The sequence below is a fragment of the Streptomyces sp. NPDC006197 genome (assembly GCF_040613865.1).
In the GTDB taxonomy this organism is placed as follows: Bacteria; Actinomycetota; Actinomycetes; order Streptomycetales; family Streptomycetaceae; genus Streptomyces.
Map to the genome: position 1 here is coordinate 56,701 of NZ_JBEXSZ010000010.1, position 46,176 is coordinate 102,876.

43 protein-coding genes, 3 pseudogenes and 1 riboswitch (1 of these 47 only partly in view) are annotated in these 46,176 nt (G+C 73.8%); of the genes and pseudogenes, 27 read left to right on the forward strand and 19 right to left on the reverse strand.

Annotation, left to right across the window (positions count from 1 at the left end; all coding sequences use genetic code 11):
• The 8 genes from ABZ318_RS05120 to ABZ318_RS05155 form a co-directional block, all read right to left on the reverse strand.
• Positions 1–980, reverse strand: partial view of an alpha/beta hydrolase gene (locus ABZ318_RS05120; RefSeq protein ID WP_356901118.1) — the 5' portion only. Its footprint begins 598 nt before the window's first position; the window shows 980 of its 1,578 coding nt (coding positions 1–980); it begins with the start codon at positions 978–980; the stop codon falls past the left edge of the window.
• 143 nt (positions 981–1,123) lie between these two features.
• The gene (locus ABZ318_RS05125; RefSeq protein WP_356901156.1) at positions 1,124–1,867 is read right to left on the reverse strand and encodes an urease accessory protein UreD; all 744 of its coding nucleotides are present in this window, start codon (positions 1,865–1,867) and stop codon (positions 1,124–1,126) included.
• A complete protein-coding gene (ureG, locus tag ABZ318_RS05130; RefSeq protein ID WP_356901119.1) occupies positions 1,864–2,541 on the reverse strand; it encodes an urease accessory protein UreG in 678 nt (225 codons plus the stop codon). Before ureG ends, ABZ318_RS05125 begins: the two co-directional genes overlap by 4 nt.
• A 65-nt stretch (positions 2,542–2,606) precedes the next feature.
• Entirely contained in the window at positions 2,607–3,272 is a 666-nt protein-coding gene (locus ABZ318_RS05135) for an urease accessory UreF family protein (protein ID WP_356901120.1), read from the reverse strand.
• Positions 3,272–4,993, reverse strand: a complete 1,722-nt coding sequence (locus ABZ318_RS05140) for an urease subunit alpha (RefSeq protein ID WP_356901121.1) — start codon at positions 4,991–4,993, stop codon at positions 3,272–3,274. Before ABZ318_RS05140 ends, ABZ318_RS05135 begins: the two co-directional genes overlap by 1 nt.
• Positions 4,986–5,363 carry an urease subunit beta gene (locus tag ABZ318_RS05145; protein WP_356901122.1) on the reverse strand — a complete coding sequence of 126 codons (378 nt, stop codon included), beginning with the start codon at positions 5,361–5,363 and terminating at the stop codon, positions 4,986–4,988. The genes ABZ318_RS05140 and ABZ318_RS05145 overlap by 8 nt, the downstream gene beginning before the upstream one ends.
• Positions 5,364–5,377: 14 nt before the next feature.
• Positions 5,378–5,680 (reverse strand): urease subunit gamma, encoded by a 303-nt coding sequence (locus ABZ318_RS05150; RefSeq protein ID WP_030686168.1) that lies wholly within the window; start codon positions 5,678–5,680, stop codon positions 5,378–5,380.
• A gap of 162 nt (positions 5,681–5,842) precedes the next feature.
• Positions 5,843–6,475: a TetR/AcrR family transcriptional regulator gene (locus ABZ318_RS05155; RefSeq protein WP_356901123.1), complete on the reverse strand. Its 633-nt coding sequence runs from the start codon at positions 6,473–6,475 to the stop codon at positions 5,843–5,845.
• A 103-nt stretch (positions 6,476–6,578) separates the two neighbouring features.
• Between ABZ318_RS05155 and ABZ318_RS05160 the strand changes: the two genes are divergently transcribed.
• A complete protein-coding gene (locus ABZ318_RS05160) occupies positions 6,579–7,577 on the forward strand; it encodes an ABC transporter permease (RefSeq protein ID WP_356901124.1) in 999 nt (332 codons plus the stop codon).
• A gap of 87 nt (positions 7,578–7,664) precedes the next feature.
• Here ABZ318_RS05160 and ABZ318_RS05165 read toward each other — a convergent pair whose 3' ends face one another.
• On the reverse strand, positions 7,665–7,943 hold the full coding sequence (locus tag ABZ318_RS05165; protein WP_225800649.1) for a type II toxin-antitoxin system Phd/YefM family antitoxin: 279 nt from the start codon (positions 7,941–7,943) through the stop codon (positions 7,665–7,667).
• A gap of 63 nt (positions 7,944–8,006) precedes the next feature.
• Between ABZ318_RS05165 and ABZ318_RS05170 the strand changes: the two genes are divergently transcribed.
• The 3 genes from ABZ318_RS05170 (at position 8,007) to ABZ318_RS05180 (ending at position 9,939) form a co-directional block, all read left to right on the forward strand.
• Positions 8,007–8,624: an ATP-dependent Clp protease proteolytic subunit gene (locus ABZ318_RS05170; protein ID WP_356901125.1), complete on the forward strand. Its 618-nt coding sequence runs from the start codon at positions 8,007–8,009 to the stop codon at positions 8,622–8,624.
• A gap of 7 nt (positions 8,625–8,631) precedes the next feature.
• Positions 8,632–8,937: a hypothetical protein gene (locus ABZ318_RS05175; protein WP_093877274.1), complete on the forward strand. Its 306-nt coding sequence runs from the start codon at positions 8,632–8,634 to the stop codon at positions 8,935–8,937.
• A gap of 400 nt (positions 8,938–9,337) precedes the next feature.
• Positions 9,338–9,459: riboswitch (cyclic di-AMP (ydaO/yuaA leader) on the forward strand.
• 3 nt (positions 9,460–9,462) lie between these two features.
• Positions 9,463–9,939: a C40 family peptidase gene (locus tag ABZ318_RS05180; protein ID WP_356901126.1), complete on the forward strand. Its 477-nt coding sequence runs from the start codon at positions 9,463–9,465 to the stop codon at positions 9,937–9,939.
• Positions 9,940–10,081: 142 nt separating this feature from the next.
• Here the strand turns inward: ABZ318_RS05180 and ABZ318_RS05185 are convergent, their stop codons facing one another.
• Together ABZ318_RS05185 and ABZ318_RS05190 are read right to left on the reverse strand one after the other, a co-directional pair.
• Positions 10,082–10,519, reverse strand: a complete 438-nt coding sequence (locus ABZ318_RS05185; RefSeq protein WP_356901127.1) for an ATP-binding protein — start codon at positions 10,517–10,519, stop codon at positions 10,082–10,084.
• Positions 10,520–10,689: 170 nt separating this feature from the next.
• A complete protein-coding gene (locus tag ABZ318_RS05190; RefSeq protein ID WP_356901128.1) occupies positions 10,690–11,868 on the reverse strand; it encodes an 8-amino-7-oxononanoate synthase in 1,179 nt (392 codons plus the stop codon).
• Positions 11,869–12,011: 143 nt separating this feature from the next.
• On the opposite strand from ABZ318_RS05190, the gene bioB reads away from it, so the two are divergent.
• The 8 genes from bioB (at position 12,012) to ABZ318_RS05230 (ending at position 19,484) form a co-directional block, all read left to right on the forward strand.
• Positions 12,012–13,259, forward strand: coding sequence for a biotin synthase BioB (bioB, locus tag ABZ318_RS05195; RefSeq protein WP_356901129.1), 1,248 nt, complete (start codon positions 12,012–12,014; stop codon positions 13,257–13,259).
• Positions 13,252–14,532, forward strand: coding sequence for an adenosylmethionine--8-amino-7-oxononanoate transaminase (locus ABZ318_RS05200; protein ID WP_356901130.1), 1,281 nt, complete (start codon positions 13,252–13,254; stop codon positions 14,530–14,532). The genes bioB and ABZ318_RS05200 overlap by 8 nt, the downstream gene beginning before the upstream one ends.
• A gap of 180 nt (positions 14,533–14,712) precedes the next feature.
• A complete protein-coding gene (gene bioD, locus ABZ318_RS05205) occupies positions 14,713–15,444 on the forward strand; it encodes a dethiobiotin synthase (RefSeq protein WP_356901131.1) in 732 nt (243 codons plus the stop codon).
• Between the two features lie 4 nt (positions 15,445–15,448).
• Positions 15,449–15,793, forward strand: a complete 345-nt coding sequence (locus tag ABZ318_RS05210) for a VOC family protein (RefSeq protein WP_356901132.1) — start codon at positions 15,449–15,451, stop codon at positions 15,791–15,793.
• 20 nt (positions 15,794–15,813) lie between these two features.
• On the forward strand, positions 15,814–16,476 hold the full coding sequence (locus tag ABZ318_RS05215) for a class I SAM-dependent methyltransferase (RefSeq protein ID WP_356901133.1): 663 nt from the start codon (positions 15,814–15,816) through the stop codon (positions 16,474–16,476).
• A gap of 40 nt (positions 16,477–16,516) precedes the next feature.
• On the forward strand, positions 16,517–16,954 hold the full coding sequence (locus ABZ318_RS05220) for a GNAT family N-acetyltransferase (protein ID WP_356901134.1): 438 nt from the start codon (positions 16,517–16,519) through the stop codon (positions 16,952–16,954).
• Positions 16,955–17,118: 164 nt separating this feature from the next.
• Entirely contained in the window at positions 17,119–18,468 is a 1,350-nt protein-coding gene (locus tag ABZ318_RS05225) for a hemolysin family protein (RefSeq protein ID WP_356901135.1), read from the forward strand.
• The gene (locus ABZ318_RS05230) at positions 18,465–19,484 is read left to right on the forward strand and encodes a hemolysin family protein (RefSeq protein WP_356901136.1); all 1,020 of its coding nucleotides are present in this window, start codon (positions 18,465–18,467) and stop codon (positions 19,482–19,484) included. Before ABZ318_RS05225 ends, ABZ318_RS05230 begins: the two co-directional genes overlap by 4 nt.
• A 48-nt stretch (positions 19,485–19,532) precedes the next feature.
• On the opposite strand, the gene ABZ318_RS05235 is transcribed toward ABZ318_RS05230, so the two are convergent.
• Positions 19,533–20,735, reverse strand: coding sequence for a maleylpyruvate isomerase N-terminal domain-containing protein (locus tag ABZ318_RS05235; protein ID WP_356901137.1), 1,203 nt, complete (start codon positions 20,733–20,735; stop codon positions 19,533–19,535).
• Positions 20,736–20,799: 64 nt separating this feature from the next.
• Here ABZ318_RS05235 and ABZ318_RS05240 point away from each other — a divergent pair, with 64 nt between their 5' ends.
• The 3 genes from ABZ318_RS05240 (at position 20,800) to mug (ending at position 23,673) form a co-directional block, all read left to right on the forward strand.
• Positions 20,800–21,582 (forward strand): SGNH/GDSL hydrolase family protein, encoded by a 783-nt coding sequence (locus tag ABZ318_RS05240; protein ID WP_356901138.1) that lies wholly within the window; start codon positions 20,800–20,802, stop codon positions 21,580–21,582.
• 97 nt (positions 21,583–21,679) lie between these two features.
• Positions 21,680–23,122, forward strand: a complete 1,443-nt coding sequence (gene purB, locus ABZ318_RS05245) for an adenylosuccinate lyase (protein WP_356901139.1) — start codon at positions 21,680–21,682, stop codon at positions 23,120–23,122.
• 62 nt (positions 23,123–23,184) lie between these two features.
• The gene (gene mug, locus ABZ318_RS05250; RefSeq protein WP_356901140.1) at positions 23,185–23,673 is read left to right on the forward strand and encodes a G/U mismatch-specific DNA glycosylase; all 489 of its coding nucleotides are present in this window, start codon (positions 23,185–23,187) and stop codon (positions 23,671–23,673) included.
• On the opposite strand, the gene ABZ318_RS05255 is transcribed toward mug, so the two are convergent.
• Positions 23,670–24,092, reverse strand: coding sequence for a hypothetical protein (locus ABZ318_RS05255; RefSeq protein ID WP_356901141.1), 423 nt, complete (start codon positions 24,090–24,092; stop codon positions 23,670–23,672). The genes mug and ABZ318_RS05255 overlap by 4 nt on opposite strands.
• A gap of 148 nt (positions 24,093–24,240) precedes the next feature.
• On the opposite strand from ABZ318_RS05255, the gene ABZ318_RS05260 reads away from it, so the two are divergent.
• Positions 24,241–25,398, forward strand: a complete 1,158-nt coding sequence (locus tag ABZ318_RS05260) for an ROK family transcriptional regulator (protein ID WP_356901142.1) — start codon at positions 24,241–24,243, stop codon at positions 25,396–25,398.
• A gap of 42 nt (positions 25,399–25,440) precedes the next feature.
• Here the strand turns inward: ABZ318_RS05260 and ABZ318_RS05265 are convergent, their stop codons facing one another.
• Together ABZ318_RS05265 and ABZ318_RS05270 are read right to left on the reverse strand one after the other, a co-directional pair.
• Positions 25,441–26,181: a GntR family transcriptional regulator gene (locus ABZ318_RS05265; RefSeq protein WP_356901143.1), complete on the reverse strand. Its 741-nt coding sequence runs from the start codon at positions 26,179–26,181 to the stop codon at positions 25,441–25,443.
• A 259-nt stretch (positions 26,182–26,440) separates the two neighbouring features.
• Positions 26,441–27,340 (reverse strand): RNA polymerase sigma-70 factor, encoded by a 900-nt coding sequence (locus tag ABZ318_RS05270; protein WP_356901144.1) that lies wholly within the window; start codon positions 27,338–27,340, stop codon positions 26,441–26,443.
• A gap of 168 nt (positions 27,341–27,508) precedes the next feature.
• On the opposite strand from ABZ318_RS05270, the gene ABZ318_RS05275 reads away from it, so the two are divergent.
• Positions 27,509–28,339, forward strand: a complete 831-nt coding sequence (locus tag ABZ318_RS05275) for an alpha/beta fold hydrolase (protein WP_356901145.1) — start codon at positions 27,509–27,511, stop codon at positions 28,337–28,339.
• A 96-nt stretch (positions 28,340–28,435) separates the two neighbouring features.
• On the opposite strand, the pseudogene ABZ318_RS05280 reads toward ABZ318_RS05275, so the two are convergent.
• Both ABZ318_RS05280 and ABZ318_RS05285 read right to left on the reverse strand, forming a co-directional pair.
• Positions 28,436–29,224: pseudogene (locus tag ABZ318_RS05280) on the reverse strand (DMT family transporter); the annotation flags it as partial.
• A gap of 53 nt (positions 29,225–29,277) precedes the next feature.
• Entirely contained in the window at positions 29,278–30,252 is a 975-nt protein-coding gene (locus ABZ318_RS05285) for a helix-turn-helix domain-containing protein (protein WP_356901146.1), read from the reverse strand.
• Between the two features lie 108 nt (positions 30,253–30,360).
• On the opposite strand from ABZ318_RS05285, the gene ABZ318_RS05290 reads away from it, so the two are divergent.
• The 6 genes from ABZ318_RS05290 to ABZ318_RS05315 all read left to right on the forward strand — a co-directional run bounded on the left by ABZ318_RS05290 (position 30,361) and on the right by ABZ318_RS05315 (position 39,556).
• Entirely contained in the window at positions 30,361–31,392 is a 1,032-nt protein-coding gene (locus ABZ318_RS05290) for a saccharopine dehydrogenase NADP-binding domain-containing protein (RefSeq protein WP_356901147.1), read from the forward strand.
• A 236-nt stretch (positions 31,393–31,628) separates the two neighbouring features.
• Positions 31,629–33,038, forward strand: coding sequence for a PLP-dependent aminotransferase family protein (locus ABZ318_RS05295; protein ID WP_356901148.1), 1,410 nt, complete (start codon positions 31,629–31,631; stop codon positions 33,036–33,038).
• Between the two features lie 312 nt (positions 33,039–33,350).
• Entirely contained in the window at positions 33,351–34,943 is a 1,593-nt protein-coding gene (locus ABZ318_RS05300; protein ID WP_356901149.1) for an alkaline phosphatase D family protein, read from the forward strand.
• Positions 34,944–35,011: 68 nt separating this feature from the next.
• On the forward strand, positions 35,012–35,173 hold the full coding sequence (locus tag ABZ318_RS05305; RefSeq protein ID WP_356901150.1) for a hypothetical protein: 162 nt from the start codon (positions 35,012–35,014) through the stop codon (positions 35,171–35,173).
• An 89-nt stretch (positions 35,174–35,262) separates the two neighbouring features.
• Positions 35,263–38,016, forward strand: a complete 2,754-nt coding sequence (locus ABZ318_RS05310; RefSeq protein WP_356901151.1) for a DUF6493 family protein — start codon at positions 35,263–35,265, stop codon at positions 38,014–38,016.
• Positions 38,017–38,104: 88 nt separating this feature from the next.
• Positions 38,105–39,556 carry a GNAT family N-acetyltransferase gene (locus ABZ318_RS05315; RefSeq protein WP_356901152.1) on the forward strand — a complete coding sequence of 484 codons (1,452 nt, stop codon included), beginning with the start codon at positions 38,105–38,107 and terminating at the stop codon, positions 39,554–39,556.
• Here the strand turns inward: ABZ318_RS05315 and ABZ318_RS05320 are convergent.
• The gene (locus ABZ318_RS05320) at positions 39,468–40,685 is read right to left on the reverse strand and encodes an aminotransferase class I/II-fold pyridoxal phosphate-dependent enzyme (RefSeq protein WP_356901157.1); all 1,218 of its coding nucleotides are present in this window, start codon (positions 40,683–40,685) and stop codon (positions 39,468–39,470) included. The genes ABZ318_RS05315 and ABZ318_RS05320 overlap by 89 nt on opposite strands.
• 68 nt (positions 40,686–40,753) lie before the next feature.
• Here ABZ318_RS05320 and ABZ318_RS05325 point away from each other — a divergent pair, with 68 nt between their 5' ends.
• From ABZ318_RS05325 to ABZ318_RS05335, 3 genes are all read left to right on the forward strand, one after another.
• A complete protein-coding gene (locus ABZ318_RS05325; RefSeq protein ID WP_356901153.1) occupies positions 40,754–41,251 on the forward strand; it encodes an Lrp/AsnC family transcriptional regulator in 498 nt (165 codons plus the stop codon).
• 49 nt (positions 41,252–41,300) lie between these two features.
• Positions 41,301–43,004, forward strand: a complete 1,704-nt coding sequence (locus ABZ318_RS05330) for a DUF885 domain-containing protein (RefSeq protein WP_356901154.1) — start codon at positions 41,301–41,303, stop codon at positions 43,002–43,004.
• Positions 43,005–43,074: 70 nt separating this feature from the next.
• Positions 43,075–43,524 carry an Lrp/AsnC family transcriptional regulator gene (locus ABZ318_RS05335; protein ID WP_356901155.1) on the forward strand — a complete coding sequence of 150 codons (450 nt, stop codon included), beginning with the start codon at positions 43,075–43,077 and terminating at the stop codon, positions 43,522–43,524.
• Here the strand turns inward: ABZ318_RS05335 and ABZ318_RS05340 are convergent.
• Positions 43,514–45,094 (reverse strand): annotated as a pseudogene (locus tag ABZ318_RS05340) (SbcC/MukB-like Walker B domain-containing protein); the annotation flags it as partial. The gene ABZ318_RS05335 and the pseudogene ABZ318_RS05340 overlap by 11 nt on opposite strands.
• A 5-nt stretch (positions 45,095–45,099) precedes the next feature.
• Here ABZ318_RS05340 and ABZ318_RS05345 point away from each other — a divergent pair.
• Positions 45,100–46,116 (forward strand): annotated as a pseudogene (locus ABZ318_RS05345) (helix-hairpin-helix domain-containing protein); the annotation flags it as partial.
• Positions 46,117–46,176: the final 60 nt, after the last annotated feature.

Genomic DNA, 46,176 nt, shown 5'->3' on the forward strand with positions numbered 1-46,176 from the left:
GGTCCGACCTTGCCGCCCAGGGGCTCCTTCTTGGCGGCGGCGCGCAGGGTCACCCACTGCTGCTGGACCTCCGCCAGGGTGTCGCCGAGGTGGTAGGTGGCGTCGTTCTGGGCCACCCAGTTCATCCAGTCCTTGAGGCGACCCTCGAAGGCGATGTCCTGCTCCAGGTTGGCCTGGTACCAGATGTTGCTCTTCTCCGGGTTGACCACGCTGTCGACGATCATGCGACGGACGTGGTCCGGGTACAGCGTGCCGTAGACGGCGCCCAGGTAGGTGCCGTAGGAGACGCCGATGAAGTTGAGCTTCTTCTCGCCGAGCGCGGCCCGGATGACGTCGAGGTCACGGGCGGTGTTGCGCGTCGTCATGTAGGGCAGCATGTCGCCGCTCTTCTCGGCGCAGCCCTTGGCGTACTCGGCGGCCAGCTTGCGCTGGGCGAGCTTGTCCGCCTCGCTGTCCGGGACCGGGTCGAGCTTGGGGCCCTTGACGAACTCGGTCGGGTCGACGCAGGAGATGGGCGCCGAGTGGCCGACGCCGCGCGGGTCGAAGCCCACGAAGTCGTACGCCTTCGCGGTGTTCACCCAGAGCGGGCTCTTGGTGGTGACCCGGCGCGGGAAGCGCAGGCCGGAACCGCCGGGGCCGCCCGGGTTGTAGAGCAGCGCGCCCTGGCGCTCGGCGGCGGTGCCGGTGGACACGGCGCGGTCCACGGCGAGCTTGATCTTCTTGCCGTTGGGCTTGGCGTAGTCGACCGGGACGGTGACCCAGCCGCACTGGATGGGCTTGGCGAAGCCCCAGTCGGCCGGGCAGTCCTGCCAGTCGATGCCGGTCTTGGCGGCCTCGGCGGCGGCGATGGCCGCGCCGCGCGCCTCGTCGTCCCGCTCGTGGCCGGTGACGGCACCGGCCGTCGGCGCGGCGAGCGCGGTCGCCATGAGCGTCCCCGCTATCAGAGTGCCGGCAGAGCCGAGCACTGCTGTGCGTCTCAATGGTCCTCCCCCTGAAGGAGTCTGTGTGTCCGGGGGATCCTTTCGTCACCGGGGCTCAGGATGTAAGGGCGTACACGTGTTTCTTTGCCGAACCAATAACCGGTGAGTGGTGTACCGCTGAGCGGTACGGCTTCGAGGAAGGTTCAGAACGGGGCGAGTTCGGACAAAGCAGCATCGAGGAGCCGACGCAGCGCGAGCGCGTCGGGGGCGACGGCGGTGGCGAGGGCGGCGGGGCCGGCGAGCGGGCTGACCACGGCGTTCTCCCCGTACAGCCGCGCTTCCACCGGCTTGTCGGCGAACGCCGGGTCGACGACGAGGAGTTGGCCGGTGGCCCGGTGGCCGCCGAGGACCGCACCGCCGTCCCAGCCGCCGGACGCCCCGGGGCCGAAGGCGAGCTCCTGGTCGAACAGGGGGCGGCCGGCGCGGCGGACGGTGAGGCGGGTGACGAGGGTGCCGGGCGGTTCGCCGTGCCGGCCGAGGACCTGTTCCTCCCGGAGGACGAGCCGCGCCGTGGGCGCGAGGTCGACGGTGGTGCGCATCCGCAGGTGCGAGCCGGCCGCCGAGACGAGCTGCTCGGGCAGCCAGCGGAGCACCGCCCCGTCGCCGACGGCGATCCGCACGTCGTACGCGGCGGGGTCGGCGCTCCGGCCGGGCAGGGCGAGGGTGGCGGCGGCCGAGTCGACCAGGAGCCGGGCCCCGTCCCGCACCTCGGTCTCGATCGCCAGCCGGTCACCGCCGAGCGGGGCGCTCATCGCGCCGACGACGGTGACCCGGGTGTACGGTCCGGCGGCCCGGGTGCGGCGCAGGGCGAGGGGGCCGTCGCTCACCAGGAGCGGCAGTCCGCCGTCGGCGTCGGCGGTGATCCGGGCGGTGGCGCGCAGGCTCACGCGGTCCACGCCGCGAGCTGTGCCCGGACCCAGTCGGCGACGGGCGCGACGCCGTTCTCGCCGCGCAGGGAGGTGAAGGCGACGGGCAGCTCGCCGCGCTGCTCCTTCGCGTCGCGGGCCATCCGCTCCAGGTCGGAGCCGACGTACGGGGCGAGGTCGGTCTTGTTGATCACGAGGAGGTCGGCGGTGGTGACGCCGGGGCCGCCCTTGCGGGGGATGTCGTCGCCGCCGGCCACGTCGATGACGAAGATCTGGGCGTCGACGAGCCCCTTGGAGAAGGTGGCGGTGAGGTTGTCGCCGCCGGACTCGACGAGGACGAGGTCGAGGGGGCCGACCGTGTCCTCCAGGTCCTCGACGGCTTCGAGGTTGGCGGAGATGTCGTCGCGGATCGCGGTGTGCGGGCAGGCGCCGGTCTCGACGGCGGCGATCCGCTCGGGCGGCAGCACGGCCTCGCGGAGCAGGAACTCGGCGTCCTCACGGGTGTAGATGTCGTTGGTGACGACCGCGAGGGACAGGGTGTCGCGCAGCTCCCGGCAGAGGGCGGCGACGGTGGCGGTCTTGCCGGAGCCGACGGGTCCGCCGAGTCCGATGCGCAGGGCGCGGCGGGTGCCGTCGGGGCGGCGGGCGTCGGCGGAGACGGCGCCGTGGTGGGTGTGGCCGTGGTCGAGGTGCATGGCGGGCTCCCGGGTGTTCAGGGTGTGCTCGGGGTGGTGCTCAGGGGAGGGTGCTCAGGGGGTGTTCAGGACGCGAAGAGGCGGACGGGCCAGGCCGCGTGCTGTTCGGCGGTGAGGTCGAGCAGCGGCGCGGAGGCGGCGGGCAGGGCGTCGACGACGCCCTGCCGGGCGGCCGCGGCGGCGCGCTCGGCCACCTGGTCCATCTCGGGTGCGAGGCGGGCGAGGACGGCGGTGGCCTGGTAGGGGTCGAGGCTGAGGAGGCGGACGGCCGCGGTCGCCGGGCCGCCGACCGTCTCGTACGCGACGCAGTGCGCCGCGTCCTCGGGGCCGAGTCCGGCGGCCCGTGCGGCGGTGCCGAGGACGACGGGCTGGTGGGCGCCGCGGGGGAACGCGGCGGCCAGCGCGTCGAGTTCGGGGCTCGGCCAGGTGGCGCGGGCGGCCCGCATCAGCTGGCGGCCGAGTCTGCGGGCGGCGGCGCGCAGGGCCGCCGAGGGCGTGCGGGCGTCGGCCGCCGCGTCGAGTTCGTACGGGTCGAGTCCGTGCGCGGCCCCGGCGGCGAGCGCGGCCGAGGTGAGGCCCGTGGTGTGCAGGCGGCCCCGGCAGAAGGACTCCAGGCTGGCGGCGTCCTTGATGCGGCCCGCCTTGACGGCGGCCTCGGCGCCGCCGGAGTGGGCGTGCCCTCCGGCGGGGAAGCGCCCGTCGGCGAGGACGAGGAGTGCGGAGAGTGTCATCAGAAGAGGAAGTAACGCTGGGCCATGGGCAGTTCGGCGGCGGGCGCCGGTTCGACGGTCTCGCCGTCGATGGTCACCGAGAAGGTGTCGGCGTCGACCTCGACCCGGGGCAGGGCGTCGTTCTCGCGCATGTCGGCCTTGGTCACCCGCCGGGTGGAGCCGATGGCGGTGAACTCCTTGTGCAGAGCGAGCTTCCGGGGCAGGTCGTCCTCGATCGCCGCCTGGGCGACGAAGTTGACCGAACCGGCCGCGGCGGCCCGGCCGAGCGCGCCGAACATCGGGCGGGGCAGCACGGGCTGTGGCGTGGGGATGGAGGCGTTGGCGTCGCCCATCTGCGCGTACGCGATCTGGCCGCCCTTGACGACGACGAGCGGCTTCACGCCGAAGAAGGCGGGCTCCCAGAGGACCAGGTCGGCGAGCTTGCCGGGCTCGACCGAGCCGACGAGGTGGCCCATGCCCTGGGCGACGGCCGGGTTGATCGTGTACTTGGCGACGTAGCGGCGGGCGCGGTGGTTGTCGGCGGCGCCGTCGCCGGGCAGGGCGCCGCGGCGCTTCTTCATCACATGGGCGGTCTGCCAGGTCCGCATGATCACCTCGCCGATCCGGCCCATGGCCTGGGAGTCGGAGGAGATGATCGAGATGGCTCCCAGGTCGTGGAGGACGTCCTCGGCGGCGATGGTGGAGGGCCGGATGCGGGACTCGGCGAAGGCGAGGTCCTCGGGGACGGCCGGGTTGAGGTGGTGGCAGACCATCAGCATGTCGAGGTGTTCCTCGATGGTGTTGACGGTGTGCGGCCGGGTCGGGTTGGTGGAGCTGGGCAGGACGTACGGCTCGGAGACGACGGTGATGATGTCGGGGGCGTGCCCGCCGCCGGCGCCCTCGGTGTGGTACGCGTGGATCGTGCGGCCGGCGATGGCGGCGAGGGTGTCGCCGACGAAGCCCGCCTCGTTCAGGGTGTCGGTGTGGATGGCGAGCTGGGCGCCGGTCTCCTCGCACACGCTCAGGCAGGCGTCGATGACGGCGGGGGTGGCGCCCCAGTCCTCGTGGATCTTGAAGCCGAGTGCGCCGCCGCGCAGCTGGGAGTGCATCGCCTCCCGGGACATGGTGTTGCCCTTGCCGAGCAGGCCGATGTTGACGGGGAAGGTGTCCAGCGCCTCGAACATCCGGGCCATGTGCCAGGGGCCGGGCGTGATCGTGGTCGCCTTGGTGCCCTCGGCCGGGCCGGTGCCGCCGCCGACGAGGGTGGTGACGCCGGTGGCGAGGGCCTGCTCGACGACGGTCGGCGAGATGAAGTGGACGTGGGTGTCGACGGCGCCCGCGGTGACGATGCGGCCGTTGCCGACGATGATCTCGGTCTCGGGGCCGATGACGAGGTCGGGGTGGACGCCGTCCATGGTGTCGGGGTTGCCGGCCTTGCCGAGGGCGGTGATCCGGCCGTCCCGGATGCCGATGTCCGCCTTGACGACGCCCCAGTGGTCGATGACGACCGCGCCGGTGATGACGGTGTCGGGGGCGCCCTCGGCACGGGTGGTGCGGGCCTGGCCCATGGACTCGCGGACGACCTTGCCGCCGCCGAAGACGGCTTCCTCGCCGGCGCGGCCGGGGCCGCCGCAGCGGTCCTCCTCGATCTCGACGAGGAGGTCGGTGTCGGCGAGGCGCACGCGGTCGCCGGTGGTGGGGCCGAACAGGTCGGCGTAGACGGCGCGGTGGAGGTCAGGCACGGTCGCCGTCCTTGTCCTGTTCGGTGGTGCCGGAGGGGCCGGTGATGTCAAGGGGACCGGTGACGTCGAGGGGGCCGGCGGTCTCGCCGCGCAGGCCGGGCACGATCCGGCGGCCGGCGATCGGGACCAGCTCGACCTCGACGGGGATGCCGGGCTCGAAGCGGACGGCGGTCCCGGCGGCGATGTGCAGCCGCTGCCCCCGGGCGGCGGCGCGGTCGAAGTCGAGGCCGGGGTTGACCTCGGCGAAGTGGTAGTGGGAGCCGACCTGGACGGGCCGGTCGGCGGCGTTGAGCACGGTGAGGCGGGTGACGGGGCGTCCCTCGTTGAGGGCGACGGGTCCGTCCGCGTACAGGATCTCTCCGGGGATCATCGGCGGCCGCCCGTTCAGACGATGGGGTCGTGGACGGTGACGAGCTTGGTGCCGTCCGGGAAGGTGGCCTCGACCTGGACGTCGTGGATCATCTCCGGAATGCCGTCCATGACCTCGTCGCGGGTGAGCACCTTGCGCCCGGAGGCCATCAGCTCGGCGACCGTCCGGCCGTCCCGGGCGCCTTCCAGGATGTGGGAGGTGATCAGCGCGACGGCCTCGGGGTGGTTGAGCCGCACACCGCGGGCCCGACGCTTCTCGGCCACATCGGCCGCCACATGAATGAGCAGGCGCTCCTGCTCATGCGGGCTCAGTTGCACTCTTCCACCTCACAGTCGTCGACCGGATCTGACCCGGACAGCTGCGGACCCTACCGACCGTCAACACTCTGTTGAACTGCGGAGATGCGGTACGCGGCCAGACATTGCACGTTAGGGCGGAAGTTTTTCCGGCTCGTTAACCCCGGCTTTGCGTTCCTATGATCATCGGGCCGGTTCGGCGCCTCCGGGCACGGACATCGACATCAAGCCACGCAGCCCGTTCTCCAGGGCCTCGGCGGTCACGTCGCCGAAGAGCGCCTGCTGGGCGATGAAGCCCTGGGCGGTGGCGATGAGGGTGCGGGCCACGTGGTCGGCGGGGACGTCGGCGCGCAGGAGGCCGCTGTCGCGGTAGGCGGTCACCAGCGTCGTCCAGGCGGCCCGCATTCCGCGATAGCCCTCGGAGAGGGTCGCGGCCAGCTCCTCGTTGCGCAGGGTCTCGGTCCACACCTGGATGATCAGCCGCGCGAAGGCCTGCCGGTCCGCGCCCTCGATCCGCTCCTCCAGGAAGAGCCGGAGCACCGCGCCGAGGAGGACGTCGGGGGTGGGCGGCGGGGTCGCGCGGGAGGCCTCCTCGAAGGCGCCCCGGATGCCGGCGAAGGCCTCGGTCGCGATGGCCCCGATCAGCTCCTCCTTGCCGCGGAAGTAGCGGTAGACCGCGCCCGCGGACAGACCCACCTCGGCGAGCACGTCCTGCATGGACGTGGCGTGGAAGCCGTTGCGGGCGAAGCAGCGCGCGGCGCCGTCGAGAATCTGGCGGCGCCGGGCGTCGAGGTGTTCCTGGGAGACACGTGCCATGGGATGAATCTAAAACGAATATTCGTTCTTGACAACTCCCGGGTGGCGGCGCACGCTGAGCCCACGTAAAACGAACGATCCTTCGCTTTGAATCGAGGCCGCCATGCCCGCCGCCACCACCCCGCCGGCCGCCGGACGCAGAACCCTCGCCGTACTCGTCCTGATACCGGTCGTCGCCGCCCTCGCCCTCTCGGTCTTCGCCTGGCCCGCCGCGCGCCTCGCACCCCGCGACCTGCCCGTCGGAGTGGCCGGACCCGCGGCCGCGGCCGACGCGGTCGAGCGGGGACTCGAACGGCACGAGGGGGCCTTCGAGGTCCACCGCTACGCGGACGCCGGCGCGGCCCGGGCCGCGATCGAGGACCGTGACGTGTACGGCGCGGTGGTCGTCACCCCGGGCGGTACGGAACTCCTCACCGCCTCGGCGGCGAGCCCCGTCGTGGCCGGGCTGCTGCGCGAGGCCGTGACCGCGCAGGCCCCGGCAGGGGCGCCGGTCCGGGTGACGGACGTGGTCGCCGCACCGGCGGGCGACCCGCGCGGCGCCGTGCTCGGCGCGAGCCTGCTGCCCCTCGCCCTGGTCGGGGCGGCCACGGGCGCCGCCACCGTCCTGCTCGGGCTGCGCGGGGCCGGGGCGGTCGCGACCCTGGTGGGCGCGGCGGCGCTTGCCGGGCTCGTGGGCGCGGCGCTCACCGACAGCTGGCTCGGCGCGCTGACCGGCGACTGGTGGGCCGAGGCCGGAGTCTTCGGGCTGACCGTCCTGGCCATCGGCTCGGCCTTCGCGGGGCTCGCCACCCTGCTCGGCAAGCCCGGCTTCGGAGTCGGAGCCGCCCTGACCATCCTTTTCGGCAACGCCTTCTCGGGGATGTCGAGCGCTCCGGAGCTGCTGCCCACCGGGGTGGGCGCGCTCGGCCAGTGGCTGCCGCCGGGCGCCGGGGTCTCGGCCCTCCGGTCGGTGTCCGCCTTCGACGGCGCGGCGGCGGGCCGCCCGCTGCTCGTCCTCTCCCTCTGGGCCGTGGCCGGGCTGGCCGCGACCGCGTTCGGCGCGCGGCGCCGCCCGTCGGAAGCGGTTCCCGCGCCGGCGCAGGCTCCGGTGCCGGTGGGCTGAGGCCCCCGGCCGAAGACGGCCGCGTACCCCCGCCGTAGCGGACGGGGGTACGCGGCTTTTCCGTATGCGCCTCCGTATGCGCCCGGATCAGGAAGCGCCGGGCTCGCGGTGGTGGGCGGCGATGCCGAAGCGGCGCTGTTCGCCGGGAGCGGAGTCGACCGGGTGCAGCCCGGAGAGCGAGCTGACCACCTGCTCGTCGGCGGGCTTCTCCGCCGCCTCGAGTTCTTCCAGGTCAGCGGCGGAGACCAGGGCGACGAGCGGCTTCCCGTGGCGGGTGACGACGACGCGCTCCCCTCCGTAGACGACGCGGTTGATGAGGTCGGCCAGTTCAGCCCGCGCTTGCGTCACCGGGATCTCGTAGGTCATGCTCCCCATCTTACGGCCTGTACGTCCTGTACATTTTTTACAGACAGCTGGAGGTGCTCAGCCATGGACGCCCGCCATGTCCTGCCCGAGTTCACGGAGCGGACGAGCTTCGGAACCCGGACCCTCGACCCGTACTCGAAGCTCCTCGAATCCCGGATCGTCTTCCTCGGCACGCCGATCGACGAGACCTCGGCCAACGACGTCATCGCCCAGTTCCTGCACCTCGAATACGCGGCCCCGGATCAGGACATCGCGCTCTACATCAACTCCCCCGGCGGCTCGATCAGCGCCATGACCGCCATCCACGACACGATGCGGACGCTCGCCTGCGACGTGGAGACCACCTGCCTGGGGCAGGCCGTGGCCACCGCCGCCGTCCTGCTCGCCGCCGGCACCCCCGGCAAGCGGCACGTCCTCCCCGGCGCCCGGATCACCCTCCGGCAGCCGGCCATGGACGAGCCCCTCCAGGGACAGCCGAGCGACCTCGACATCCACGCCCGCGAGCTGCTCCGGCTGCGCGCCCTGACGGCCGGGATGCTCACCGAGTACACCGGGCAGAGCCGGGACCGGATCGACGCCGACCTGGACCGCCTCACCGTCCTGGACGCACCCGCGGCCGTCGCGTACGGGCTGGTGGACCACGTGATCACGAGCCGGCGCGACGCCGGCGCGGCGCGGTGAGCCGGCCGTGGTGCCCGAGCTGCCTCCGCTGCCCGCACTGACGCGGGCCGAGGGCGAGTTGATCGACGCGTACCTCGAAGTCGTCGACCTCCTGGGGAAGATCAACCCATCCAGGGGTACGCATACCTATGGGGCACTACGGGCGGCACAAGCGCTGGTGGGGCGCGCGGAGGCGCTGCGCGAGGCTCTGACGGTCATGCATATGCGGGGCGAGAGCGAGGTGCACGCGGACACCCTGGCGCGCGCCCTGCGGGTGTTGGACGGCGAGCGTCGCGCCGACCGCGTCACCGTCCCCCGCGCACGGGCGAGTTGACATTCCGGCATGTCGTGTCGAGGTCCGTACGGCCGACAAGCAGCGCAGGATCGCTCCCTCGTTCGGCGTAGTCGACGAGTCGACATATGTGCGGGGTGAGTTGCGCAACAGGTGTACGCATCTGGCGGAATGGGGCGTTCCACCGCTGGTGCGGGGCTCGTGGGCCAAACCTCCGAGGATCACGAAAGCAACCTGTCCACCCGAATGGATCAGTCGTGAGGAGCCTCACATATGGCCGTTTCAACTCGGATTTCGACCTGGGTGTAGGTCAAGATCCCTGTCGACGACAAGCCCCCGCCATCCGAGGCGGGGCGGTCCGGGCGGACGCCGAGTCCTGCCGCCGTCCCGGACGTCTGGTCGACAGGAGTGGATCGGCAGGAGTGGAGGACCCGAGCAGTACGGGACGTACGCGCTGTTTCCGCAGCGGGGCCGTCCCTTGGGGTGAAGCCGCAGCCGCGGCCGGGCATCTTCGCCAGCCCGAACCCGACAGGTCATCCTTCGCAGGCGGCTGACGAAGGGTTGCGCATGACTGCGCAGATGCACGTCCCGTCCCTGCTGTCCCGGGCCGGAGCCGTCTCGGCTCTCACCCTCGCCGCCGTCGGCGGCACGATGCTCGCACCCGGTGCGGCACCCGAGGCCCAGGCAGTGACCACCTACGCGAACAAGGCACTGAGCGTCGCCGCGTCCAAGAAGGGAGCCCCCTATCGGTACGGGAGCGCCGGACCCTCCCGGTTCGACTGCTCCGGTCTGACGCTCTACGCGTACAAGAAGGCGGGCAAGTCGCTGCCTCGCACCGCGCAGCAGCAGTACAACAAGACCCGGCACATCTCCGCGTCCAGCAGACAGAAGGGGGACCTGGTCTTCTTCCACTCCGGCGGGAGGGTCTACCACGTGGGCATCTACGCCGGCAGCGGGAAGATCTGGCACTCACCCAAGACGGGATCCTGGGTGAAGCTCGACAAGATCTGGTCGTCGAAGGTCTACTACGGCCGCGTCCGATGACGACGCCCGCCGGGCACTGACCCGGTCTCGGGCCTCGGGGGCCTGTGACCCCGCCCCGGGGGTGCGGTGGCGCCGCCGCACCCCTGCGCCGGGGAACAACCCCTAGGGGGCGTCTTGCCGACCCTGATCCGCCGGACAGGCCCTAGACGTACGAAGCGGCCGCCTGGGTCCACGGGAGCGTGATCCAGACGGTCTTGCCGCCCTCCTCGGTCGGAGTGACCGAGAGACGGCCGCCCGCCTCCGCCGCCAGGGAGCGGATGATGACCATGCCCCGGCCGTTGTCCTGCTGGACCGCCGCCGGAAGACGGCGCGGCCAGCGCGGATGGCTGTCGGTGACGCCGATGTGGAGGCGCTCCTCGCGCTCCAGGCGGACGTCGACCGTGAAGGTGGGCGACTGCCCGAAGGTGTGCAGGACGGCGTTGGTGGCCAGTTCCGAGACCATCAGGCGGATCGCGTCCGCCAGGTCGTCGGCACCGTCGAGGCCCCATCCGTCGAGGACCTCCGCGACGTACCGCCGGGCGGTGGGGACCGACGCGGGGTTGCTCGGCAGCGTGACGGATGCTTCCTGGTGGTCTGCCATGGCGACGCTGTCCCTTTCCCGCCGGGGCTTCGGCCCCGGATCGCGCTACGCGTCAGGGTCCCACCGATCGTGCCGCCCCGGCAGGCGTTCCACCAAGATATGTCCCCATCTGTCGCCCGAAGCGGTGAACTCTGCTGCCGGGGAACGTCCTTGGACCTCCCGACGGGTCGTCAGAACGCCGGGGCGGTCCGCAGGATCGTCTCCACCGCGCGCCCGATCTCCGCGTCCGTCAGATCGGCCCGGGCCGTGAGGCGCAGCCGCGAGATGCCGTCGGGGACGGACGGGGGCCGGAAACAACCGACGGCGAGGCCCTGTTCGCGGCAGTCCGCCGCCCAGCGCAGCGCCGCCTCCGGGGAGGGCGCGTGGACCGAGACGACGGCCGCGTCGGGCCGGGCGGAGGTGAGCCCGGCCTCCGTGAGCAGCCGGTGCAGCGCCCCGGCGACGGCGCGGGCCCGCTCGGCGAGGCCCGGTTCGGCCGCGATCAGGCGCAGGCTCGCGAGCGCTCCGCCCGCGGCGGCCGGGGCGAGCCCGGTGTCGAAGATGAAGGTGCGGGCCGCGTTCACCAGGTGCTCGATCACCCGGGCCGGGCCGAGGACGGCACCGCCCTGACTGCCCAGGGACTTGGAGAGGGTGAGGGTGGCGACGACGTCCTCGTCGCCCGCGAGCCCGGCCTCGTGCAGGGCGCCCCGGCCGCCGTCGCCGAGGACGCCGAAGCCGTGGGCGTCGTCGACGACCAGTCCGGCGCCGTGCGCGCGACAGGCCTCGGCGAGCCCCGGGAGCGGGGCCTTGTCGCCGTCGACGGAGAAGACGGAGTCGCTGACGACCAGGGCCCGGCGTCCCGGGTGCGCGTCCAGGGTCTTGGCGACGGCCTCGGCGTCGGTGTGGGGGACGACGGCGGTCTCGGCGCGCGCGAGGCGGCAGCCGTCCACGATCGAGGCGTGGTTGGAGGCGTCGGAGACGATCAGGGAGTCCCGGCCGCCGAGCGCGGTGAGCGCGGCGAGGTTCGCGGTGTAGCCGGAGGAGAAGACGAGGGCCGCTTCGAAGCCGCAGAACTCGGCGAGTTCGCGCTCCAGCCGGGTGTGCAGCCGGGTGGTGCCGGTGACGAGCCGCGAGCCGGTGGAGCCGGCGCCCCAGCGCCTGGCCGCCTCGGCCGCCGCCTCGGTGACCTCGGCGCGGCGGGTGAGGCCGAGGTAGTCGTTGCCCGCCAGGTCCAGGAGGTCCGACTCGGCAGCCCGGGGCCGCAGCGTCCGGACGAGACCGGCCTCGGCCCGGCGGCGCGCCTCGGCGTCGGTCCAGTCGAAGGCGGTGCGGCGCGGGTCCGCGGCCCGTGCGTCGTCGTCCCGTGGCATGCGGCGATCCTTTTGTAGGCAGCGCACAGACCCTAACCGCAGCGTGCCGAGGTCGGGATGTGGTCATCCACACACCTCGATCGGGGGCGTTTGTTCGGTTCCTCCTTGGCCCGGGGGCGGGCGGTAGGCAAGGATCTGCGGTTATGGACCTGCTGAACACGCTGGTGGAGAAGGGGCTGCGGCGCGAGCTGCCGACCCGTGAAGAAGCGCTCGCCGTGCTGGCGACCTCCGACGACGAACTGCTCGAGGTGGTGGCGGCGGCCGGCAAGGTGCGCCGTCAGTGGTTCGGGCGCCGGGTGAAGCTGAACTACCTGGTCAACCTGAAGTCCGGTCTCTGTCCCGAGGACTGCTCGTACTGCTCGCAGCGGCTCGGCTCGAAGGCGGAGATCCTCAAGTACACCTGGCTGAAGCCGGACGAGGCCTCGCAGGCCGCGGCGGCGGGTGTCGCGGGCGGTGCCAAGCGGGTCTGCCTGGTGGCGAGCGGCCGCGGCCCGACGGACCGGGACGTGGAGCGCGTCGGGAAGACGATCGAGGCGATCAAGGAGCAGAACGAGGGCGTCGAGGTGTGCGCCTGCCTCGGTCTGCTCTCGGACGGCCAGGCGGAGCGGCTGCGGGAGGCCGGCGCCGACGCGTACAACCACAACCTGAACACGTCCGAGGCGACGTACGGGGACATCACCAAGACCCACACCTACGCGGACCGCGTGGACACCGTGCAGAAGGCGCACGCCGCCGGTCTGTCGGCCTGCTCGGGTCTGATCGCGGGCATGGGCGAGAGCGACGAGGACCTGGTCGACGTCGTCTACGCGCTGCGCGAGCTGGACTCGGACTCGGTGCCGGTCAACTTCCTGATCCCGTTCGAGGGCACCCCGCTCGCCAAGGAGTGGAACCTCACCCCGCAGCGCTGCCTGCGGATCCTCGCGATGGTCCGGTTCGTCTGCCCCGACGTCGAGGTGCGGATCGCCGGCGGCCGTGAGGTGCACCTGCGGTCGATGCAGCCGCTGGCGCTGAACATCGCGAACTCGATCTTCCTCGGCGACTACCTGACCAGCGAGGGCCAGGCCGGCCAGGCCGACCTGGACATGATCGCGGACGCGGGCTTCGAGGTGGAGGGCGCAGGCACGACCACCCTGCCGAAGCACCGCGCGGACGCGCTCGCGGCGGCGGGCGCGACGGGCGGCTGCGGCTCGAAGGCCTCGGCGGGCTGCGGCTCGGAGGCCTCCGCGGACGGCGCGGGCTGCGGTGCGCACGCGGAGGAGGGCGGCGGCTGCGGTCCCTGCGGCGGTCACGCGGCGCCGGCGGCCGAGGAGGCTCGCGTGAACGAGGCCCGCACCGACCTGGTGGCCGTGCGCCGCCGGGGCGCCGGCACGGACCTCGCGCCGAATGCGTAACGACGAGCTCCTCGCCCTGGACCGGGCGCACGTCTGGCATCCGTACGGCCCCATGCCGGGCCGGGCGGAGCCGCTGGTCGTCGCGTCCGCGTCCGGTGTGCGGCTCCGGCTCGCCGAACCCGTCGAGGGACAGGCCGAGTTGGTCGACGGCATGTCCTCGTGGTGGTCGGCGGTCCACGGCTACAACCACCCCGTGCTCAACGAGGCGGTGCGCGGTCAGCTGGAGAAGATGAGCCACGTCATGTTCGGCGGGCTCACCCACGAGCCGGCCGTCCGGCTCGCCGCCCGGCTCGTGGAGATCACCCCGGAGCCGCTGCGGCACGTCTTCCTCAGCGACTCGGGCTCGGTCTCCGTCGAGGTCGCGGCCAAGATGTGCCTGCAGTACTGGCGTTCCCTGGGCCGCCCCGAGAAGCAGCGGCTCTTCACCTGGCGCGGCGGCTACCACGGGGACACCTGGCAGCCGATGTCCGTCTGCGACCCGCAGGGCGGGATGCACGAGCTGTGGTCGGGGGTGCTCCAGCGGCAGGTGTTCACGGACGCGCCGCCGGCCGCGTACGAGGAGTCGTACGCGGAGCTGCTGCGGACCCGGATCGCCGAGCACGCGCACGAACTGGCCGCGGTGGTCGTGGAGCCGGTCGTGCAGGGCGCGGGCGGCATGCGCTTCCACGACCCGGCGTACCTGCGGGTGCTGCGCGAGGCCTGCGACGCGCACGACGTGCTGCTCGTCTTCGACGAGATCGCGACCGGCTTCGGGCGGACGGGCACGCTGTTCGCCGCCGACCAGGCCGGGGTCTCCCCCGATGTGATGTGCGTGGGCAAGGCGCTGACCGGCGGTTACCTGTCGATGGCGGCGACGCTCTGCACGAGCCGCGTCGCCGACGGGATCTCGCGCGGCGAGGTCCCGGTCCTGGCGCACGGGCCGACCTTCATGGGGAACCCGCTCGCCTCGGCGGTCGCCCTCGCCTCCATCGACCTGCTGCTCTCCCAGGACTGGCAGGTCGAGGTCAAGCGGATCGAGGCGGGCCTGCGGGACGGGCTCGCCCCGGCGGCCGACCTCCCGGGCGTCCGCGAGGTGCGGGTGCTCGGCGCGATCGGCGTCGTCCAGCTCGACCACGAGGTCGACATGGCGGCGGCGACGCGCGCGGCGGTCCGTGAGGGCGTCTGGCTGCGCCCGTTCCGCGACCTGATCTACACGATGCCGCCGTACGTGACGGGCGACGAGGACGTGGCGAGGATCTGCACGGCGGTGAAGGCGGCGGCACAGGCGGGCTGACCTCTCCCGTTGTGGCGGGGCCGCCCCCCGTTGTGGGCAATCGTTCCGCAGGGCGAAGGGGGTCCCCCCTGCTCGGGCGAAGCCGAGAGCTTGGGGGAGGGTGGGCACAACGGAACGGCGCCCTTGCCGGTGCCAGAGGCTCCCGCGCCCTGACCCGCACCGAACAAGAAAGGACGCCCTATGGGCATCATCGTCATCAGCGGCACCGGCACGGAGATCGGCAAGACGATCGTCACGGCCGCCGTCGCCGCCGTCGCCACCACCGCAGGAAGGTCCGTCGCCGTCCTGAAGCCCGCCCAGACCGGCCTCGGCCCCGACGAACGGGGCGACGCCGACGAGGTCGTGCGCCTCTCGGGCGCCGCCGCCTCCGCCGAGCTGGCCCGCTTCCCGGAGCCGCTGGCCCCCGGGACGGCCGCCCGGCGGTCCGGGCTCGCCCCGGTCGGGCCCCGGGAGGTCGCCGAGGCCGCCCGGAAGCTGGCCGAGGACCACGACCTGGTGCTCGTGGAGGGCGCCGGCGGGCTCCTCGTCCGCTTCGACGAGGAGGGCGGCACGCTCGCCGACGCTGCCGCGCTGCTCGGTGCGCCCGTCCTGGTGGTGGCGCCGGCCGGTCTGGGGACGCTCAACTCGACGACCCTGACGGCCGAGGCGCTGCGGGCGCGCGGGATCGAGCAGCTCGGCGTGGTCGTCGGCAGCTGGCCGGCCGCGCCGGACCTCGCGGCGCGCTGCAACCTCGCGGACCTGCCGGAGGCCGCGGGCGCTCCGCTGCTCGGGGCCGTGCCGGAGGGTTCGGGCGCGCTCGGCCCGGCGGAGTTCCGGGCGGCCGCGGGCGGCTGGCTGGGGCCGGAGCTCGGCGGCGCGTGGGACGCGGAGGCGTTCACGGAAGCGCACGCGGCGCCGCTCTCCGTAGGCTGACCACATGCGCGCACACGTTCAGGAGATCGTCTTCGACTGCGCCGCTCCGGCGGCGCTGGTCCGCTTCTGGGCCGGGCTCCTCGGCGGTGAACCCGTCGACCGGAGCCCCGACTGGTCGTACGTGGATCCGCCGGAGTTCGTACGGATCGCCTTCCAGCGGGTGCCGGAGGGCAAGGCCGCGAAGAACCGGGTCCACCTCGACCTGGAGGTGGACGATCCGGCGCGGGCGGCCGGGGAGGCGGTGCCGCTCGGGGCGGTCGCGGTCGGCGGGCTCGTCACCGACGAGCAGGGCTCCTTCCAGGTCATGCGGGACCCGGAGGGCAACGAGTTCTGCTTCGTGACGGGCTGAGGGCGGCTCCGGTGACCCCGATGACTCCCGACCGGCCGACACCCCGGCCCCCTCGCGTCCACCATCCCCTCTTCGCCCGCTTCTACGCCCGGTTCAGCGAGTCGGCCGACACGCGGGGCGGGCTCGGCGCCCTGCGGACGGAGCTGCTCGCCGGGCTTTCCGGCCGGGTCGTCGAGATCGGGGCGGGGAACGGCCTGAACTTCGCGCACTACCCGCCCGGCGTCACCGAGGTCGTCGCCGTGGAGCCGGAGCCGCATCTGCGCCGGCTCGCCGGGGAGGCCGCGCGCCGGGCGGCCGTCCCGGTGACCGTGCTGCCGGGCACGGCCGAGGCGCTGCCGGGGCCGGACGGCTCCTTCGACGCGGCGGTGGCCTCGCTGGTGCTGTGCACCGTACGGGACGTGCCGGGGGTCCTCGCCGAGCTGCGGCGGGTCCTGCGTCCCGGCGGCGAGCTGCGGTTCTTCGAGCACGGGGCTGCGGACACGCCCGGGCTCGCACGGGTGCAGCGGGGCCTCGACCGGACGGTCTGGCCGCTGCTCTTCGGCGGCTGCCACACCTCCCGCACCCCGCTCCCGGAGATCGAGGCGGCCGGTTTCGACCTCGTCTCGTACCGCTCCTTCGACGTTCCGGAGGGCGGCCCGCGACTGCCGTCCTCCCCCTGTGTCCTGGGCACGGCCCGGCGGTAATGCCTGGCGGTGTCGCCGCCCCGCGTGATGGGATCCGGCCATGATCGGTCTGCAGATACGTCCGGCCGCTCCCGACGACGTCGAGGCCGTCCTGGCCTTCTGGAAGGAGTCGGCCGAGGGCACGTCCGTGTCGGACGACGTGAACGGGGTGACCCGGCTGGTGGAGCGCGACCCCGACGCCCTGATCCTCGCCTTCGCCGACGGCGTGATCGTCGGCTCCGTGATCGCCGGCTGGGACGGCTGGCGCGCCTCCCTCTACCGGCTCGCCGTCCTGCCCCCGTACCGCCGCCGCGGCGTCTCCACCGCGCTCCTGCGCGCGGCCGAGGAGAGGTTCCGCGCGCTCGGCGGACGGCGTGCGGACGCCATGGTCCTGGAGGCGAACGAGACGGGCCGGGCGCTGTGGACGGCCGCCGGGTACCGGCGCGAGGAGCGCTGGCGCCGCTGGGTGAAGCCGCTCGCGGCCCCGGCCACGGGGTGATCACCACCCTGCTTTGCCGATCCTTTACCATGGTGTCCTCCCGATCCGCCGACCGAAAGGTGTGAGCGTCCGCCCATGGGCGAGCCTCCCAGTAGCACTGGTCCCGACCGCCGACATCGAGCGGTCCCTCTCCCCCTGACTGATCATGGGACGGAGGTGAACCGATGACCGAAGTGCTTCTGCTCGTGGTGGCGCTCCTGCTCGCAGTCGCGTGCGGCGCGTTCGTCGCGGCCGAGTTCTCGCTGACCACGGTCGAGCGCGGCGAGCTCGCAGCCGCCGCGGAGCGCGGCGAGCGGGGCGCGGCGGGCGCGCTCAAGGCCGTCCGCTCGCTCACCTTCCAGCTCTCCGGCGCGCAGTTGGGCATCACCGTGACCAACCTCGTCGTCGGCATGCTCTCCGAGCCCTCGATCGCCAAGCTGATCCGCGGCCCCGTCGAGGCGCTCGGCCTCTCGCGCTCGGTGGCCTCCTCGGTCGCCCTCGTCCTGGGCACCGCCCTGTCGACCGTCGTCCTGATGGTCGTCGGCGAGCTGGTCCCCAAGAACTGGGCGATCTCCTCGCCGCTCGCCGTGGCGAAGGTGGTGGCCACCCCGCAGCGCGTGTTCACGGCCGCCTTCAAGCCGCTGATCAGCCACCTCAACAACAGCGCGAACCGGATCCTGCGCCGCCTCGGCATGGAGCCGACCGAGGAGCTGGCCTCCGCGCGCTCCCCGCAGGAGCTGGTGGCGCTCGCCCGGCACTCCGCGAAGGAGGGCGCCCTGGAGGCGGACACGGCCGAGCTGTTCGTCCGTACCCTCAACCTGGCGGAACTGACCGCCGAGAACGTGATGACGCCCCGCGTGCAGGTCACCGCCCTGGAGGTGCAGGCCACCGCCGAGGACGTCGCCAACGCGACCCGCGCGACCGGCCTGTCCCGCTTCCCCGTCTACCGGGGCAGCCTCGACGCGGTCGTCGGCATCGCCCACATCAAGGACGTGCTCGCGATACCGGCCGGGGAGCGGCCCCGCCGCCGGATCGGCGAGATGCTGCGCGAGCCGCTGCTCGTCCCCGAGACGCTCACCGTGGACCGGCTGCTCGACCGCCTGTCGGGCAAGCAGACGATGGCCGTCGTCATCGACGAGTACGGCGGCACGGCCGGGGTCGTCACCCTGGAGGACATCGTCGAGGAGGTCGTCGGCGAGGTGCGCGACGAGCACGACCCGCACGAGACGCCGGACCTGGCCCGGGCGGGCGAGGACGCGGACGGGCGCGAGCTGTGGTCCGCCGACGGCGCCGCCCGTACGGACCAGCTGGCCGCGATCGGCCTGCGCGTGCCGGACGGCCCGTACGAGACGCTCGCGGGCGTCCTCGCGACGGAGCTGGGCCGCATCCCCGCCTCCGGCGACCGGGTGGAGCTGGCCGGCTGGCGCCTCGACGTCGTCGACGCCTCGGGCCGGCGCGCCGCGCGCGTGCTGCTGCACGCCCCCGCGGACACCGCCTCGCACGACACGGACGAGTCCGGGGAGGCCGGCCGATGATCGCGATCCAGCTGCTGATCGGTCTGCTCACGCTGGTCGTCAACGCCTTCTTCGTCGGCGCCGAGTTCGCCCTGATCTCGGTCCGCCGCAGCCAGATCGAGCCCCTGGCCGACTCCGGGAACCGGCGGGCGCGCAGCGTCGTCTGGGGCCTGGAGCACGTCTCCGCGATGCTCGCGGCGGCGCAGCTCGGCATCACCCTGTGCACCCTGGTCCTCGGCATCGTCGCCGAGCCGGCCATCGAGCACCTGCTGGAACCGGTCTTCGACGCGGTCGGCGTGCCGCACGGCGTGGCCGCCACGATCTCGTTCGCGATCGCGCTGGGTCTGGCGACGTATCTGCACATGCTGCTGGGCGAGATGGTGCCGAAGAACATCGCGCTCGCCGAGCCGACGCGCACCGCGCTGCTCCTCGGGCCGCCCCTGGTGACGCTCGCGCGGGCGCTGAAGCCGGTGATCTTCGCGATCAACGCCTTCGCCAACGCGCTGCTGAAGCTGCTGCGGGTGGACGCCAAGGACGAGGTCTCCGCGACCTTCTCGGACGACGAGCTGGCCCGGATGGTCACCGACGCGGGCGACGCGGGCCTCCTGGACGACCGGGCCGCCGAGCGGCTGCACGACGCCCTGGAGCTGGGCCGGCGTCCCGTGCGGGACGTCGTCATGCCGGCGGAGAAGGTGGTGTACGCGCAGGTCGGCACCACTCCGGAGGAGCTGGAGACGCTGGCGGCGCGGACCGGGTACTCCCGCTTCCCGGTCGTCGACTCCGAGCGCCGCATCCTGGGCTATCTGCACGTCAAGGACGCCCTGGACGCCACCCCGCGCGATCTGCCGTTCCCGGTGACGGCGCTGCGGCCGATCGCCCGCGTCCGGGCGGCGACGCCGCTGGACGACGTCCTCACCGCGATGCGCCGCAGCCGGACGCACCTGGCGGCCGTGCTCGACGAGGACGGCAAGCCGGCCGGTCTCGTGACGATGGAGGACGTGCTGCGCGAGCTGGTGGGACGCCCGGCGGCGTCGTGACTCACGCCCGAGGGCCCCGGGATTCGCTTCCCGGGGCCCTCGGGCGTGTCAGAACGCGGTGGCGGCGAGCCAGTCGTCGAGCAGGCCCCGGTCGCCGGTACGGGTGAAGCGCGGGTCGTCGGCGGGGTACCGGCGGTGGAGGAGGAGCAGCAGCTCCCCGGTGTCCGCAGCGACGGAGGCGGTCGGCTCCGCGGCGCCGCTCTCCCGGCCCGCTCGGTCCTCCCGGCTCCAGGCGAAGCCGCCCCCGCCGAGGACGAGGGTCCGGACGGCGCCGGTGTCGCGGGCGTCGAGGCGGAGGACGGCGCCGTCGCGGTCGAGGTGGGCGAGCGGTTCGGCGATCCAGGGGATGTACGGGGCGTCGGCGAGGAAGTGGTCGAGCGCGACGGCGGCGACGCGGGGGGCGATCGGCTCCGCGGCGCCGTGGAGGGCGAACTCGGCGTCGGCGAGGTGGACGACCGCCTCGGAGAGCAGTCGGTGCGGGTAGTACCGGGCGTGCGGGTCCGCTCCCGGCGACCAGACCGGGAGGTCCGGGGCGGCGGTGCGCAGCGTCGTGAGCACGGTGTCGGCGCCCTCGGTCAGCCAGTCGGCGTACGCGGCCGGGTCCGACGGCGGGTCGAGCGGGAGGTCCTGCACCCGGACGCGGACGGTGGCCCGGGTGCGTACCAGGTGATCGGTCCAGCGGTGGACCGCACCGAGGTGCCGGGTCAGGTCCGCGAGGGTCCAGCCGGGACACGCGGGCACCGGGGTGGCGGGATCGGCCTCCCGCACGAGGGCGGCGAAGCGCAGCACCCGCTCGGCGACGGCGTCGCAGACACCGGCCGTCTCGTCGGCCGACGAGACGGCACCGGGGGGCGTGGGCGAGGTCGGCGAGGGGATGTCGACGGTCGTCGTGGACGGGAGCCGCGAGGCGGTCAGGGACGGTGAGGCGGTCGCGGGCGGCCAGGCGGCTGCGGTCGGCGCGGCCATCGCGGTCGGCGCGGTCGGCCGGGGGCTCTCGGAGACGCCGAGGTGCTCCGGGAGACGGAGCAGCGCATCGCGCCGGGGCCCCTCCGGGCGGCGCAGCGCGGTCTCGCGGAACAGCCCGTCGAGGGCGCGGCGGTCGGCGGGGCCGAGTCCGTTCAGGGGGGCCGCGGTGCCCTCCAGCCACTTCACGGCCGTGTCGGGGTCGAGGACCTCGTCGTCGGAGGTCCCGACCGCCGTCACCAGCTCGGCCAGGGACTCGGCCAGGGCGCTCAGCAGCGCGTCGCTCATCGGATTTCCCCTCCCGGGTTCTCCACGGCATCCCGCGCATACCGCGCGGTATGATCACTCCGCCATGGAGATCAATGCCACGTACAACAGTCTCGTCGCCGTCGGGGACAGCTTCACCGAGGGTATGTCGGACCTGAACCCCGACGGCTCCTACCGGGGCTGGGCCGACGTCCTCGCGGGCCGTCTCGCCACCCGCTCCCCCGGCTTCCGCTACGCGAACCTCGCCGTGCGCGGCAAGCTCATCGGCCAGATCGTCGACGAGCAAGTCGACCTGGCCGCAAGCATGAAGGCCGATGTGGTGACCCTGGTCGGCGGGCTCAACGACACCCTGCGCCCCAAGGTCGACATGGTCCGGGTGCGGGACCTGCTCACCGAGGCAGTGGAACGCCTCACACCCTCCTGCGGGCAGCTGGTCCTCATGCGCAGCCCCGGCCGCAACGGCCCGGTCATGGAGCGCTTCCGGCCCCGGATGGAGGAGCTGTTCGCCCACATCGACGCGCTCGCCGCCGCGCACGGCGCCCTGGTCGTCGACCTGTACGGCGCCCCGTCGCTCGGCGACCCCCGGCTGTGGGACGTGGACCGGCTCCACCTGACGGCCGACGGGCACCGGCGGGTCGCCGAGGCCGTGTGGCAGGCGCTCGGCCTGGCGCCCGAGGAGGACTGGCGCACGCCGCTGCCCCCGGCCGTACGGCCCGGCTGGGCGAGCCGCCGGGTCGCGGACGCCCGCTTCGCCAGGGAGCACCTCGGCCCCTGGATCGGACGGCGCCTGACCGGCCGCTCCTCGGGGGACGGCCGCCCGCCCAAGCGTCCCGAGCTGCTGCCGTACGAGCCCCCGGCCGGCGCGTAGCGGGGCGCCCACGCGCGCGCGTGACCTGGGTCTCGTAGCAAGCTCCACACCGGACCGTGGCGCTGGCCTGCAGAAACCACCAGTAAACTCTGTCCACGTGACTGCTGTGACTGCGAAGCCCCGCATCCCCAACGTTCTGGCCGGCCGCTACGCCTCCGCGGAGCTCGCCGTCCTCTGGTCCCCCGAGCAGAAGGTGAAGCTGGAGCGTCAGCTGTGGCTCGCCGTGCTGCGTGCGCAGAAGGACCTCGGGATCGAGGTTCCGGACGCCGCCCTCGCCGACTACGAGCGCGTCCTCGACCAGGTCGACCTCGGCTCCATCGCCGAGCGCGAGAAGGTCACCCGGCACGACGTGAAGGCCCGGATCGAGGAGTTCAACGCCCTCGCCGGCCACGAGCACGTCCACAAGGGCATGACCTCGCGCGACCTCACCGAGAACGTCGAGCAGCTGCAGGTCCGGCTCTCCCTGGAGCTGATGCGGGACCGCACGGTCGCCGTCCTCGCCCGGCTCGGCAAGCTCTCCGCCGAGTACGCGGAGCTGGTCATGGCCGGCCGCTCGCACAACGTCGCCGCGCAGGCGACCACCCTCGGCAAGCGTTTCGCGACGGCGGCGGACGAGCTGCTCGTGGCGTACGCCCGCCTGGAGGAGCTGCTCGGCCGCTACCCGCTGCGCGGCATCAAGGGCCCGGTCGGCACCGCGCAGGACATGCTGGACCTGCTCGGCGGCGACGCCGGCAAGCTGGCGGAGCTGGAGCAGCGGATCGCCGGTCACCTCGGCTTCGCGCACGCCTTCACCTCGGTCGGCCAGGTCTACCCGCGCTCGCTCGACTACGACGTGGTCACCTCGCTGGTGCAGCTGGCCGCCGCCCCGTCCTCGATCGCCAAGACGATCCGCCTGATGGCGGGCCACGAGCTGGTCACCGAGGGCTTCAAGCCCGGCCAGGTCGGCTCCTCGGCGATGCCGCACAAGATGAACACCCGCTCCTGCGAGCGCGTCAACGGCCTCATGGTCATCCTGCGCGGCTACGCCTCGATGACCGGTGAGCTGGCGGGCGACCAGTGGAACGAGGGCGACGTGTCCTGCTCCGTGGTCCGCCGGGTCGCGCTGCCGGACGCCTTCTTCGCGCTCGACGGCCTCCTGGAGACCTTCCTCACCGTGCTCGACGAGTTCGGCGCCTTCCCGGCCGTCGTCGCCCGCGAGCTCGACCGCTACCTGCCCTTCCTGGCGACCACCAAGGTCCTCATGGGCGCCGTCCGCGCCGGCGTGGGCCGCGAGGTCGCCCACGAGGCCATCAAGGAGAACGCCGTCGCCTCCGCCCTCGCCATGCGCGAGCAGGGCGCCGAGCGCAACGAGCTCCTCGACAAGCTGGCCGCCGACGAGCGGATCCCGCTGGACCGGGCGCAGCTCGACGAGCTGATGGCGGACAAGCTGTCCTTCACGGGCGCCGCCGCCGACCAGGTCGCTTCCGTGGTCTCCCGCATCGAGGAGATCCTCAAGCAGCACCCGGAGGCCGCCGCCTACACCCCCGGGGCGATCCTCTGACCCGGACCCCCCGGTTCACCCAGCAGGAGCTGGAGGCCGCTCGCGACCGCGTCGTTCCCGACGTGGTCGCGAGCGGCCTTTCCGTCCTCTTCTGCGGGATCAATCCGGGGCTGATGACGGCGGCGACGGGCCACCACTTCGCCCGCCCGGGCAACCGCTTCTGGCCGGTGCTGCATCTGTCCGGGTTCACGCCGAGGCGGCTGCGGCCGGACGAGCAGGAGGAACTCCTGACGTACGGGCTCGGCATCACGAACGTGGTGGCGCGGGCGACCGCGCGGGCCGACGAGCTGAGCCGTGAGGAGTACCGCGAGGGCGGACGGCTGCTCGTGGAGAAGGTGGAGCGCCTCGAACCGCGCTGGCTCGCGGTCGTCGGCGTCACCGCGTACCGCACGGCCTTCGAGGAGCCGAAGGCAGTGATCGGACCGCAGGACCGCGTGATCGGCTCCACCCGTGTCTGGGCGCTGCCCAACCCGAGCGGTCTCAACGCCCACTGGACGACGGCGACGATGGCCGAGGAGTTCGCCCGGCTCCGGGCGGCGGCAGAGGCCTAGGTGACGACGGCGAGGAGCTGGAACGGCAGCTCCTTGTCCCACTGGGAGACGCCGAGGCCCGTCCATCGTCCGTCGGTCCGCCACAGCCACAGGTTCGGGGTGTGGCAGCTGAGGGTGGACCACGGCTCCGGCATCTCCTCGCCGTCCATGCTCCGCTCCAGTACGGACCACAGGCTCAGCTCCTCCGGCGGGCCCCAGCGGGGGGTGAGCAGGGCGGCCAGAGCGTCCCGCTCCGCCTCGTACTGCTCCTCGACCAGCACTCTGCGGGTGCCGTCGTCCTCCCAGAACTCCTCGCTGGTCGCGAGCTCCCCGACGTGGAAGCCCGGACCGCTGTCGACGGGTCCGGATCGCTCCGGTCGCGCCGGGAAGGGGCGGGCGCGGAGTGAGTCGATGGTCGCCAGATGCCGTGCCGTGGTCATGGGGACAGTAAAGCCGCCGCCACCGACAGTTGGCGTCCCGTCAGGTGGGGAGCGAGCCGTCCCGGTCCGCCGCGGGGGCGGCACTCGCCGCGACCGGGCCCATTGAGTACCATCCGCCGAAGAGGTGCACGAGCTGGGAGGACACACTGTGGGGCGGCTGACCGGCGGGGATCCGTCTCTGCTGCGGCGGATCAACTCCGCGGTGGTACTCCATGCGCTGCGCGGCGCCGACGCGCCCACGCTCACGGACCTGACCCGGATCACGGGCCTGTCGCGGCCCACGGTCGAGGGGGTCGTCGAGGGCCTCATGGAGGGCGGTCTCGTCGTCGAGTCGGCGCCCGAGGAGGGCGAGGCCCGGCGGCAGGGACGCCCGGCGCGGAGGTTCCGCTTCCGCGCGGAGGCCGGTCATCTGCTCGGCATCGAGATCGGCCCGCACCGTGTGGCCGCCCTGCTCTCCGGTCTGGACGGACGCATCATCGGCGCCGGGTCCCGCGAGGTGTCGGAGACGGCGTCCGAGGACGAGCGCCTGGACCGGGTGCGTACGGTCGTGGCCGACGTGCTGCGCAGGGCCGGGGTCGCCCGGTCCAACCTGCGGGCCGTCGGCGTCGGCACGCCCGGCATCGTGGAGGCCGACGGCACCGTACGCCTCGGCACGGCACTGCCCGGCTGGACGGGCCTCGCGCTCGGCGAGCGGCTGCGGCGCTCCTTCCGCTGCCCGGTGATCGTGGAGAACGACGCCAACGCGGCGGCCGTCGCCGAGCACTGGAAGGGTGCCGCGACCGACTCCGACGACATCGTCTTCGTCCTCGCCGGTCTCAGCCCCGGCGCCGGCTCGCTGATCGGCGGCCGGCTGCACCGGGGATTCGGCGGGGCGGCCGGGGAGATCGGCGCCCTGCACCTGCTCGGCCGGGACGTGACCCCGGAGCGTCTCCTCTCGACCACGGACGAGCCGCTGCACCCGCTGGACGAGCAGGCGGTCGCCGAGGTCTTCGCCCTGGCCCGCAAGGGCGACCCGCGCGCGGAGGCGGCGGTGGACCGCTTCATCCAGCGGCTCGTGCACGACGTGGCGGCCCTGGTCCTCGCCATCGATCCCGAGCTGGTGGTCGTCGGCGGCTGGGCGGCCGGCCTCGACGGGGTGCTCCAGCCGCTCCGCGAGGAACTGGCGCGGTTCTGCCTGCGGCCGCCCCGGGTGGTGCTGTCCCTGCTCGGCGAGGCCGCGGTCGGCACGGGCGCCCTGCGGCTCGCCCTCGACCACGTCGAGGAGCAGCTCTTCGCCGTCGAGGGCACGGTGACGGCCCGCCGCTAGGGCCCCCTGGCGACGGGCCGGTGTTCGAGGGTGTGGGGAGTCCTACGAGGCCATGACCAGGTCGGCCGAGTCGCCGAAGGTGAGGCGGCAGGTGTCGGCGCGGTAGGTGGCCACCGAGACGGCGGCCGGGCGCCCGGCGGAGAGGTAGCGGGTCGTCACGACGAGGACGGGTGCGCCCGGCAGCCGGTCGAGCTCCTTGGCGTCGTCGGCGCGGGCGGAGCCGAGCTCCACGGCGCGGTCCTGGCCGTCGAGGGCGAGGTGCTGGAGTTCGCGGAGCACGGCGCGGGCGCGGGCGGGACCCGCGGGCGCGTCGATGGCGCTGAGGCCCGGGACGGAGCCGGCCGGCACGTAGAGCAGCTCGGCCGCGACCGGCTGGCCCTGGCTGATGCGGAGGCGGCGGACGATGTGCACCTGCTCGTCGGCGGCGGTCTCCAGGACGCGCGCGACGGCGGCGGGGGCCACGTCGGCGGCGGAGTCCTGGGGCTGCCAGACGTCGTCGCCGACGCCGGGCCAGGTGTGCTGGGTGGTGGAGACGTCGACGCCGACGCGCGGCGGGGCGACGGTGGTGCCGACGCCGCGGCGGCGCTGCAGGCGTCCTTCCAGCTCCAGCTGCTCCAGGGCCTGACGGAGCGTGGCGCGGGCGACGCCGAAGCGTGCCGCGAGTTCGCGCTCGTTGGGGAGGATCTCCCCGACCGCGAAGTCCGAGTCGAGCGCTTCGCCGATCACTGTCTTGAGGTGCTGGTACTTCGGCTCCGGTACCGATGTCAGCTGCGTGGTCCCCACCCTGATCCTCCGCAATTCGCCGTGTCCCGCGGCGTTTTTCCGCGCCCTTGTTTATTAAAGGTTCCTGCACTAACCCTGCGACCATAAGGTGAGCCTCCCCCTTGGTCAAGACCAATCCTCTGTCGAACGTCCCTGAATGTGACCCTCTGACCCGGATCGTTCACAGGACGTTCGCGCCCTTGTGAGCCCCGCGCAGCAAAAGGCCCCGCCTCCCGGGAGGGGAGGCGGGGCGGGTTCCGGCCGACTGGCGTGATCTCCGTCAGTCGTCGGCGAGGTCGGCGAGGCCCCGGAGCTTGTCGGGGTTGCGGATGATGTGGACGCACTGGACCAGCCCGTCGCGCGCCTCGATCTGGAAGACGGTCTCGGGCTCTCCGTCGGCGAGGACGAGCACGGCCGGGGCGCCGTTGAGCTCCAGGAAGCGCACCTCGTACCCCTCCCACGAGTCCCGGGCGACGGCGACGAGGAAGCGGCCGACCTTGTCGGCGCTCTCGATGATCCGCAGCGGCGCCTTGGACTTGCCGCCGCTGTCGCCGACGAGCCGGACGTCGGGGGCGAGGAGCGCGAGGAGCTCGCCGAGGTCGCCGCCGGCCGCGGCGGAGAGGAAGCGCTCGGTGAGGTCGCGGCGCTCGGCCGGGTCGACGTCGTAGCGCGGCCTGCCCTCGTCGACGTGGCGCCGGGCGCGCCCGGCGAGCTGGCGCACGGCCGCCTCGGAGCGGTCGAGGGCGGTGGCGATCTCCCCGTACGGGAAGCCGAAGGCCTCGCGGAGCACGAAGACGGCCCGCTCCAGCGGGGAGAGGGATTCGAGCACCACGAGGACCGCGAGCGAGACGGAGTCGGCGAGCAGGGCGCGCTCGGCGCTGTCGGGGGTGGCGGGGCCGAAGTCGGTGACGAGGGGTTCGGGGAGCCAGGGGCCGACGTAGGACTCTCGGCGCGCCTGTGCCTGGCGGAGCCGGTCGATGGCGAGCCGTGTGGTGATCCGTACGAGGAAGGCGCGCGGCTCGCGGACGGCGGCCCGGTCCGCGGCGGTCCAGCGCAGCCAGGCCTCCTGGACGACGTCCTCGGCGTCGGCGGTGCGGCCGAGCATCCGGTAGGCGACGCCGAGGAGCATCGGGCGGTGCTCCTCGAAGAGTTCGGTCAGGGTGTCGGTGTCGGTGGGCACGCTTCCATCCCAGCCCACTCCACCGGTCCTGTCCAGTTTCCGGCTCCCGTCTTGAACTCCTGGCTACTGAGCGGTAATTCTTGCTGACGGGGCGTCTAAAAGGTGGCGCCCGACGGTGTTCACGAGGAAGCTTCGCGAGGAAGCTCCACGAGGAAGCGAGGGGCCCGCATGCCCGCACGGATCGCGTTCACGATCGAGACCCCGGCGGGTCCCCGCGACCTCTCCATGACGTACGAGCGGCGGGGTGCGGGCGAGGCCCTGCTGCTGCTCCACGGCATCGGGCACCACTGGCAGGCCTGGGGACCCGTCCTCGACGTCCTCGCCGTCGAACGCGAGGTGATCGCCGTCGACCTGCCCGGTTTCGGGGCCTCCGACGGGCTGCCGGAGGACGTCCCGTACGACCTGTCCACCGTCGTCCCCGTACTCGGCGCCTTCTGCGAGGCCGTCGGCTTCGAGCGGCCCCACGTGGCGGGGAACTCGCTGGGCGGGCTGCTCGCCCTGGAGCTCGGCCGGGAGAAGCTGGTGCGCTCGGTCACCGCCCTCTCCCCCGCCGGCTTCTGGTCGGAGGCCGAGCGGCGGTACGCCTTCGGGACGTTGCGGGCCATGCGCGGCGCCGCCCTGTCGCTGCCCGTGCCGGTGATCGAGCGCCTCTCGCGCACGGCCGCCGGGCGCACCGCGCTCACCAGCACGATCTACGCCCGGCCCGGCCGCCGGTCACCCGAGGCCGTGGTCGCCGAGACGCTCGCGCTGCGGCAGGCCACCGGCTTCCACCAGACCCTGGCGGCGGGCCGGGCCGCCCTCTTCCGCGACGACGTCCCGGCGGTCCCCGTCACCGTCGCCTGGGGCACCCGCGACCGGCTGCTGCTGCGCCGCCAGGGCATCCGCGCCAAGCACGCCCTGCCCGCCGCGCGCCTGGTCCGGCTGCCCGGCTGCGGCCATGTGCCGATGAACGACGACCCCGCTCTGGTCGCGCGCGTGATCCTGGACGGCAGCCGCTGAGACCGGGCGGGACGACCGGGTGAACAGCCCCGTGCCCAGGGCGGCTCCGGCACCGACGAGGAGGCTGCCGACCGCCTGGGGGAGGCCGAAGGCGGCGCCTCCCACCAGGGCGGCGCTCAGCGCCGCGGCGATCGGGATGGCCCCGGTGTAGAGAGTGGCCCTCTCCATACCGACGCGCTGGACACCCATGTAGAAGAGGACGAACCCGACGACCGTGGCCAGGGCCGCTTGCCAGACCAGGGCCCCCGTCTCCACGGCCGTCGGCATCCGCACGAACCCGGCGCCGTCCACGACCAGGCCGACGAGCGCCGCCTCGGCCGCACCGATCCCGCACACGGCGGCGGTCAGCAGCTTCGGTCCGAGCACCCGCAGCACCGGGACGGCCAGCAGGGTGAACCCCACCTCACCCGCGAGCGCCGCCACCGACCAGCCGATCCCGGCCAGGTCCGTCCGGCCCCAGCCCTGCACGGTGAAGGCGCCGGCGGCGACGAGCAGCGCCCCGTACAGCACGGCGGGGGCGGGCCTGCGGCCCTCGGTGAGGGGGACCAGGACGGCGACGACGACCGGGGCGCAGCCGACGAGGACGCCGGGGACGGCGGGCTCCGCGGTCCGTTCGGCGGCCAGGATCGCGAGGTTGAAGCCGACCATGCCGACGGCCGCGAGGGCGGCGAGCCGCACCCAGTGACGGGCGGTCAGGAGTCGCAGCGGAGCGAGCCCGCCACGACCGAGCAGCGGGAGGAGGAGCAGGCAGGCGGCACCGTAGCGGAGGGCCTGCCCGCCCGCGTACGGATAGGCGCCGAGCAGGCTGTTGGCGGTGAAGGAGGCACCGACGAGGGCGTAGGCGAGGGTCACCAGGAGGACCCCGCGCAGGGCGTTCGCGTTCATGCCTCCGACGCTAGGGAGCCGCGCGGCCCGGGTTGAGGTCCACTTCCGTCACGTCATCGGGGACCACTTTCGACGCGTCCGGCGGGGCCGGTCCGGGAGCGGAAGGTGCGGCGGTAGGTGTCCGGGGGCACGCCGACGGTGCGGTTGAAGTGGCGGCGGAGCGTGGCGGCGGTGCCCATGCCGGTAGCCTCCGCGATGGCGTCGACGCTGTCATCGGTGGCTTCGAGGAGCTCCTGGGCGCGGCGGATCCGCTGGGTGAGCAGCCATTGCAGCGGGGTGGTGCCGGTCGCGGCCCGGAAGTGGCGGCCCAGGTGGCGCGAGCTCATGCGCGCCCGGCGCGCCAGGTCCTCCACGGTCAGCGGTTCGCCGAGCCGTTCGACCGCCCAGGGCAGCAGCTCGGTGAGCGGGTGGTCCTGGCGGGTGGGCACGGGTGCGGTGACGAACTGGGCCTGTCCGCCGTCCCGGTGCGGGGGCACGACCAGGCGGCGGGCGACCGTGTTGGCGATCGCCGAGCCGTGGTCGAGGCGGACGAGGTGCAGGCAGAGGTCCATCGCGGCGGCCTTGCCGGCGGAGGTGAGCACCGTGCCCTCGTCGACGTAGAGCACGTCCGGGTCGACCTCCACGCGCGGGTACCGTCCGGCCAGGGTCTCGGTGTGCGCCCAGTGCGTGGTGGCGCGCCGTCCGTCGAGGAGGCCGGCGGCGGCGAGGACGAAGGCGCCCGTGCACAGGGAGGCCACGCGCGCGCCCGCTTCGTGGGCCGCGCGTACCGCGTCGACCAGGTCGGCGGGCGGTTCCCGGTCGACGTCGGCCCAGCCGGGGACGATCACCGTGTCCGCGTACGGGAGCCGGTCGAGCCCGCCGTCGGGTTCCAGGCGGAACCGCTCGACCGAGGCGGGGCCCGGCCCGCAGACGGTCACGTCGTACCAGGGGACGGAGACGGCGTCCGGGGCGGAGCCGAACACCTCGTGGGCGAGGGAGAGTTCGAAGTGCAGCATGCCGTCGGTGACGGCGAGCGCGAGCGTACCCATGTCCGTAATTGTACGAGGCATGGCGTTCCGGACACTCGCGGTCGACCGTACCGGCCACCAGGATGGCGGTAGTTGAACATTCGATAACTGGGAACGGCGGGAGAAGTCATGGAATCGGGTCGGACGGTCGCGGTCTTCGGCGCCTACGGTCACACCGGGCGCTTCGTGGTGGCGGAACTGCTGGAGCGGGGCTTCGTCCCGGTGCTCTCCGGTCGTGACGCCGACAGGCTGCGGACGCTCGCCGCGTCCCACGACGGGCTCGACGCCCGCCCGGCGTCGGTCGACGACCCCGCCTCGCTCGACCGCGCGCTGGCCGGCGCGGCGGCCGTCGTCAACTGCGCCGGGCCGTTCGCCGTGACCGGCGCCCCGGTGATCGAGGCCGCGCTGCGCGCCGGGATCCCGTACGTGGACGTGGCGGCCGAGATCGAGGCCAACGCCGACACCTTCGCGCGCTTCGCCGACCGGGCCCGCGCCGCGGGAACGGCGGTCGTCCCCGCGATGGCCTTCTACGGCGGCCTCGGCGACCTGCTGGCCACCACGGCCATGGGCGACTGGACGACGGCCGACGAGGTGCACGTCGCGTACGGACTGAGCAGCTGGCACCCCACGGCGGGAACCCTCGCGGCGGGCAGGGTCTCCCGCGAACGGCGCGGCGGCCGGCACGTCCGCCACACCGGAGGCCGGCTGGAGTACCACGACGAAGCGCTCCCCGTCCTGGAGTGGCCCTTCCCCGCCCCCATGGGCACCCGGCCCGTCATCGGCGGGTTCACCATGGCCGACGTCGTGACCGTCCCCAGCCACCTGGCGGTGCCCGAGGTGCGCACGTACATGGCGGTCGACGCGGCCCGGGACCTGTCGGCGCCGGACGCGTCCGCACCGGCCGCCGTCGACGAGCGCGGCCGGTCCGCGCAGACCTTCCTTGTGGACGTCCTCGTCCGCTCCGGGGGCGCGGAGCGCCGAGCCGTCGCCACCGGCCGGGACATCTACGCCGTCAGCGCGCCGCTCGCGGTGGAGGCCGTCCACCGGATCCTCACCGGCCGGACCCGGACGACCGGCGTCGCCTCGGCCGGCGAGATGTTCGACGCGCCCGAGTTCCTGCGCGCGCTGTCCGCACACCTCTCCCTGGACGTGCGGCGGTGACGGTCGGCCCGGGGAGGCGGAGCTGCCCCTGTTCGGCGACGCGCACCTCCCACCGGGTGAAGAGCGGCGCCGCCAAGGCGGCCGGACCGGGCAGGACGGCCACCAGGAGCACGGGCCCCGGAACGGACGGACACCACACCGCCGATGCACCCGATCGACGTGGAGACAGCATCATGGGACCCGACCGCGAAAGGTCGTGAACTCCCGGGCAGGGACGGCGAGAAGGGCCAAGTGACATGAGAAGCCAGGGCCAGGCGGCCTGGGAGCTGCTTCTGCCGGCCGTCGGCGCTCCGGCGCGGCGGCGGGGACGGGCACTGCAGGAGGCGCTGCGGGAAGCGGTGCGTTCGGGCCGGCTCTCGGCGGGGACACGACTGCCGTCGACCCGCGCGCTCGCGGCCGACCTCGGCGTCTCCCGGGGCCTCGTCACCGAGGCGTACGAACAACTGACGGCCGAGGGATACCTGCGGAGCGACCGGGGTGCGGGGACCTGGGTGGGCGGCGCGGCCCGAGCGGCCGTGCCCGGTGCCCGTGACCTGGCCGCCGGAGTGCCCGGGGTCCGGGTGGACTTCCGCCCGGGGACCCCCGACCTGTCGCTGTTCCCCAGGAGCGCGTGGGCGGCGGCGCAGCGGTCCGTGCTCACGCGGCTCCCCCACCCGGCACTCGGCTACCCGGATCCCCGCGGCCTCCCCGAGCTGCGCGAGGCACTGGCCGCGCTGCTCGCGCGGCGGCGGGGCGTGGTGGCCGACCCGGAGCGGCTCGTGGTCTGTTCGGGCGTGGCGCAGGCGACGACGCTCCTCGGCTTCGTCCTGCACGCGCGTGGACTGCGCCGGGTCGGGATCGAGGATCCCGGCAGCCCGGAGCACGGGCGCCTGTTCGCCTCGACCGGCCTGGAGACGGTGTGGCTGCCGCTGGACGAGGAGGGGCTGCGTCCGGGGCCGCTCGCCGACTCCGGGGTGCGGGCGGTCGTCGTGACGCCCTCGCACCAGTTCCCGTCCGGCATCAGCTGGTCGGCGCAGCGCAGGGCCGCGCTCCTCGACTGGGCGCGCGCCGTGGACGGATACGTCCTGGAGGACGACTACGACGGCGACTTCCGCTACGACCGCGCCCCCGTCGGCGCGCTCCAGGGACTCGACCCCGAGCGGGTCGCCTACACGGGCTCGGTCAGCAAGTCGCTGGCCCCGGGGCTGCGGCTCGGCTGGATGCTCGTCCCGGAGGCACTGCTCGACGAGATCGTCGAACGCAAGCGGACGATGGACCTCGGCAATCCCGTACTCGACCAGGCCGTCCTCGCGGAGTTCGTGACGCGCGGTGGGTACGACCGTCAGCTGCGCCGCTGCCAACGCGCCTACCGGGAGCGGCGGGACGCGCTGCTCGCCGCCCTCTCCGAACACCTTCCGGGCACCCGGGTGAGCGGCATCGCGGCCGGACTCCACGTCATCGCACGCGTACCGGCCCGCTTCGGGCCCCCGGAGCGGTTCCTCGCCCGGGCGGCGGAGGCGGGGGTGGCGCTGAGGACTCTGGAGGAGCATGGCACCGCCCGGCCGGCCGACGAGGACGTACGGCTCGTCCTCGGGTACGCGCACCTGGCCCCTTCGGCCATCGGCACCGGGATCAGGTTGGTGGCGGAGGGGTGCGGGAGGGGGTGAGGCGGGGGCTTGGGATCCGGGATCCAATGTCTCGGATCCGGGATCCAATGTCTCGGATCCAATGCTCTGGATCCAATGTTCTGGATCCAATGTTCTGGATCCAATGTTCTGGATCCAATGTTCTGGATCCAGGATCCAATGTCCTGGATCCGGGATCCAAGCTCCACAGCCGCCAAGAGGGCGACTGTTCACACGGGGTTCGTGTGGCCGCCGCACCCGGCCGTTAGGCATGGGGCGGCGCGCCCGGTCCGGCAGGTACGGACACGGCGCGCGCCGTCCGCGCCCGGAACGACCGACCCCGGAGGCTCTTTCATGTCCCTTTCTCTGCCCGGCTCTTTCCCCTCCCCCGCTCGCCGCAGCCTCCTGCGCGGCTCGCTGGCCGCCTCGGCGGTGCTGGCCCTCGGCGGCACCGGTCTCGCCGCCCCCGCGTTCGCGCTCTCGGGCCGGCCCCGGGCCGAGTGGGGTGTGCAGGCGGGTGACGTCACGGCCTCCTCCGGTCTGGTGTGGGTGCGTTCGGACCGGCCGGCGCGGATGCTCGTGGAGACGTCGGCGACCGAGTCCTTCCGGCACGTGCGCCGCCACTTCGGGCCGCTGATCGGCGCGGGCACGGACTTCACCGGCACGACCGCGCTGCGCGGCCTGCCGGCGGGTGAGCAGATCCACTACCGGGTCACCCTCGTCGACCCGGACGATCCGCGCCGGGCGGGCGAGCCCGTCCTCGGCACCTTCCGCACGGCCCCGGGCCGGCGCCGCGACGGGGTCCGCTTCCTGTGGTCCGGGGACATCGCGGGGCAGGGCTGGGGCATCAACCCGGACATCGGGGGCTTCCGGGCGTACGAGGAGATGCGCCGGCTCGACCCGGACTTCTTCCTGTGCAGCGGCGACACGATCTACGCCGACGGGGTCATCCAGCCGAGCGTGACCCTGCCGGACGGACGGATCTGGCGGAACGTCACGACGCCGGAGAAGTCGAAGGTCGCCGAGACCCTCGACGAGTACCGGGGCAACTTCCGCTACAACCTCCTCGACCACAACGTCCGGGCCTTCAACGCGCAGGTGCCGTCGGTGGTGCAGTGGGACGACCACGAGGTGCGGAACAACTGGTACCCGGGACAGATCCTGGACGACCCCCGCTACACGGAGAAGGACGTGGACGTCCTCGCGGCCCGTGCCTCGCGGGCGTTCGGCGAGTACTTCCCGGTCTCCACGCTCCACGCGCGCGGGGAGGGGCGCGAGCGGCGGATGCACCGGGTGGTGCGGTACGGGCCGCTGCTCGACGTGTTCGTGCTCGACATGCGCTCGTACCGGAACGCCAACTCGCCCGGTCGGCAGGCCGACGACACCACCGGCATCCTCGGCGCCGAGCAGCTGGCGTGGCTCAAGCGGGAGCTGGCCGCGTCCCGGGCGGTGTGGAAGGTGCTCGCGGCGGACATGCCGATCGGTCTGGTCGTCCCGGACGGCGCGGCGAACTTCGAGGCGGTCGCCCAGGGCGACCCGGGTGCTCCGCTGGGCCGGGAGCTCCAGATCGCGGAGCTGCTGCGGTTCGTGAAGCACCGACGGATCACCGGCACGGTGTGGCTGACCGCGGACGTCCACCACACCTCGGCGCAGCACTACGCGCCGGAGCGGGCGGCCTTCCAGGACTTCGCCCCCTTCTGGGAGTTCGTGTCAGGGCCGCTGGCGGCGGGCGGGTTCCCGGCGAACGCCCTGGACGCCACGTTCGGCCCGGAGCGGGTGTTCGTGCGGGCGCCGGAGCGGGGGAACCTGTCGCCGATGGAGAGCCCGCAGTACTTCGGCGAGGTCGACATCGACGGCCACAGCGGGGAGCTGACCGTACGGCTGCGGGCCGAGGGCGGCGCGGTGCTGTTCAGCAAGGTGCTCCAGCCGGGTCAGGTCGGGCAGTAACCGCAGGTCAGGGGCGTGCCGAGGTCCGTCCCGGGTGATTGTCAGTGCGGGGTCCTACCGTCGTATCCATGACGCGATCCGCACAGACGCTCGCCTGTCTCCACCCGTCCGCGCCGGAGCCCACGGGCTCCGGCCGGCTGCTCGGCCGGGAGACGGCGGGGCCCTGCGAGCACGCGCTCGCGGTCCGGACGGCGCGGCGGACGGCGACGGCCGTCGGCGGGGCGGCGTGATGACGGGGACGCGGCGCGAGCCGCGGGGCACGGGGAGCAGCAGGGGGAACGGCATGGAGAACGGGACGGGGACGAGCATGGCGACCGGGATGGCTGTCGAAGTGGCGACCGGCGAGAGCGACGGCGCAGGGGGCCATACGGCTGACGACGGCGCGGGCGGTGGCAAGGGCGTCGGTGCCAGTGCCGGTGGCAGCGTGAAGGGCGGGGCCGGGGTCGAGGAGCTGCTCGTCGCCGTGTGCGAGGGGCGGGCCGACGCGGTGCCGGGGCTCCTGGAGCCGCTGGACGCCGCCGCACGCAAGACCGCCCTCACCCGGCTCAAGGCGCTGCGCGCGGAGGTGCGCGCCGGAAAGTGGGCGACGCCCCCGCACCTGCCGAACCTCATCCGCAGCGCGCTGTACGTGGCGGGCGCCGGCTGTCTCCCGACGGCCGGGGCGGCCGCGAGCTGGCTCGGCGCGCGCGACCTGCTGATCCGGGAGAAGGACGGCGCCCTCGCTCTCGAGGCGCTCGGCGACCGGGACCCGGAGTGGGCGGCGGACCTGGCGGGGCGTCTGGCCGGGCGCCGGACGGTGGCGGAGAGCAGCTACACGCTGCTCCACGGGCTCGTGGTCCGCTCCGGGTACGCGGTTGCGCCCACCGACGGCTACGTCACCGCCTGGACCCGGCACGTCACCGACGATCGGCTCGTGGAGCGGCTCCGGGAGGATCCGCAGGCCCCGGTCCTGGTGGCCCATGCCCTCGCGATGGCCGAGCCTCCCGAGCGGCTGGCCCGCGCCCTCGGCCGTCGGCCGCGGAGGTACTGGCCCACGGCCCTGCGGACGCTCGTCGAGGAGGGGGTCCTGGACCGGGCCCAGGTCCTGGACGTGTGCGTGTCCCGGCTGCTGCGCGGCGGCCCCGTCCGGAACCTGCGCCTCCCGCTGGAGATGGTGCGGCTGCTCGAACCGGACGCGGAGGAGCTGCGGGAGCGGATCCCGGACTGGATCGGAATCGCGTCCGACGCGCCCTCGCTCGTCGCCGGGTACGCGCAGGACGTGCTGACGGAGCTCGCCTCGGCGGGGACGCTGCCGGTCGGGGCGCTGGCCGAGATGACGGCCGGTGTCCTCTTCCGTACCGAGAAGAAGCTGGTGCGGGCCCAGTTGGCGCTGGTCGGCAAGGTGCTGGCCAAGGAGCCGGGCGCGGCCGGGGAGCTGCTGCCCGCCGTGACGGAGGCCTTCGGGAGCGAGGACACCGGTGTGCAGGAGCGGGCCCTCAAGCTGGTCGGCCGTCATCTTCCGGCCGTGGACGCCGAGGTGCGGCGCGAGCTCGCGGAGGTCGCCGGGCTGCTGGGCCCGATGCACCGGCGGGCCGCCGGGGAGCTGTTCGGCGCGGACCTGGGGCAGGGGGCGGTGCTTCCGTACGAGGAGATCCTGCCGCCGGTGCCGGAGGTGCAGCGGCTCGCGCCCCCGGCGACGACGGTCGAGGAGTTGGTGGCGCAGCTGGTGGTGAAGCGGCTCCCGGAGGAGCCCGCGGCGTTCGAGCGGGCGCTCGACGGCCTGGTGCGGCATGCGCACCGGGACCGGGCGGCCGTGGCGGAGGCGGTGCGGGAGGCCTTTCCCCGGCCCCCGTGGGAGCAGGAGGCCCACTACTTCACGCACGAGACCCATGGGATCCATGTGGTGCTCGCGGGGCTGCTGGGGCTGCTGGATCCGGCGCTCGCCGGCTTCCGCAGGGCCCAGGGCCCCGGCCCGGACTCCTGCCTCCATCAGGCCCTGTCGGGGGTCCTCGACGCCCGGCTGTGGGAGGCCGCCGACCTCGTCGGTACGGACGCGCTGCCGTTCCTCCTCGCCACGCCGAGCTGGAGCACGGGGGCGATCGACCCGAGGGTCCTGGTGGGGCGGCTGCGGGAGTACCGGGACGCCGGTGTCGAGCCCGCTCCGGCCGATCTCGCCCAGGCCCTGGTGCGGGTGCTGCGGACCGATCCGTCGGCCGGGCGGGCGGCCGAGGAGGCGGCGGCGCTCGGCACTCCGGCCGGCCGGCGGCTCGCCGCCTGGCTGCGCGAGGAGACGGCCGTGGGGGCGACCGTGCGGTTCCTCCCCCGGGACGAGGACGGGACGTCGAAGAGGCGGTGGCTGATCGACCGGATCGTGGTCGATCTCGGCGAGCACCGGACGGTCCGGGCGGAGTTCCCGCCCGCCTTCCGGTGGCTCGGCGGCGCTCTGGAGGCGGCCCCCCGCCGCTGCCCTCACTGGGTGGGGGGCCGGGCCCAGTGGGCCCCGGTGCTGCCGGCCGACCGTGAGCTGCTCGCGGCCTGTCTTCTGCCGACCCTCGCGCACGGCGTCGAGGGGGACTCGCGCGGCGCGACCGAACCGCTGACCACGCTGGTCGAGGCCGACGGGCCGGTCGGCCGTGCGGTGCTGCTGACCCTGGCGTTCGGTCTCGGCTGCGTGGACGCGGACGACCGGCTGCGCGCGGTGGACGGCGTGCTCGTCCTGGCGGCGCGGGGCGAGTTGAACGCCCGGCGGCTCGGCACGGAGCTGGCGTGGCTGGTGGCGGAGGGCTCGGTGAAGCCGAACCGGCTGGCGGACGCGGCCCGGACGGCGGCCGCCACGGGCGCGTACCACACGGTCTGGACGGTGCTCGAGGCGATGCTTCCGGAGGTGCTCGCCCCGGCGCAGCCGGTGCGGGGGCTCGGCGAGGTCCTCGCGGTGGCCGCCGAATGCGTGGAGCGGTGCGGGGCCCGCGGGGAGGTCGCCGGGCTCGGAACGCTCGCCTCGGGGCGGGGTTCCTCGCAGCTGGTGGTGCAGGCCGGACGGCTGCTGGCCGCACTCCGTCAGGGAGCCGATCAGCCTCTGACAGAAACGGTCTGAATTGGCCTTTAAGTCAGCAGATCGGCACTTAACCCGTCAGTCACAAAGCGTTCGCGATCACGCAACACCACTGGGCCAGAGTGAAGTCATGACCGATGTGACGTCTTCGAAGAGCGCCCGCCGTCCGCACCACTGGCGGCACGACCTGATCGAGCTCGCCGCCCTGTTCACCGCCGTGGTGGTGGCCGACACGATCGCCAAGACCATCGTCAAGGGCCCCGACGGCCCCTACCTCCTGGTCTTCTCCGCGATCACGCTGGTCGCCACCGCCGCGTTCCACACCTGGTGGGCGCGCAGGCGCAGTCATGCCGACCATGCCCCGCCCGCCGGTCACACCGGCGGGCGCCCCACCACGGACGTGCCGGCCCCGAGCGGATCCCCGGCGAACGAGCAGGAGACGGAAGGGGGGTCCGGGGCACCGGCCGAGACGACGCTGTGGCGGATGCGGACCACCGTCGCGGACACGCCGGGCAGCCTCGCCGCGCTGTGCACGGTCCTCGCCCGCCTGGGCGTGGACATCCTCACCCTCCAGACCCACCCGCTCGCCGACGGCACGGTCGACGAGTTCCTGCTGCGCGCCCCCGCCGGCCTCTCCGCGCAGGCCCTCGCCCGCGAGACGGCAGCGGGCGGCGGCCGCGACACCTGGACCGAGCGGGCCGACACCCACGACCTGGTGGACACCCCCACCCGGGTCCTGGGCCTGGCCACCCGCACCGCGCTCGACACGGCCGAACTGCCCCTCGCACTGCGGCAGCTCCTCGGCCGCTGCACCCTCCACTCCGTGCCGGCGGTCTCGCTGACCGGCCGCCCCACCGGCGAACAGGCCCCGGTCGAAGGCGTCCTGGAAGAGACCGTGATGCGGCTGCGCGACCCGCACGGCGGCACCCTCATCGTCGAGCGGCCCCATCTGCCCTTCACCCCGACCGAGTTCGCCCGGGCCCGCGCCCTCGTCGAGCTCGACGCCCGGCTCGGGCCCCGCGTCCCGCGCAGCCAGGACGTGCTGACCCTGCCGGAGGGCAACGAGATCACGGTCCGCCGCGCCGACCAGCGCGACCTGCCCGCCGCGCGCGCCATGCACGACCGCTGCTCGGCCCGCACCCTGGGCCTGCGCTACCACGGCCCCGTCGGCGACGCCGACCGCTACCTCGACCACCTGCTCAGCCCCCGCTTCGGCCGCACCCTCGCCGTGCAGACGGCCTCCGGCCGTCTCGTCGCCCTCGGCCACCTGCTGTGGGACGGCGACGAGACGGAGGTCGCCCTCATCGTCGAGGACGACTGGCAGCGGCGCGGCATCGGCTCCGAGGTCCTCGGCCGACTGGTGGCGATGGCCGAGGAGGCCGGCTGCGACAGCGTGTACGCCGTGACGCAGTCCTCCAACACGGGGATGGTGGCCGCGATGCGGGCGCTGAACCTCCCCCTCGACTACCAGATCGAGGAGGGCACCCTGGTGATCACCGCCCGACTGTCCTCGGCGCCGCGACCGGCTGCTCGGGCAATGCAGGAGCAGCCGCGCGAAGGGACTCGGCCGGCGGAGCGCTGAGCGCCTGGGTCAGGTCGCGCCACAGGTCCTCGACGTCCTCGAGGCCGACCGACATCCGCAGCAGCCGGTCGTTGACGCCCGCGGAGCGCCGGTCTCCCTCGGCCACGATCCGGTGGCTGATGGAGGCCGGGTGCTGGATGAGGGTGTCGACGCTGCCGAGACTGACCGCCGGGGTGATGAGCCGTACGCCGGCGATCACGGCGTGCGGCTCCCCGTACACCTCGAAGGCGATCATCGCGCCGCCGATCCGGGGGTAGTGGACGCGGGCGACGCGGGGGTCGACGGCGAGCCGCCGGACCAGCTCCGCGGCCGTCGAGGACGCCGCCCTGACCCGTACCGGGAGGGTGGAGAGGCCCCGCAGCAGCAGGTATCCGGCGAGGGGGTGGAGCACCCCGCCGGTGGCGAACCGGACCTGACGGAGGGTACGGGCGAACTCCTCGTCGCAGGCGACGACTCCGCCCATGACGTCGCCGTGGCCGCCCAGGTACTTGGTGGCGCTGTGCAGCACGATGCGCGCGCCCTGCTCGACGGGGCGCTGGAGCACCGGCGTGGCGAAGGTGTTGTCGACGAGCAGCGGGACGGAGCCGCAGGAGTGGGCGATGGCCCGGATGTCGGCCTCGGCGAGCGTCGGGTTGGCGGGCGACTCGACCATGACGAGGCCGGTGTCGGGCCGGATCGCGTCGGCGATGCCCGCCGGGTCGGTCCAGGTCACCTCGGTGCCGAGCAGCCCGGCGTCGAGGAGGTGGTCGCTGCAGCCGTACAGCGGGCGGACCGCGACGACGTGCCGCAGACCCTGGCTCGCCCGGGCGAGGAGCACGGCGGTGACGGCGGCCATGCCGCTGGCGAAGGCGACGGCGGCCTCGGCGCCCTCCAGGCGGGCGAGGGCCTCCTCGAAGCGGGCGACGGTCGGGTTGTCGAGCCGGGCGTAGACGGGCGGGCCGTCGAGCCGGGCGCCGGTGGTGGCGAACTCGTCGATGCGGGCGGCCTCGGCCCGGGCGTCGTACGAGGGGTAGGTGGTGGACAGGTCGATCGGCGGGGCGTGCAGTCCGAGCCCGGCGAGGTCTTCGCGGCCGGCGTGCACGGCTTCGGTGGCAAGGGCCCTCGGGATGGCCGAGAGGCCGTGATCCATGGCGTCCATGGCGGCACTGTGAACGGATACCGGGAAGTAGCGTCACATCACCGTGTTACGTTCGCCAGATGGCCGATTCTGTCGTACTGGACGCGGTCGATCTGCACATTCTTCGCCTCCTGCAGAACGACGCCCGGAGCACCTACCGCGAACTCGCCGCCGAGGTCGGCGTCGCACCCTCCACCTGCCTCGACCGGGTGGCACGGCTGCGCCGCACCGGGGTGATCCTCGGACACCAGCTACGACTGGATCCGGCCAAACTCGGACGTGGACTCGAAGCGCTGCTTCTCGTCCAGGTCCGCCCCCACCGGCGTGAACTGATCGGTCCGTTCGTCGAGCGGATCCGGGCCCTCCCCGAGTCCCGGGCGCTGTTCCACCTCACCGGTCCCGACGACTACCTCGTCCACGTGGCCGTGGCGGACCCCGCCGACCTGCAGCGTCTCGTCCTCGACGAGTTCACCTCGCGCCGCGAGGTGGCCCGCGTCGAGACCCGGCTGATCTTCCAGCAGTGGGAATGCGGCCCTCTGCTGCCGCCCTCCCCCGGCCCTTCCTTGTCAGCCGACTGAGGCCTGACGAGGGTGACGCGGGCCCGCCGGAGGCGCCAGGATGACCCCCATGCCAGACACTTCCAGCAGCCCGCTGCCCCGCCAGGTCGCCGACGACCACGTCGACGCACTCATCGCCCTCGACCCGATCACCGGTACGTACCTGGGAGTCAAGGAGAGCGCCGGACTGCTGCCGGACTTCTCGCCCGCCGGACAGCGTGCGGTGGCCGACCTCGCCCGCCGCACGCTCGCCCGGCTCGACGAGGCCGAGCGGGCTCCGGGCGCGGACAGCGACGCCGAGCGGCGCTGCGCCCGGCTGCTGCGGGAGCGGCTGACGGCGGAACTGGCCATGCACGAGGCCGAGGAGAACCTCCGCACGGTAAGCAACATGCGCTCGCCCGCGCACAGCGTCCGCATCGTCTTCACCGTCATGCCGACGGAGACCGAGGAGGACTGGACGGCGGTCGCCGCCCGGCTGCGCGCGGTCCCGGCCGCGCTCGACGGCTACCGCGCCTCCCTGGCGCTGGGCCTGGAGCGGGGGCTCTTCGGCGGGCCGCGCCCCACCGCCACGTTCGTCGAGCAGCTCACCGAGTGGGCGGGCGGGGAAAACGGGAAGCCGGGCTGGTTCGAGGAGTTCGCCGCCGCGGGCCCCGCCACGCTCCCCGAGGAGCTGAGGGCCGAGCTCGCGACGGCCGCGAAGGGCGCCACCGCCGCCGTCGGGGCGCTGCGGGACTGGATGCGGGACGTGTACGCGCCGGCCGTGGCCGACGCGCCGAACACGGTGGGCCGCGAGCGCTACCAGCGCTGGACCCGTTTCTTCAACGGCACCGATCTGGATCTCGACCAGGCGTACGCGTACGGCTGGAGCGAGTATCACCGGCTCCTCGGTGAGATGCGGACCGAGGCCGAGCGGATCCTGCCGGGCGCGGGCCCCTGGGAGGCGCTCGCCCACCTCGACGAGCACGGCACGCACATCGAGGGCGTGGAGGAGGTCCGGGTCTGGCTCCAGGAGCTGATGGACCAGGCCATCGAGGCGCTCGACGGCCACCACTTCGAACTCGCGGAGCGGGTACGGCGGGTGGAGTCCCGGATCGCACCGCCCGGGGGCGCCGCCGCGCCGTACTACACCGGACCGTCCGAGGACTTCTCGCGCCCGGGCCGCACCTGGCTGCCCGTGGACGGCACGACCCGTTTCCCGGTGTACGACCTGGTGTCGACCTGGTACCACGAGGGCGTCCCCGGCCACCACCTGCAGATCGCGCAGTGGGCGCACGTCGCCGACCGGCTCTCCCGCTACCAGGCGACCATCGGGAAGGTCAGCGCGAACTCGGAGGGCTGGGCGCTGTACGCCGAGCGCCTGATGGACGAACTGGGCTTCCTGCCCGACGCGGAGCGGCGCCTCGGCTACCTCGACGGCCAGATGATGCGCGCGTGCCGGGTGATCGTGGACATCGGCATGCACCTCGGCCTGGAGATCCCCGCGGAGTCGCCCTTCCATCCGGGCGAGCGGTGGACGCCGGAGCTCGCCCAGGAGTTCTTCCAGCTGCACAGCAGCCGCCCGCCGTCGTTCGTGGAGAGCGAGATGACCCGGTATCTGTCGATGCCCGGCCAGGCGATCGGCTACAAGCTGGGCGAGCGCGCCTGGCTGCTCGGCCGGGCCAACGCGCGGGCCGCGCACGGCGAGGCGTTCGACGCGAAGGCCTGGCACATGGCGGCTCTCTCACAGGGCCCCCTCGGCCTGGACGACCTGGTGGACGAGATCTCCCGCCTCTGAGGCTTCCACATGGCGGAAATCCCCGGTCGATCACTTGATCGACCGGGGATTCCCCTGCACGCTCTCCCCCATGAGCACCGATTACACCCCGGACGCCACCGACTGGCGCATCCTCGAAGCACTCCAGTCCGAGGGCCGCGCCAGCTTCGCCGAGCTCGCCCGCGCCGTGTCGATGTCGCCGTCCGCGGTGACCGAGCGGGTGCGGCGCCTGGAGGACGCCGGGGTGATCACGGGGTACACGGCGATCGTCGACCAGGACCGCCTGGGCCTGCCCATCCTCGCCTTCGTACGGCTGCGCTACCCGCACGGCAACTACAAGCCGTTCCACGACCTGCTCGACACCACGCCCGAGGTCCTGGAGGCCCATCACGTCACCGGCGACGACTGCTTCGTCCTCAAGGTCGCCGCCCGCTCCATGAAGCACCTGGAGGCGATCAGCGGGAAGATCGCCACGCTCGGCGCGGTGACCACCAGCGTCGTCTACTCCTCGCCTCTGCCCCGGCGCTCCCTCAGCCGCTGAGCGCGTCCCCACCGGTGCGCAGCCGCACCGCCGACCCCTGTCGTGCCTTGACGACCTCCAGCTGGGCCGGGATCCGGCGGCGCAGGTCGCCGACGTGGCTGACGATGCCGACGCTGCGGTCCCGCTCGCGCAGCGAGTCGAGGACGTCGAGGACCTCGTCGAGCGTCTGCTCGTCGAGGCTGCCGAAGCCCTCGTCGATGAAGAGGGTGTCGAGCCTGACGCCGCCGGCCTCGTCGGTGACGACGTCGGCGAGGCCGAGGGCGAGCGCGAGCGAGGCGAAGAAGGTCTCGCCGCCGGAGAGCGTGGCCGTGTCGCGTTCGTTGCCGGTCCAGGCGTCGACGACGTGCAGTCCGAGGCCGGACCGCTTGCCGCCGGAGCGGGCGTCGGAGTGGACGAGGGTGTAGCGGCCCGAGGACATGCGCTGGAGGCGGGCGCTCGCGGCCGCCGCGACCTGTTCGAGCCGGGCGGCGAGCACGTACGACTCCAGGCGCATCCGGCGCTCGTTCTCCGCGGAGGTGCCGGCGGTGAGGGCGGCGAGCCGGGCCACCCGGTCGTACTCCTCGCGCAGCGGCCCGAGGCGGCGGACCTCGGTGACGGCCTGCCGGGAGAGTCCGGCGAGTCCGGTGGCCCGCTCGCGGGCGGCGGCCAGGGCGGAGTCGGCCTCGCGGAGGGCGCGTTCGGCCGCCGTGTGCGCGGCCGCCGCGGCGGCGGGGTCGGCGGGCGGCCGGGCGGCGGCCTCGGCCGTGCCGGGCTCGGCGAGCCGGTCCGCGACGGCGGCGGCCTCGGCCCGCCAGGCGTCCACGCGCTGCTGGAGGTCGCGGCGCTCGCCCTCGTCGAGGAGGGCGCCGGCGGCCTCGGCCGGGGTGGCGAAGCCCGCCCGGTAGGCGGCGTCGGCGAGCCGGTCGTCGGCCTCCTTGAGGCGCTGGGCGGTGAGTTCGGCGGTGCGTACGGCTCCGGCGGCGTCGACCAGGAGGGCGACCCGCCGCTCCAGGCGGGTGGCGTGTTCGGCCACGCTGGCGAACGCGCCGCGCCCCCGGGCGAGTTCCTCGTCGAGCGCGGACTGCTCCCGCTCCAGGGCCTCCCGGCGCGAGGTGCGCGCGGCGACCCGCCGCTCGGCCTCGCGCTGCGCGCCCACCCGTTCCTCGTGTTCCCGCTCGGCTCGTGCGAGCGCCTCGCGCGCGCCGTGCGTCTGCCCGGCGAGGGCGTGCGCCTCGGCGTGCAGACGGGCCAACTCCTCCACTTCGTCCGCCAGTTCGCGGACGGTGGGCTCGGCCCCGGACCCGGCGGCCTCCGGGCCGGTCAGGACCTCCGTACGGGCCGCGGACCAGGACTCGCGGGTGACGGCGAGTTCGCGTTCGGCGGCCGTGCGGGTCTCCTCGGCGCGGGTGTAGGCCGCGTAGGCGGCGTCCTCCGTGGCGCGGTCGACGTGGCCGGCGGTGGTGCGGGCGGGTGCCGGGTGGTCGGTGGAGCCGCAGACCTGGCAGGGGTCGCCCGGGGCGAGGGCGACCGCGAGTTCGGCGGCGATGCCCTCCAGGCGGCGGGACTTGACGTCGAGCCAGCTCTCGTGGGCCGCCCAAGCACCCCGAGTTGAAGCTGACCAAGGTGATGGTCTCGGAGGCCGGCGCCTCGGTCTACTCGGCCTCCGCCTTCGCCTCGCAGGAACTCCCGGGCCTCGACGTGTCGTTGCGCGGCGCCGTCTCCATCGCCCGGCGGCTCCAGGACCCGCTCGCGGAGCTGGTGAAGATCGACCCGAAGTCCATCGGCGTCGGCCAGTACCAGCACGACCTGGCCGAGGTGAAGCTGTCGCGTTCGCTCGACGCGGTGGTCGAGGACTGTGTGAACGGCGTCGGCGTGGACGTCAACACCGCCTCGGCGCCGCTGCTCTCGCGGGTCTCGGGCATCAGCTCCGGTCTCGCGGAGAACATCGTCGCGCACCGGGACGCCAACGGTCCCTTCCGCTCCCGCAAGGCGCTCAAGGACGTGGCCAGGCTCGGCCCGAAGGCGTACGAGCAGTGCGCGGGCTTCCTGCGCATCCGGGGCGGCGACGACCCGCTCGACGCCTCGGCGGTGCACCCGGAGGCGTACCCGGTGGTGCGCCGGATGGTGAAGGCGACGGGCGGCGAGGTCGCGGCGCTGATCGGCGACACGGGCACGCTGCGCTCGCTGCGGGCGGACGACTTCGTCGACGAGACCTTCGGCCTGCCGACGGTGACGGACATCCTGCGCGAGCTGGAGAAGCCGGGCCGCGACCCGCGTCCGGCGTTCCGTACGGCCACCTTCAAGGAGGGCGTCGAGAAGATCGGCGACCTGGCGCCGGGGATGGTCCTGGAGGGTGTCGTCACCAACGTGGCCGCGTTCGGCGCGTTCGTGGACATCGGCGTGCACCAGGACGGCCTGGTGCACGTGTCGGCGATGTCGAAGACCTTCGTCAAGGACCCGCGTGACGTGGTGAAGCCCGGTGACGTGGTCAAGGTGAAGGTCGTGGACGTGGACATCCCGCGCAAGCGGATCTCCCTGACGCTGCGCCTGGACGACGAGGCCGGCGCGGGCGGCCAGGGCGGCGCGCCCAGGCGTGACCGCGCTGGAACGTGAGCCTGGATCGCGCTGCGCGCCTGGGCCTCGCTGTCGGGATCTGTGTGCTGCGGGGTGGCC

Coding starts and splice junctions, on each gene's coding strand:
- ABZ318_RS05160 (WP_356901124.1), top strand. CDS start 6,579: ATGCCCGCCGCCACCACCCCGCCGGCCGCCGGACGCAGAACCCTCGCC.
- ABZ318_RS05170 (WP_356901125.1), top strand. CDS start 8,007: ATGGACGCCCGCCATGTCCTGCCCGAGTTCACGGAGCGGACGAGCTTC.
- ABZ318_RS05185 (WP_356901127.1), bottom strand. CDS start 10,519: ATGGCAGACCACCAGGAAGCATCCGTCACGCTGCCGAGCAACCCCGCG.
- bioD (WP_356901131.1), top strand. CDS start 14,713: ATGGGCATCATCGTCATCAGCGGCACCGGCACGGAGATCGGCAAGACG.
- ABZ318_RS05215 (WP_356901133.1), top strand. CDS start 15,814: ATGACTCCCGACCGGCCGACACCCCGGCCCCCTCGCGTCCACCATCCC.
- ABZ318_RS05230 (WP_356901136.1), top strand. CDS start 18,465: ATGATCGCGATCCAGCTGCTGATCGGTCTGCTCACGCTGGTCGTCAAC.
- ABZ318_RS05320 (WP_356901157.1), bottom strand. CDS start 40,685: ATGGATCACGGCCTCTCGGCCATCCCGAGGGCCCTTGCCACCGAAGCC.
- ABZ318_RS05135 (WP_356901120.1), bottom strand. CDS start 3,272: ATGACACTCTCCGCACTCCTCGTCCTCGCCGACGGGCGCTTCCCCGCC.
- ABZ318_RS05200 (WP_356901130.1), top strand. CDS start 13,252: ATGCGTAACGACGAGCTCCTCGCCCTGGACCGGGCGCACGTCTGGCAT.
- ABZ318_RS05290 (WP_356901147.1), top strand. CDS start 30,361: ATGGAATCGGGTCGGACGGTCGCGGTCTTCGGCGCCTACGGTCACACC.
- ABZ318_RS05145 (WP_356901122.1), bottom strand. CDS start 5,363: ATGATCCCCGGAGAGATCCTGTACGCGGACGGACCCGTCGCCCTCAAC.
- ABZ318_RS05155 (WP_356901123.1), bottom strand. CDS start 6,475: ATGGCACGTGTCTCCCAGGAACACCTCGACGCCCGGCGCCGCCAGATT.
- ABZ318_RS05285 (WP_356901146.1), bottom strand. CDS start 30,252: ATGGGTACGCTCGCGCTCGCCGTCACCGACGGCATGCTGCACTTCGAA.
- ABZ318_RS05300 (WP_356901149.1), top strand. CDS start 33,351: ATGTCCCTTTCTCTGCCCGGCTCTTTCCCCTCCCCCGCTCGCCGCAGC.
- ABZ318_RS05305 (WP_356901150.1), top strand. CDS start 35,012: ATGACGCGATCCGCACAGACGCTCGCCTGTCTCCACCCGTCCGCGCCG.
- ABZ318_RS05165 (WP_225800649.1), bottom strand. CDS start 7,943: ATGACCTACGAGATCCCGGTGACGCAAGCGCGGGCTGAACTGGCCGAC.
- ABZ318_RS05325 (WP_356901153.1), top strand. CDS start 40,754: ATGGCCGATTCTGTCGTACTGGACGCGGTCGATCTGCACATTCTTCGC.
- ABZ318_RS05180 (WP_356901126.1), top strand. CDS start 9,463: ATGACTGCGCAGATGCACGTCCCGTCCCTGCTGTCCCGGGCCGGAGCC.
- ABZ318_RS05220 (WP_356901134.1), top strand. CDS start 16,517: ATGATCGGTCTGCAGATACGTCCGGCCGCTCCCGACGACGTCGAGGCC.
- ABZ318_RS05295 (WP_356901148.1), top strand. CDS start 31,629: ATGAGAAGCCAGGGCCAGGCGGCCTGGGAGCTGCTTCTGCCGGCCGTC.
- ureG (WP_356901119.1), bottom strand. CDS start 2,541: ATGCACCTCGACCACGGCCACACCCACCACGGCGCCGTCTCCGCCGAC.
- ABZ318_RS05330 (WP_356901154.1), top strand. CDS start 41,301: ATGCCAGACACTTCCAGCAGCCCGCTGCCCCGCCAGGTCGCCGACGAC.
- bioB (WP_356901129.1), top strand. CDS start 12,012: ATGGACCTGCTGAACACGCTGGTGGAGAAGGGGCTGCGGCGCGAGCTG.
- ABZ318_RS05190 (WP_356901128.1), bottom strand. CDS start 11,868: ATGCCACGGGACGACGACGCACGGGCCGCGGACCCGCGCCGCACCGCC.
- ABZ318_RS05225 (WP_356901135.1), top strand. CDS start 17,119: ATGACCGAAGTGCTTCTGCTCGTGGTGGCGCTCCTGCTCGCAGTCGCG.
- ABZ318_RS05275 (WP_356901145.1), top strand. CDS start 27,509: ATGCCCGCACGGATCGCGTTCACGATCGAGACCCCGGCGGGTCCCCGC.
- ABZ318_RS05235 (WP_356901137.1), bottom strand. CDS start 20,735: ATGAGCGACGCGCTGCTGAGCGCCCTGGCCGAGTCCCTGGCCGAGCTG.
- ABZ318_RS05255 (WP_356901141.1), bottom strand. CDS start 24,092: ATGACCACGGCACGGCATCTGGCGACCATCGACTCACTCCGCGCCCGC.
- ABZ318_RS05335 (WP_356901155.1), top strand. CDS start 43,075: ATGAGCACCGATTACACCCCGGACGCCACCGACTGGCGCATCCTCGAA.
- ABZ318_RS05210 (WP_356901132.1), top strand. CDS start 15,449: ATGCGCGCACACGTTCAGGAGATCGTCTTCGACTGCGCCGCTCCGGCG.
- ABZ318_RS05240 (WP_356901138.1), top strand. CDS start 20,800: ATGGAGATCAATGCCACGTACAACAGTCTCGTCGCCGTCGGGGACAGC.
- ABZ318_RS05315 (WP_356901152.1), top strand. CDS start 38,105: ATGACCGATGTGACGTCTTCGAAGAGCGCCCGCCGTCCGCACCACTGG.
- ABZ318_RS05310 (WP_356901151.1), top strand. CDS start 35,263: ATGGCTGTCGAAGTGGCGACCGGCGAGAGCGACGGCGCAGGGGGCCAT.